Raw genomic sequence first — 55,209 nt, 5'->3', positions numbered from 1 at the left:
TGAAACGGCTCATCATTTAGAAGATCATAAAAAAAACCTGCCATCCGGGGATGGCAGGTTTGTCGTTTGTGGCGACTGAATAAGTCGCAGAGCTTTAGTTTTGCTCTGGCTCCATCTCGACGTCGAGATCGGCGTCGACATCAACATCGACATCGATGTTGTCGGCCAGATCATCAGCCTCTTCGCCTTCCTGTGGCGGCGTAATATCGATTGTTGGAACGGAGACAGTGACTTCTTCCGAACCGAGGTCGACATCAGCAACGTCGACATCAATGGCGGGCATCTGGCCACCTTCAACGCTGACTTCCGGCAGTTCTGCCGTCTGTGTCAGATCAACGTCCGTGAGATAGATGACAGCCGCACCGAGTGCGAGCAGTGCAACACCACCGATGATCCAGCCCATTGGGCTTTTGCGGCTTGTGTCTTCAGTGTGATAGACTTTTTTGTCGTTGTCGTAATTAGTCATGATTGGTTTCCTTAGATTGGGGAGTGGGATTTGGCTGCGCAGCTCGGTTTAAGAGATGCGCTTATTGGCCTTGGGTCCGATGAAGAACCACAGGATCAGTCCGATGACGTTGAAGAGCAGCAGACCAATGGTCCAGAGGACCTTTGCTGTTGTCGACTCTCCGGACTGCCAGACATTGATGATAGCCCAGATAACGAGGACAAGGATAATGAGACCTAGCAGGTACTCCATCGATCGTTCCTTTCAGTAGCCAAGGCCGAATTGCCTTGCCCCTACACAACGATCACCCCGCATCCGCGTTCCCAAAAAACTGCACGAAAATTAATCCGGATATAGTTTCTGGCACTTCCGGCTGACACGATGTCGCATCCTGGGAACGTCTTTATCGCTGCGAACGCTGATTGCTTACGGAGCCGCACGACGTGCGCTTTAGAAAGGAAAGCTATGGCCGCGTTGCCACATATGCTGCGATATTCCAGCCAGGATGAGCCGGGCCTGACACGGGTTCGTCGCGGGCGCGGATTTTCCTACCATGATGCGGAGGGCAACAGGATCGCGGACCCTGACATACTAACCAGGATCCGATCGCTGGGTCTGCCGCCAGCCTATAAGGATGTGTGGATCTGTGCCGATGCGCAGGGTCATCTGCAGGCGGCTGGGACGGATGCGCGCGGGCGTCGACAATATCGCTATCATACAGAATGGCGCGCTTTCCGCGATGCACGAAAATTCGAACAGTTGGACCCGTTCGGCCGTAAACTCCCGCGGCTACGCGAGAGGGTTGATCAGGATCTTCGACGAAACCGGCCGGATCGGGACCAGGTCTGTGCCGCGCTGGTGCGTCTGATCGATCGGACTGCATTACGCGTTGGGTCGGAACGCTATGCGCGTGACAACAGCACTTATGGAGCCACCACACTTCGATCACGCCATCTGCAGCTCGAGAAAGATCGTCTGCGACTGTCTTTCACTGCCAAGGGGCGCGAGCGGGTAAGAAAACAGATGAAAGATCAAACACTGGCGCGCGTGATCGAACGCCTCGACGACCTGCCCGGAGCGCGGATTTTTTCCTACCTCGGTGATGACGGGAGCTGTCAGCCCGTTCTGTCGGATGACGTTAATCGCTACATTGCGGAGGCGACGGGGGAAAGCGGCATGACGGCCAAGACATTTCGGACCTGGCACGGGACCCTCGCAGCCTTGGAGAAGGCTGTCACCACAACGGACGGATTGACGATTAAAAACTTGAGTGAGGCTGCGGCGCAACGCCTGCACAATAGTCCTGCCATTGCGCGGAGCAGCTATATTCACCCGGCTGTGATCGCCCTGACGGAGATGGATGACGCGGAGCGGAAGGCCCGGCTTGATGGTCTGGACCTGCGTCGCGCGCCCAATCGATCACCAACTCAAGAAAAACGTCTATTGTCATTGCTGTCGCAAGGATCAGAATGTGAAGGCTGACGGGCGAATTTGGAACTTCGTCGGCATCAGAGCCGTTATCTCTGTAACGAATCTTATTCAATCACAGTCTATCTGAAAGGCTCCTAATGTTCCGCTTCCTGATCCGCACCATCGTTGCCGCAGCCCTGTCCTTTGCCGTCAAACAATATCTCGAAGGCGAAGTGAACGAATTGGGTCGAAAAAACCTGAGCCGCTAACCGGGTTCTGCACTCTCGTGAATAGCCCGCCTAACGGCGGGTTTTTTAATGGCGCAACGAGGTCTAGCCGCGCGATGACCAAGTCACATCCACGCCATGGAGAGGCACGGTCGCAATGCTCATCTTGGCCGATCCGTCAACGATCCGGCGCGAATAGACCAGATAGACAAGTGTGTCGGCATCAGCATCATATATGCGCCGAACCGTCAGTTTCTTGAAAATGATGGACTGGCTTTGGCGGAAGACTTCTTCGCCTTTGCGTCTTGTCTCGATATCGCCAATGATGATCGGGCCGGTGACGCCGCAATCAATAGATCCGTTGGACGGATTTTCGAACCAGTCACCCTTGCGCAGCCTGTCAATCACGCCGCGATCAAAATGGGCCATATGACAGACGACGCCTTGGACCTTCTCATCTTGCAGCGACTCGATCTTGATCTCGTTTCCGGTCCAGTCATTGTTGATTTCGGCGACTTCGGATCCCTGTCCGCCACAGGCTGTCAGCATGGCTGCAGCCAGACTGACGATGGTCAGCTGTGCTGCGCGGGCGCGGCGACTTGATTTGTAGCTTGTCATCACGAGGTAAGGCCATCTTAAGAATGCTTAAGAGGTAGTTACGCGTGTCAGGTCTGAAGGGTTCCTGAAAAGCGAAAGTTTTTTCGGAACAGATTAGCAAGTTGCTACGTTGTGTTGGTGGAAGGCCGTAATGAATGACGTGAAAGACAGATCGAAAAGGGTCATCATCGTTGAAGATGATGCTCTGATTGCACTCGACATCGAGGATATTCTCCTCGGCGCGGGGCTTGACGTTATTGGCTGTTTCCACACTGTTTCAGCAGCTATGGATCAGATCGATCGCGATGTGCCGGATCTGGCGCTGCTCGATTACAATCTCGGCAGCGAGACCTCGATCCCGATTGCGGAGCGTCTGAAGGAACTCAATGTCCCATTCCTTTTCATCTCCGGCCAGACACAACGTGTTGTCCTGTCCGACATGAAAACGACCCATAAAGTTATCGGCAAGCCGTTTCAGCCGAAGCGGCTGGTCTCAGAAGTCATCAGCATGACATCTGAGCGCTAGACGCGCCGACTTGATTGACCCTAGATTGTGTAAGGTGGACCGCCCTTGAGGCGGTCTTTTTGTGCGCGTCCCATCGTCGACTCCGAAATTGCAGCATGCAGCGCATCGATCTGGCGCTGAAGGGATGGTCTCGTAACGTCGCTTGACCGATTGAGAAGGTGGTAAAGCACCTGCAGCGTCTCTCGCGCGCCATTTTCATCCGCAGAAATATATTGCCGGGTCTGACCGAACAGAACGCTGCAGAGCGCGTCGAACTCGACGGACCGGGTCCAGATGCGCGGCGTTCCCTGTTCGTCCAGCAGGCAGGCAGGCGCATTGGGGGCATCCATCATGGCCAGACAGATATCGCCAAACCAGTGAATGCAGTTGATCGCTGTGAACGGATCATTGACTCCCGGAGAGAGAGCGCGCGCGGCGATCTCAACAAGTTCTTCGCCCAGGAACAGTAGATTCTGATGTTCAGTCCGTTCCCGACCCAGAGCCAGGAAGGTCAGAAGCTTGGGCGCGATCGTTTCCGAAAAAAGATCGCGATCAAAATCTTTCTGCGTATCGTCTGCAATCACGTCCATAATCGCATCGCCCATCATGATGAACTCACCAGGAATATGGTGCAGACGTACGCGCATGTCATTTTCCTGGGACCATTCGACAAGACCGCGCAGCGAGATCGCCTGAATATAACCTGAAGCCGTGCTGCGAACGGTCTGGGTCAGGTCGGAGTCGAACGGATCGCCGAGGCGGTCGCACTGTGTCGCGTCGATCTTGCTGCTATTTGGGTATCGTCCCGTTTCGATCTGACTGATCAGTTTGGTTGAAAGCCGTCCGGTCATCGACCCGGCATTGAGCGTTTCCGGTATGTGATGGACGAAGAAGATCAGAACCCCAACACTGATCAAGGTCAGCAAGAGTGCGACAAGCACTGACAGGCTCGGTGTAAGCCCGACCGTGCTCTGAGCATCGATCGCGATTTCTTCCGACACGGATTTCAGGACAACGATACAGTAGAGAAAGGTCGAAACGAATGTGCCGAGCGTGACCTGATTGGCGCGGTCGCGCATGAAATTGCCGATCAGGCGCGGGCCATATTGCCCTGCTGCCGTCGTCACAGCGACCATGGTCAGCGAAAAGGTAACGGCCGCGACGCTGATCATCGATGCGGCGATCGTCGTCAGAACGGACCGCGCACTGAGGACTGTCGAGGCGAAAAACCAGCCCAGAAGATCGCGGATTTCCGACTGGTAACGCAGATCGATAATGGTCGTCAGCAGGCCTAGCAAAACGGCCCCAAAGCCCATGAGGGCCGGAATGAAATAGTAGCTGGACTGAAGTCGCAGCCAGGACTGGATGATCCAGGCTCTCATGAGATGCTTTCTTTAGGTCGGCGACTTCACATCGTCGGCTGTGTCGCGGGCGTCAAGCTGCGCAGTTTCGTCGCCGCCCGGTCTGACGCTGACCAGATGCGGGAACGGGATGTCAATACCGGCCTTGTCGAGCGCGATCTTGACGCCGCGAACGGCAAGACCGCGAATGCGGACCTGCTCCGCCTTTTCAGCCCGCGTCCACCAGCGGGCCAGTATGTTGACGCTGCTGTCGCCGAGTTCCCACGTATGGGCTTCCGGGGCGGGATCGTCCACGACCTCTTCGATCTTGGATAATTCCGATCTGATTAGATTCAGCACCTCGTCAATATCCGCATCGTAGGATACGCCGATCATATATTCCCCGCGGCTAATGCTGGTCTTGGTCTTCACGAGAACGGAATTGGTATAAAGTTCGGCGTTCGGAATGATGGCATGCTCGCCATTATAGGTTTTGAGAATGGTCGCCCGGGTTTCGATCGACTCAACCGTGCCTTCGAACCCGGCGGCTTCGATCTGGTCGCCGATCTTGAAGGGCTGACGGATGAGGATCAGCAGTCCCGAGAGCCAGTTCTGCAGAATGTCCTTGAAGGCAAAACCGATCGCGACTGAACCGACGCCGAGCGACCCAATCAGGGTGCTCAGTTTGATCGATGGCGCAATGATTGCGAGGGCAATGGCACAGCCAGCAATGATGACGGCAATTTTGGCCAGACGGCCCAGCGCCATGCCCAAACTGGGACGCTCATGATCCCGGAACCGTTTGATCAGCTGGCTTTTGACGAAGGCCGACAGGAACCAGAATCCCATCAGGAGAATGAAAGCGATCCCGATATTTGGCAGAAGGCTGACGAAACCGTCTATCCAGCTGTCGATCCGGTTGAACGCTTCGCCAGGATCGAAATCGACAGACGCGCCCTCGGCGTCTGTCTGTGAATTTTGATCATCTTGCGGGGTCTGCACGAACCTATGCCTTACTGACTTCGGAATGCGACTTCAGCACCCGGTTGCCATCGTCTTGCTCAATCATGTAGGCGGGTTCGTCCGGCGATGCTTTGCGGGTGACATCATTGCCCTTGATCGTGCGGGTGACATCATCGGTGAAACGTTCTGTGATCTTACCAGTTCCGGTCCCGTTTCCCCAATTCCATTCGACTTTCGTCCCTTTATCGTAACCGCTCATAATAACGCTCCATTGCAGTCTCATTCACAGGCGCAACGGCGGACGCGCAGACCGGTTCCAATCATCGCATTCGGTGCGACATTATGATCGCAAGGGGCAAACATCCTGTCCGGATGCGGGAACCGAATGGCCCACTGTCGCATTGATTAGGGGAACAAAGGACCTCTAACCATGCTACGCCTGCTTTTCTGTACCGCCGCCATTCTGCCGATCGCGATCATCCCCTGGATGACCTCCGAAGCTGAAACGCTGGACCCAGTCATGGGCGAAGCCAGCTATACGGAACTGGTGACCGATCCCAATCTCGATGCGCTCAATGACTGTCGTGTAGGTGAACTGCCGGTCTTCTTTCACGACGCACTGATCACGACCCACAGCGCGGAAGCGATCAATGCCGGCATGAAATCAGCAGAAGCGTGCGGCGACGTAACAGTGACTGTTATTCCGGTTCTGCCCGCCTATGCGGATAGTCAGGATCTCAACCAGTCGGACCGACGCACGACGGAACTTGTAGCCTATGTCGACGCCGCCGCCAAAACCGTCAACGCATCAATGGATATCGAGATTGTTGATCGTCCGGTAGAGGATGACATATCGACCTTGTATATCAATGGGCGGGCTGCCATTCTGCGTATCGACCCCAACGCCGACGCTGGATAGCTTATCTTTTCCGTCCCGTCCCGCTTCGACGTCTGAGGTAGCCCTGCCGGGCGGGAGTACCAGTTGGAACAGTTTGTCCGCAGGATAAAACACTATGTGGATGTCGGCGATGCCGACCTGCACGTGTTGAAAAATCTACGTAGCACTACAGAAGTCTACCAGCCTGGCCAGACGATCGTTTCTCTCAACGAACCTGTCGACAAGCTCTATATTGTCACGGAAGGCTGGGTCTTACGGGCGCGATACCTGGATGACGGACGCAGACAGATCATCAATTTCCTGCTGCCGGGCGACTATTTCGATCTGATGTCCATTGTCGGTGCGCGGTCCGATCATTCCATCGTCGCCGCAACGACTGTCAGGCTCACAGTGTTCGATGCTCAGGACTTCCTGCGGGCGACGCAAGGGTCGCATCGGTTAGCCTCGGCCTTCTGGTGGGTAACGGTCCAGGAAGAAACCATCCTGCGGCAACAGATTGTTCGCGTGGGCCGTCTCAGTGCCCGCGAACGGATTGCCAACTTTATTCTGGAGTTGAACCGCCGACAGGCCATTTCGTCAGGACGCCATGAAGATTTTGTTCCGTTGCCCGTACCGCAAGCATTTCTTGCGGACGCACTCGGCCTGTCGATCGTGCACGTGTCACGGTCGCTGACCTCTCTGAAATCGAAAGATCTGCTGCAGACAAGTCGGAAAGGGATCGAGATTCTGGACCGTCAACGGTTGATCGAACTGGCAGAGTATAATCCCGCCTTGTTCGAGCCCCATCCCGTTGCCTTGGCCGCGCAATAGGCGCGGGCCGCGTCTGCTATTGCTGATCTTTGGTGAAGGCAGGTTGCGAGCAGCCCCGACTCAGTCGTGGAAGAAAAGTGCCTGGCTGATCGCCGCTTTGACATTGGACGGCTTGAACGGCTTGGAAATCAGGTAGGCGGGTTCCGGTTTATCACCAGTGAGCAATCGCTCCGGAAATGCGGTGATGAAAATCACCGGAACGTCATATTCACCCAGAATATCATCAACCGCATCGATGCCTGACGATCCATCGGCAAGCTGAACATCTGCCAGCACGATGCCGGGCTTGTGCTCACGTGCCATTCTTACGGCTTCTGTATGCGTCGCGGCGATGCCATCGACCGTATGGCCGAGGCTGCCAACCAGTTCTTCGATATCGGCAGCGATGATCGGCTCATCCTCGATGATAAGGACGTTGGTACGAAGTTCTTTTTCGATATCGGCTTCGGCCTGCGCCAGCAATTCGCGCGCATCTTCTTCGGTTGCATTCATCACACCCGCTATATCTTCAACGGACAGCCCTTCCAGTGCAGACAGCAAAAAGGCCTGACGCGATTTGGGGGTCAGGCGGCGAATACGCTCCGTGGGGGAATCGTCATTCGACGCGGGGCTTTCGAGCTGAGCCCCTGTCGAGTTCCAGATCCCCAGAAACATGCGATAAAGAGCCGTGCGCGCTGGCAGCGTGTCGTCGATCGCGGCATCGCCGGCGACAAGGGCTTCCAGCGCTGTGCGAACATAACGGTCGCCTTCGGCCTGAGATCCCGTCAATGCCCGTGAAAAACGACGCAGATAGGGCAAGTAGGGTGCATAGGTATCGACAAGGCTCACAGCTTATCCCCTTAAAAGACTTAGCAAATATGGACGAGGCGTTGCTGCGTCTGGCAGTAACACCGCATCTGTTCAAGACATTTAAACTGATTGGAACCCTTTTGGTTCCCACGCGTAAGCAATCTGATATATTTCAGGGGAACACACGGCCTTTTCACAATGACTGACAAGAAAACACCACCACCCGGCAGCAAATCCGGCGCTTTCGATAAGAAACCGCTACCGGACAAGATCGGGTCATCGCTGCGCCAGCTCTATGATGATGTGCTGAGTGAGGATGTGCCGGACGACTTTCTGAATCTTCTCAAGAAAGCGGACGAGGTGTCCAAGTGAGCCGCACCGTGACGGACGGTCCGGAACAGGAAGAGGTCTTGGTTCTGGATGAGGAACAGTTCCGTGAAGATCTGACGGCTCTGATCCCGCATCTGCGTGCTTTTTCGCGTTCCCTCTGCGGCAACGCCACACTGGCAGATGATGTCGCTCAGGACGCGTTGCTGAAAGCCTGGAAAGCGCGTGACAAGTTCAAACCGGGATCCAATCTAAAGGCTTGGACGTTCACGATTCTGCGCAACCAGTTCTATTCGATCAAACGCCGTTCCTGGCGCGCGACCTCGCTGGAGCCCGAAGTGGCGGAGCAGACCATCGTCGCCAATACGGATCCCGAGCAAAGCGTGCATCTGAACGAATTGCGCCGTGGTCTGGATATGCTCAAGGACGATCAGCGCGAAGCGTTGATCCTGGTCGGCGCGTCGGGCCTGTCCTACGAAGAAGCGGCCGAGATCTGTGATTGCGCCGTCGGGACAATCAAGAGCCGTGTCAGCCGGGCCCGGAAATCGCTTGAAACGATTATGAAGTCGGGTCGCTTTGATAGCGATCCGGATAAGGTTCGCGCTCTCGATGCCATGACAACCATCTTGTCAGAGGCCGATACGCTCGTTGGAAAACGGTAATCCGCGCAGCGCCTGAGTCATAAACATGTATTCGGCCAGACTTGTGTCTGGCCATTCAAATTTTGGGGCGCTAGTCACCTATGTGATGGATATGTCTTCCGGACACGCAGAAAATCACGCTTCGTCAAAGACCGCACCGCTCGCTGATACGAACGAGCCACGGTGGTGGAACAGTGTGCGTGTCCGCTTTACACTCTTACTGACATTGGCGCTTTTGCCGTGGCTGTTCCTCACAGCGTTGGAAACACTGGCGACGATCGACCGGAACCGAGACTCACAGGGACAGCTTGCTGATGTGGTTGCCGCCAATGCCGTAGGCGAGGTCGGGCGGACGCTCGAAGCCGGACGTCTGGGATTGGAGGCGGCGCCGCAACTGATTGCCGATATGGGATGTGAGGAAGGTGCGGCCGAAGTGCTGGGACGTCTCGGCGTCTATCAGGCGATGATTATCAAAGACGACAGCGATGTACCCGTTTGTCAGAGTCCGGCGTCTCTGCCGTCATTGGAGATGATCAATCCCGACCCGTTCAGAGCCCAGGATTCCTTCCGGATCGAACGAGGGCGTCTCGGCGAGACAGACGTGGTTGTTCTGCAGAAACTATTTCCCTCTTCCGGGCGCACCTACACGCTCGTTCTGCCTGAAAAGCTCGGTTTGAAGGACGTTCTGGATGTGACGTTGCGCGAAGGCGCGCGGGCGACGCTAACGAAGCCGTCAGGTCAGGCCATTGTGGGTACGAATACGTTCCCGACGCCCAATGAAGGCGCGATGGACCGGGTCAGTGATACGGAGGTCAGCCTGCTGAACTATACGAATGATCTCGGGGAAGATCGTCGCGTTGCGGTTCAGTTTTTTCGTTATCTCGATCTTTATGTGACGGTCAGTCGCGACCTGCGGCATGAACGCAAAGTCGCCTTCATGAACCCTTACACCTCGATCCTGTTGCCGATTTTTGCCTGGCTTGTCGGGTTCGGTCTCATCTGGATTGGGACGCAGACAATGTTGCTGACACCAATTGCCAAGATCAGAAGAACATCGCGGCAATTCGCATCCGGCAAATTGGGCTCTCGCGTTGATCTGTCCAACTCGGCAGCGGCGGAGGTTCAGGGGCTGGCCTATTCGCTCAACAGTATGGCGAGCCAGCTGGAGGAACGCGACAGCCGCATCGCGGACAATATGGACGAAAAAGACACATTGATGCGCGAAATTCATCACCGTGTGAAAAACAACCTTCAGATCATCATCAGCCTGCTGAACATGCAGGAACGTAAAGCCGAAACGGAAGAGGCGATTGCCACCATTTCCGAAACGCGCGCCCGCATCAACGCCATCGCGATCGTCCATCGCGGCCTCTATGAGAGCCAGGATTTGCGCGGTGTCGATCTGGAGCCTTTTGTCTCCCGCTTGGTCTCGACCCTGTCGGAAAGCCTGGCGACGGAAGAAGCCGGGATCAGCCTGACGCAGTCTGTCGAGAGTTGTATTCTGAATGCCGATAACGCCATTCCCGTTGCCTTGTTCATCGTTGAGGCGATCAGCAATGCGGCCAAGCACGGTGCGAAGCGCGGCGGGGCTATCGAGGTAATCATCACCCGACCGTCCGACGCGTCGCTGCAGATCGATGTTCGCGACAATGGATGTGGTGTCGGCGATCCCACCGCGATGCGGGGAATCGGAACGCGCCTGATGCGCGGTTTCGCACGACAGCTATCGGGGACGCTGGACTATCTGGACAATGCGCCGGGGCTGACGGCCCGTCTGACCATGCCTCTGATCGATAATGAAGCCCAGCCCTTCCAAGTGAGTCGCAAGGGTCGCTAGCCCCAAACGCTTGGGACGTCGCCCTGTCAAAAACCACATGGTCGAAAAAGATAAGCCCGGACGCCGTGCAGGGGAGAAACGGGGTCCGGGCTTAAAAAACACCGGGATGAAGGGGAGGTACCAGGTGTTTTGTGTCTCTGTTGAAGGGAATACGTTCTAGACTGAAAAAGGGTTCCCGTCGGTTGGACGTTTTTTCAGATTTTTTTCATTCCCGTCTGATGCTGCGTTCCTGCGCCGCGGGACGATTATTCCTCTTCATCGGCGAGACGGGGATTTTCCCCAAAGATTTCCTTTGCCATATGTGATGCCTGCGGGAAGTCGGCGTCTTCCAGACTGGCCTTCAATTCCGCCGGGCTTGGGTTTTCTGGGACGGCGACATTGCCCTGTTCGGTATTGCCCTGTTCGGTATTGGCTGTGCGAGGGTGTTCGGTTCTGGTCATCTTGAAATCCTTATCAGAATGGGCTGGCCGTCGGAGCGCCGTCATAGCCATGTGCTGATGGTTACAATGCCTGACGCAGACATCCCGTTCCGCATATCGTGACGGATGTACTGACTGGGCTTTTTGCGGAACAAATTCGGTCTGTGCGCCGTTGAACAGATGAACGCGCGTCGTGAGGATGCGCCCGCAATTAAGACTTCTCACTGGAAGGATAGAATAATGGCCACTGCCAAGACACCCACCTCTAAAACCAAAACGACGCGCGCAAAGCGTCCATCCGTCACGACCGAAACGAGCGACAATGTCGTGCCTATGAATACGGAAATCAGCCAGCAGCTGGAAATCCTGCGCACGGACCTCAAGACACTGGCGCAGACCGTCAAGGATCAGGCCCTGTCCAAAGTCGAAGGTCGCAAGGAAACCGTGAAAACCGTCGCGACCGAGCAAAAGGACGCTGCGATGGCCCGTTACGACGAACTGTCGACCAAGGCTGAAACACAGATCCGCGAAAAGCCTCTGTCGTCCATGGCCATTGCCGTGGGTGCCGGTCTGGTACTCGGCGCGATCCTGCGAGGCTAAGTCCGACGCCCGACAATCCATAGGACCCGGCGCGTCACGACGCGTCGGGTTTTTCCGTTATTTACAAGGAGGTGCGCGTGCTTCGATATGTGACACTTATCGCGCCGCTACTGATGCGGAAAGGAACGCCAAACCCTGTCAGAGTGCTGACAGGTTATATGGGCGCTTTCTTCCTGACCGGATTTGCCGCAATCTTTCTGCTCGCCGCACTCTTTACATGGATCACCAAGACATATGGTCTTGATATTGCGTTCCTGAGCCTCGGCGTCATTTTCGCGATTATCGCGATCGGATTGACGATCATGGCGCGTGTGTCTCAGACGATACAGCTCAAAAAGGCCGAAGACCGTCATGCGCGCATTAAGGGTATGCTGGCCGCCAAAGACGATCCGCTGGCGGCGCATGTGCCAGACGACGTTCTGACCCATCCGATCAGCCAGAAGATACTGGCCCAGGTCGAAGACAAGCCCCTTGTGGCGGGCGTAACGGCTGTCGGGCTCGGCGTGCTGTTGTCGCGGCAACTGATCGACGCATCCGAATAACAGACCGCGAGTAAGCGCGGAACGACGATAGAAAGGAACTGAGATATGACCGATTTTCATACAGACGATCACCCTGCCGAGCTTGACAATGTCGAAGCCCAATCCGGACGCCGTTCGCCGAAGTTCTGGTGGATGTTCGTGATCTCGACGACGCTGGTCGTCATTGCCATGATTGCCGTATTCATGTTTACGGCGGCCTGATCGGCGCCGTTTACAACGACCCTACGGGGAAGCGATAAGTACAGTGACGCCCGGAACTCCAAAGGGAGGCCGGGCGTTTCTTTTATATGAAACCTGGAAACATAAACCCCCGACATGTCATCTGCTTGACAACTGCTTGCGCCTTTGCACTGGGTGCCGCTCAGGCCTACGCCAATGATGCTCCCAACAATAGTGTGGCTCCTGCCTCTGTATCTGCCAGTCCAGTCGCGCTGACCCCGACAGCGACAGAATCTCGCATCTGGATGTATGAGAAGACAGCGGTCAGCGAAAACCCTCCCATTGCACGCGCATACCATCCCTCTGTGACCGTCGTGCGGGCCGATGAACCTCTGCCGCAGCTCGTTGTGCCACTGAATATCGATATGCGCATGACCAGCCGGTCTGTGCCGGATCTCAACGACAAGCAGGCATATGAGCGCGACGTCAGTCTGCGTGAAATTGATCTGATCGAGGACAGCCCGCTCTTTATCGGGGCACAGGGCGCAACGGAGTTCGATACGCGTGACGCCATGAAGACGCGCGCGGCCTATCCGAAGTCCATCGAAATCGACCCGCTCTACACGCTCGCAGGTGCAGGTGTCGAAACGTCCTTCTAGGACAGCTTAGAACATCATTTGAAAAGGCCAGCTCCCGACAAAGGAGCTGGCCTTATTATTGGCGTATCGTCAAAGCCCCGACGTGAATGACGCGTATGAAAAAACCGGACCGATGACAGATCCGGTTTTCTCACTGGTCATGTGGCTCGTAGCTGAAGCTCAGCCAAGATCGATAGACTGGGTCATCTGGCCTCGGGGAAGAGCAAAGCGCGTTTCCTTCCATTCCGGTGCGCTGAAAGGATCCGACGCATTGTTGGAAAAACCATAAGGTTCGGACGGGATGCCCATAAAATCCTTGTCAAGGGACCCGTCCGTATCTTGGTCGTGGAAGACTTTGATGGCGTAGCGACCGACCGGTAGGTCGTCGAAAATGATCCGCATGGTCGATCCTGTGACAGGGACGGTCTGGCCTCTCAACTCGCGATCGTCTTCGAATCCGGTTTCGCTGTCATAGAGGCCGATGCGAAGCTGGCCTTCTGTCTTGTCGATATTTTCGACCTTGACGATCAGGTCGGCACTTGCGGCGCCGCCTTGGCTTTGTGCGGCAAAGAATTCGGACGCCTTGACGGCCCCACCCAATGGCAGAGCGAGCGAAACGGCCAGTGCGCTGGCAACGGTGATAAATCTTTTGGTGTTCATGATCTGTCCTGTTCAATCGTTACTCAACCCGAAGGCCGAGGGGCGACATCAGTCGCCCGATAAAACCCTTCAGATAGTCAACGTGAAGCGATCATTTCGGTTCCCCAAAGGGGTATAAAAAGTGATATTTATCAGTGTTTTAGAGTATATCGTATTGAGCAGACATCGCGCCCGTCATATGGCGGTCGCGACTGGATGGGGCAGATGGAACCGGCAAATGCCGAAATGGGAATGCCGTTATCTGCCGGCTCTGATAAGTTAAGTCCTGGGCCCGCATTTGGTTCCAGCGACAGGCGATATATCAGCCTCGATCGTCAGGGTTCATCCTGCGTAAAATCTTTTGATCAGGCGATATGGTGGTCAGGCGATATGATGGTCAGGCAACCAGAGCTTCCGGCTCGTCCTGTTCGTCCTGTGCCAGAATATCGTCAGCCGTCGCAAACAGACCCATCTGGCGTAAACGCCTGATCTGCGCGACGCGGTCTGGAATAGCCGCATAGGCTTTGGCTTGGGAAATATTGATCAGTCGATTGAAGAAAGCCTCTCGAATGATCGGGTCCAGTCGGGTCAGGGTCAGAATGTCACGCACGCACTGCCGGGACAGATGATAGGTGTCTGCGAGTGTATCGAGGTTGGTCCCAGCCTGCATCTGTTCCGAAATCGCGTCATATAGCTCGCGATTATGGATGAGCATCGACCGATGGGGCGCGGCTTCGGACGCTATCAGATAGGGGATGCGGACCAGGGAGCGGGGCAGGCGACCCTGGAAGGAAAGGCGGCGGATCGCTGCCAATCGTTTCCGGCCATCGACAACAACGAGCGTGGCGGCCCGCCTGACAACGATGATGGGGGAGAGCAGACCGAAGCGTGCAATGCTTTCCTGCAGACTCTTGACATCCCGCAAGTGGGCACCGCCGAGCAGTTTACCCCGAAGCAGTCTGAATTCGTCCACAGTCGCATGTTGAACAGTTTGTGTGTCGGATGTGCACAACATCATCTTGTCTCCAACCGTCATGGTTAACAAAGACAATACGCGTCGCAGGCTTACAGGGTTCCGTATTTACGGTTAAATTACCGCTATACTGGTTAACGGCCATTAACTCTTTTCGTTCCGAGAAAGGTTAACAAACCTCAGAAGCAGGCCATAGCTTCATATTCATCGCCACTATCCACAGCCTGTTGACAAGCTTCACAATGCTACATGTCCGTCGGCTTTGTCGCGACCGTCACATAGTTGATAGATAGATCGTCCCCGACGGACCAGCGTTCGGTCAGCGGATTGAGGCTCATGCCCTGAACGCGGTCAACCGACAGCCCGGCTGCGCGCAGATGGGCCTGCAATTCGGTCGGTTTGACCAGTTTCTCATATTGATGTGTGCCGCGTGGAAGCCAGCGCAGGACGTATTCAGCGCCGACGATCGCAAAGGCGAAAGCCTTGAGGGTCCGGTTGATGGTCGAACACATCATTAGCCCGCCCGGGCGGACCATGGCGGCGCAGTCGGCAATAAAGTCACGCGGATTGGCGACATGTTCGATCACTTCCATGTTCAAGACGACGTCGAAGGGCTGCTCGCCCGCTTCGACCATCTGCTCGATGGTGCCGTGTCGGTAATCGACTTCCAGTCCGACCGATTGCGCGTGGGTTTTGGCCGTCTTGACGTTCTTCTCCAGCGCATCGACGCCGGTCACCGTTGCGCCCAGTCGGACCATGGGTTCGCAGAGCAGACCACCGCCGCAACCAATATCGAGCAGGCGCAATCCGTCGAGCGGCTTCTCCAGATCCGGATCCCGCAGGAAATGATCGCAAATGGCGTCCTTGATCAGCGCCAGCCGCGCCCCGTTCATCACATGTAGCGGTCGGAACATGCCGTCCGGATTCCACCAGTCATGTGCCATTCGCGAAAAACTCTCCATTTCGCGCGGGTCGACGGAAACGGAACGTAGATGTTCGGGTGCGGTCTCAGCGTGGGCCATGTCCCTTCATACGCGACAGGATCGTATTCGGAACCGCAAAGCGCTCCAAGTCGTTCTTTTAATGCAGAAGCGCGTCACCCCTGTCGCGCCAGATAAAAGGAAAAATCATGGAAAGCGAACATATCAAAGCTGGCTACAACAAGACTGTCGGCAAGGCGAAAGAAGAAATCGGCGAAGCGACCGATGACAAGTCCCTGGAAGCCAAGGGTCATGCGCAACAGGCGAAAGCCAAGGTGCAGGACGCCATTGGCGATGCCAAGGACGCTGTCGAGTAGTCTCAGCGACAATTCGAAAGATGCCCGCCCGGTTCGCGCCGCGGCGGGTTTTTCTTTGGTCTATGGGTGCAGTCGGTGCGTCGGAACCACGTCGCCGCATGCCAACTGTCGAAAGACAGCCGAGTCTTGACGATTTGTCCCTTTCTCTTTGCGTCGTTTCCAGCCTTCGCCTACAGCCCGGAGCCGTAATTGCAGGAGCCCAGACCCATGGGTCGCATCGTCATGAAATTCGGCGGCACATCCGTCGCCGATCTCGACCGCATACGCGCGGTGTCGAAACTGGTCGCGGCCGAAGTTGCTGCAGGGCATGAAATCGCCGTCGTCGTTTCGGCAATGAGCGGCGAAACCAACCGCCTCGTTGCACTTGTTGATGCTCTGGATGCGGACATGGCGCCGTCCGGGGAAAAGTCCGGTGGCGCGGTTGAGGATGAATATGACTCGATCGTCGCTTCTGGCGAACAAGTCACGTCCGGCCTGCTGGCCATTGCATTGCGTCGACGCGGCATACCCGCCCGATCCTGGCTCGGCTGGCAGATCCCGCTCAGGACCGACATGGCCCACAGCAAGGCCCGGATCGCCGAAATCGAGAGCTCTGCGATTGGTCCGAGCCTGGCGAACGGCCACGTCGCAGTAGTGGCGGGCTTTCAGGGCATCAATGATGAAGGTCGTATTTCGACTCTGGGGCGGGGTGGCTCCGATACATCGGCGGTTGCGCTGGCCGTCGCCTTGAAAGCGGATCGTTGCGATATCTATACCGATGTGGACGGCGTCTACACGACTGACCCCCGAATCGTTCCCGAAGCCCGCCGTCTGAACCGCATCGCCTTTGAGGAAATGCTGGAATTGGCCAGCCTCGGAGCCAAGGTTCTACAGGTCCGCTCGGTCGAGCTGGCCATGAACAATGATTTGCCTATCCGCGTGCTGACCTCCATGGCCGAAGCGGGCCAGGACAATCCCGGCACGCTCGTCTGTCATGAGGATCAAACCATGGAAGAACGCGTCGTTTCCGGTGTCGCCTATAGTCGCGATGAAGCCCAGATCACCCTGTTGCGTCTGGCCGATGAACCCGGTGTTGTCGCTCGTGTCTGCAAGGCCATGAGCGACGCCAACGTCATCGTCGATATGATCGTGCAGGGGATATCGCGCTCGGACAATACCGCCAATCTGACCTTTACAGTGGGCGAACGGGATCTGGATACTGCGCTGGAAGCGTTGGAACAGGCGCGTCAGGAGATCGGTTTCGAAGCTCTGAAACATGACCGCGACGTGACCAAGGTCTCGGTGGTCGGCATCGGCATGCGGTCGCACACAGGTGTGGCACAGACCATGTTCGAAGCGCTGGCGGCCAAGGGGATCAACATCGAAGTGATCGCCACGTCGGAGATCAAGATTAGCGTGCTGATCGATAGCGAATATACCGAACTTGCCGTGCGCGCGCTGCATAGCGCTTTCGATCTGCACGAAACGCCCGCACCTCCCGTCACAGCTCCCTGACCGGAATTGATCCGCCACGTAGCGCGGGCCTGCTCAGCCTGGCGTGACTGCGATTCATGTGAAGACTTCGTTTAGCAACACATTTAGGACTCAATTAGGACGAAAAGGACAGGGTGAGGGCAGGAATTCCCGGGCTGGGGCCGGACCTGCAGGGGAGACGACTTCATGGGCGCAGTGTTTTTCAAGGCCGCCAGCCGCCATCTGGCGATCCTTTCGACCGCAATCATAATTGCCGCCTGTGGCGGCGGAGGGGGCGGTGGTCCGGTCGCTGATCCAACGGGCGGGACGCCTCCACCCCCACCGCCCCCTCCGCCGGTTCTGAACAGCGCGCTTGAAACCAAGGTCGAGGCGGCTCAGTTTCTGCAACTCGCAGGTCTGGGGCTTGACGGCGACGAGGTCGATGCGCTGACCGGAACGAATGCCGCAGCGTGGGTCAGTGCCGAGCTGGCCAAGCCAGCCTTTGGCTATGAAGACTTCATGCGCTCGCGCGTCGCGGCTGATGAGGTTTCTCGCCGTCAGTCGTCACAAGCCATGTGGGAAGCGATGATCACATCGGATGCCCAGCTTCGAGCGCGCATGACATTCGCTTTGTCGCAGCTTTTCGTCATCAGCAATGCGCAATTCAGCAGCAAGGTTCGCTACGGTCTCGGCAGCTATCTCGATATTCTCGACCGAAATGCGTTCGGCAATTACCGCGATTTGATGCAGGAGGTCACCTATTCCCCGATCATGGGCGAGTATCTGACCTATATCTATAATCGCAAGGGTGATCCATCCAAGGGCCGTCAGCCGGATGAGAATTATGCGCGCGAGATTTTACAATTGTTCACCATCGGGCTGGTCGAGCTGAACATGGACGGCACACCGCGGCTGGATGGCAGTGGTCAGGAAATCGAAACCTATACGAATGAAGACGTGGTCGGTCTGGCGCGCGTCTTCACAGGTCTGGCCCATGCCGGAACCGATTTTCGCTCAGGCAGACGTGGTCCTGATGGCTATGAGGTCCCGATGGAAATGGTCGACCGGGAGCATTCCGAACTGGAGAAGACCTTCCTCGGTACGACCATTCCGGCCGGCACACCGGGCGATACGTCGATCACTCAGGCTCTCGACGCCATCTTCGCCCATCCCAATATGGCCCCGTTCGTTTCGCGGCAGCTCATTCAGCGGTTTACGGCCAGCCATCCCGAACCCACTTATGTCGAACGTGTCGCCAACGCGTTCGAGACTGGACGGTACGCGGCTGAGGACGGAAGTAATTTCGGTACGGGACAACGCGGCGATCTATCGGCCACACTGGCTGCAATCCTGCTGGACGAAACGTTGTTCGATGATGTCCGCGGTGCCACTGAAGGCAAGCTGCGCGAACCGGTTCTGAAATTTGTCCAGCTGGCGCGGACCTATGCCAAGCCCGCTTCGACACAGATCACGATCCAGGCTTTTAACAGTTTCGCCGATACGTCAAACCCGCTCACCTCGCTCGGCCAGTCGCCGTTGAAGAGCCCGTCCGTCTTCAATTTCTACCGACCTGGTTATATCGCCCCGTCGACCGAGACAGGCGATGCGGGATTGACCGCGCCGGAGCTGCAGATCGTCAATCAGGCGGCGGCTCTGGGCTATCTGAACTTCATGTCCCGCTTCATCACGCAGGGAGATACGGACAGGATCGGCATTCTGGTACCGGATCTGAGCGAAGAGCTGGCCTTGGGCGATGATGCGACCGCGCTGGTCGATCTGCTCGACCTGAAACTTCTCGCCGGTCGCATGGGCGAGACGACGCGGACGCGTATTATCGAAGCCGTCGAAGCCCTGCCGGTCCGGGAGGGCAATAGTCGCGACACCGACATCCGGTCGCGTGTTCGCATTGCCATGCTGATGACGGTCGCGTCCGCCGACTATGTTGCGCTGAACTAGGGAGACGGGATCATGGCTTATTATAACAGACGTCTCTTTCTGCAGGCTTCCGCAGCCGGTTTTCTGGGCGCTACCGGGGCGCTGGCGGGGCTGGGTCGTCAGCAGGCTTTCGCGGCCGATACGGGCGGTTACAAGGCATTGGTCGGCGTGTTTCTCAAGGGCGGCGCGGATATGTTCGATGCCGTCCTGCCCAGCGATCAGCCGAGCTATGACAGCTTTCTGGGGCTGCGTCCCGGGATCGTGAACCGCTATGGGGACGGTTCCCGTGCGCGCGAGAACCTGCTGGCCCTGACATCGTCGGGACCGGATGGATTTGGTGGGCGCACTTTCGGTCTGGTTCCGGAACTCGCATCTTTCAAGGCCATGTTCGATAGCGGCGAAGGCGCCATGGTCGGCGCGGTCGGCCCATTGCTGACCCCGACATCCAAAACCGGCATGAATACCGGCGTAGACGCACTGCCTCGTAAACTCTTCTCCCATAATGACCAGCAATCGACCTGGATGGCGATGGAAACCGAAGGTGTGCGTCGGGGCTGGGGCGGCAGTTTCATGGATGAGATGATCCGGGATGGTGGGATCGGCAATGCCGACTTCTCTCTGATCACGGGCGGCAGTAGCGACATCTTCTTGGCGGCGGAACGCACGAACCAGTTCAAGGCACCCTCCAATCCCAGCTCGCTCGGAATCGACATGTCGGTCCGCAGCTTCCTGACTTCCGGCTCACATGGCCAAGACGCTCGCGACCTGATGGATGCATTTCTGCGGGATACGAGCCACGGGTCGGACAATCTGTTTGCCCGCGATGTCGTTGCCGGCCAAGCGCGCGGGATCGAGAATATGCGCAGTTACCGCGAGGCGTTCGCACAGGCCTCTGGCCTGAATACCGTCTTTCCTGATACGAAGCTGGGAAAGCAGCTGCTGGCTGTTGCCAATGCGATCAACTTGCGCGGCGTATTGGGTATGAATCGTCAGATTTTCTATACCGATACGGGTGGCTTCGACACGCACAATAATCAATCCGGCAGCATGCCGGGACGGCTGAGCGAAGTTGCCGACGCCATCAGTGCCTTCCGCGATGCCATGATCGAGATGGGCGTCTGGAACGATGTGACCCTGTTCACCATGAGCGATTTCGGGCGCACCCTGACCGATAATGGTGACGGCACCGATCATGGCTGGGGCAGTCATCAATTCGTCTTTGGCGGGTCGGTTCAGGGACAGCGCATCTATGGCGACATGCCCGAGCTGGATCCGGACAGCGAACGGTTCACGCGTAGCCGTGCGCGCATGATCCCGTCCATCTCCGTCGATCAGTATGCTGCAACGCTGGGCGGCTGGTTCGGTCTGGATCGAGACGAAATCGACAGGGTTCTGCCGAATCTCGACCGCTTCGCGACCCGTGATCTGGGCTTTATGAGTGGAGGCTCCGCCTAGAGGTCCAGCGCCATGAAGCGAGAGTCCATCGGATTGTCGTAATAGCGGGGCACGTCGCTGAAGCCGAGCGCCTCATAAATGGCGTTGGCGTGATTCAAGCCGCGATCTGTATCCAACAGCAGGCGTGTGTAACGGTGCGCGCGGGCCCCTGCGATGCAAGCTTTGCAAAGACGCTGACCGAATGCGTGACCCCGCGCGTCGGGTGAAACCCAGAGACGCTTCAACTCCGCTGTCTGGTCGGCAAATGGTTTGAGCCCGACCGCCCCGACAGGTTTACCGTTCAGCTCAGCCAGCCACAGCGCATCATAAGTGTGAGGGAAGTCGGCAAACTCCCGCTCCGTGCCCTGAAAGGACAGAGACTGGCCAAGATAATCTTCGATGAAACGCAGATAATCGGTAAACAGAGATTTGACGGCGGCAATGTCATCAGGGCGGGTGGCGAGCCGGATCGTCATGACGTCCATATAAACGGATCGGGATCACGAGTCCCGAATGGATTAGGATAAAGCCATGAGCGCAGGCGTTATCTATTATGCAATCGGCGATATTCATGGCGAGCTGGATCGCTTGCAGCAATTGCACAAGGATGTTTTCCGGCATCATCGGGAACACCATTCCTGGCAGGATTACAGGCTTGTCCATCTTGGTGACTATGTCGACCGGGGTCCGGATAGTGCAGGCGTCGTCAATTATCTGATGGCTCTGGATGCGCGGGAAGAGGACCGCGTGATGTGTCTGAAGGGCAATCACGAAGCCATGATGGTGGATGCGCTCCGTCATTCGATCAATCCGGACTGGTGGTGTGATCATGGCGGGACCGAAACGTTGGACAGTTACCGGGCGCGGGGGATGGACCATCCGCCGGAAGCGCATCTGGACTGGCTGGATCGACGACCGACACACTACCATGATCCGGATCGCCGGCTCGTCTTTGTCCACGCAGCGATCAATATCGACCTGTTTCCGGATCCTGATGAACGGCAGCATCTCTGGGGCCGGACACACGCCTTTTTCGACAGTCCGTCATGGAGTAACCCTGCGCTATCAGACTATTGCGTGATCCACGGGCATACACCGACCGATGGTCATAAACCTGATGTCAGCGATGACAAACGCAGGATCAATGTCGATACGGGTGCGGTTTATGGCGGGGTATTGACAGCGGTCGGGCTGGCGCCGGACCGGCCTCCCATATTTCTGAGCGCCTGAAATGTCTGTGTCAGGCTCCGCCAGCCTGGGACAGGCGATTAAGTAGCGCGGCATTGACGTTGCCCGTTTCCGTCAGGCCGTTCTCACGCTGGAAACGGCGAATGGCGGTGCGGGTCCGCTCACCCATCAGACCGTCCGGCGTGCCGACCTGATAGCCCAGAGCGGCAAGACGGGCTTGGGCTGTACGGATCTGGTCACGGGTTGCGGGCGCGTTCGCCTGAACCCAGGGTAGATTGGTGAAAATCCCGTTGGCGGCCTCGTCGATCTCGCGCGGCTGGAAGGCGTCAAGGCGCGTCTGAATGGCGCTCAGTGTCGCCGCGTCAAACGTATTGCGAAGCGCATCCCGACGCTGAATGGCGAATTGATCCCCCTGTCGTGCAGCGATCGAATACCAGAAAAAGGCTTCCTGCGTGTCCGGTTCTGCGCCTGTGTCAGGACTTTCGGACAGGACAGCCAGATTATATTGCGAGTCGACCACGTCGCGACGGGCGGCCTGTTCGAACCAGGCCTTGGCGGTCAGCATGTTCATCTCCACGCCGCCTCGACCTTCGGCATAGTAAAGCCCCAGATCATGCATGGCGATCCGGTTGCCGCCGCGCGCCGCGCGCTCGATCAGCTGACGTGCCAGCGTGTCGTCACGCGGCACGCCTTCGCCGGCCTCATAGAGTTTGGCGAGACGGTATAGAGCGGCGGGCTGATTGGCACTGGCGGCTTCCCGGACAAGGGCCGCCCCATCTTCGGTCTCGCCGGCATCCAGTTTGGCGAGTCCCATCTGGAACTGTGCGATCGGGTTTCCAGCTTCGACGGCGGCGTCCAGCGTGTCGAGTTCGGCATCGATGAAGGTGACGGGCTGCGTTTCGACATAATCGCCGATCGGCGCGTTTTGCGTATCGACGCCGCCCGGCAGGCCGGAAAGAGCCGGGTCCGACTGAGGCAGTGCCGTACCATCCGGCGCAGTGCCCGTCGGCAGCGTGTAGCCCTGCATCGGCATTTGCGTCGTGGTGACAGCCGGTTGCGTCTGTACGGCGGCAGGCGGCACATTTTGCGGATCGCTGCTGGACAGGCTGCCCGTTCCCAAGATCATGCGTCCGGCGAGAAAGGCGATAATGACGACCCCGCCTGCTAGCAAAGCGATGCGAAGCGGCGGAGAGGATAGCGGTAAAGACGGTAAGTTCAGTTTGCGGCGCGGCGCCCGGTTTTCCCCGGCGACCCGAATGGCCATGGGCGAATCCATGACGCCGGTTGCAGGCGTATTGCCATCATCGGCATAGGCCGGATTGGCGTAGACGGCTTCCGGCAGGGGAGCGGATTCGAAGTCGGGCGTATTATAGCCTTGTCCGGCGGTTGGCATCTGGAACGGTGGCAGCGGCGGTCCATCCGGTTTCAGGCTGGGGGCGGGAGGGACCGGAACCGGGAAGGCAACGACCGGTGATCCGGGGTCTTGCGCCTCGAAAGGAGAAGGAAGCGGTTCGAACGGTGCGGCTGGCACAGCGAGACCCCGCCCACCGGATGCGGCACTGGCTCCGAGCGCGGCGGCATAGGGGTTGGCGGCCTGTGTCTGATCCAGCGCTGCTGGAGCAAGGGTCGCAGGTTCGTCAGACGGCTTGCGGAACGATGTCAGACGGTCGCGCAGTGACTGGGACTCATCTTTTTCTGCCGCCTGGACGACTTCGGCTTCGGGCGTGACCTCTTTAGGTTGCGTGGCCAATACGGGTGCCGGCAGGGCTGGCATCTCGACGGGACGGCGTTCCAGTTCGGCCAATCGCGATTTTAAGGCGTTGATTTTCTCGTCCAGTTCCTGATTGACGCGTTCGATCGCCCGTTCCGCAACGCCTGTTCCGACGGCAATGTGACGGGCTTCCATCTCCTCGAAGCGCTGTTCGACGCGGGATTGATAGGCATCGAAACCCGACTGGGTCTGTGCGGCCAGTTCGGCGATGCGTTCGCCAATACCGTCTTCCGATGCGGAGCGGCGCTGCTCGACCTTGCGGTGAAGCTGCTCCATTGTCTCGCCGATCTTGTCGAAAGCCCGGGCACTGTCGCGCTCGATAATGGAAATACGGTCCGTGATCTTTGCCGTCGCACCGGACACAGTCTCGATAATGCGCGTGTCGATCGTGGCCATCTCGGCCTGGCGGGCGTCGCTTTCGTCCTTCAGGCGCGCATCGACGGCGCGCGCAATATCGGCCAGATGGCGATTGACGCGGGTGATCGCGGCCGCTTGCGATATTTCGGCTTCGTCCATGCGCTCGGTCGCGCGCGACAGGGCTGCATCCAGCGCATCGACGCCCCCGGTCGATCCTGCTCCGGCCAGCGCATCGCGAAGTTCACGCCGGATCAGCGCTTTGGTATCGTCCACTTGCGCGTCCAGGCGACGGGTCAGACGGTTGACGTGTTTGGTGAGTTGCCCCTTTTGCGTCGACTGCGCCGTTTTCAGACTGGCCTGCAATGTCGTGACCACGGTTTCCAGCGACTCCACGCTTTTGCGAGTCACGCTGTCAGCGCGTTTCAGGCGGGCTTCCAGCTTGTCGAGATCCGCCTGAAGGTCAGCCTTGGAACGGGTCGCAGTCTTTTTTGCGGCTTTACGGGGCGCAGCCTTGCGTCGGGGTGTGGAATTCGGGTTGGGGTTATCGCTCATGGATGATGATGGGGCATCGGGATCAGGCCCGGCCGTCGCGCCCTCGGCCTCTTCTGGATTTTCAGATACCTTGCCGACCATGACGGGGCATCCCCTGCATCTTGCATCATACGAATCAGTGACCCGCACTGCGGACGTCCGGCCCGCATAAGGTACCCCTTCGCCCGACTATGGTTAAGGCGCGGTTAAACCGTTAACGGAACAATTTCATCTTTACCTTGACGTTAACGTAAAGGTCTGTCATGGACGACACGTGCTTACGGAATCACACACAAATCCACCGCGAAAAGACGCGCAGACGGATTCGGGCAAATCCTCGTGGACCATCCGCGAATTCGCCGACATGTTCGGCGTCACGCCCCGGACCGTGCGCTTCTATGAAGATAAAGGTCTGCTCAGCCCCGAACGGACCGGCCAGAGCCGGACGTTTCATCGTCGCGACCATGCCCGGTTCGAACGCATTCTGCGCGGTAAGCGGCTCGGCTTTTCGCTCGATGACATCCGCGCCGTTTTCGACGTGCTTGAGGGCCGGATCAGCGACGCAAAGGAATTGCGCCGCCGTCGCGACAATTTTCAGGCCGTCATCGATGGTCTGGCCGACCGCCGCCGTGACGTGGCGCTGCTCGAGCGCGACATGACCGAAATCGTGTCCGTGATCGATGACTATCTGACCCAGAATTCCGACGACCAGACACAGGACGTCTCCAACCTTGCCGACCGTTACCAGGCGGCTTTCAAAAAACATCTCATTGCCCAACAAGGATCAATCTAATGCCCAGCTACAAGGCTCCCGTCCGGGATATGCAATTCCTGCTTCACGAAGTTCTCGGTTTCGAAGACCTGACGCAGTATGAAGCGTTCTCGGAGGTCGACCGCGATCTGGCCGATGCCATTCTCGGCGAAGCGTCCAAATTCTCAGAAGAAGTCCTCGCGCCGCTCAACGTGGTTGGCGACCATGAAGGCTGTACCCGGAATGCGGACGGCAGTGTCACCACACCGACAGGCTTCAAGGACGCCTATAAGCAGATGACAGAAAATGGCTGGACGTCACTCTCTATGGATCCGACCTATGGCGGTCAGGGCATGCCCGGCATGTTGCAGATTGCTGCCTCGGAAATGTGGACATCCTCCAACATGGCCTTTGCCATGTATCCCGGCCTGACGGGCGGCGCGATCAAGGCGATCCAGGTCGGCGGGTCCGATGAGCAGAAGCAGACCTATCTGCCCAAAATGATGTCCGGCGAATGGACCGGCACGATGAACCTGACCGAGCCACATTGCGGCACAGACCTTGGTATGCTGAAAACGAAAGCCGTCCCGCAAGCCGATGGCAGCTACAAGATTTCCGGCCAGAAGATTTTCATCTCCGCCGGTGAGCACGATATGAGCGACAACATCGTCCACCTCGTTCTGGCGCGCATCGAAGGTGCACCCGCGGGTACAAAGGGGATTTCGCTCTTCATCGTGCCGAAGTTCAAACTGGACGAGAATGAAGATCCGGGCGAGCGTAATGCCGTCTCCTGCGGCTCCATCGAAGAGAAGATGGGCATTCACGGCAACTCGACCTGCGTCATGAATTACGACGAAGCGGAAGGCTATCTGATCGGCGAAGAGAATAAGGGTCTGCGCGTCATGTTCGTCATGATGAACGAAGCCCGCATCGGCGTTGGCCTGCAAGGGCTTGGTCAGTCGGAAGTCGCCTATCAGAATGCGGCCATCTACGCCAAAGACCGCATTCAGGGCCGCGCCCTGACGGGTCCGCAGAACGAAGAGAAGCCCGCCGATCCCATCATCGTCCATCCCGACGTTCGCCGGATGCTGATGGAAACCAAGGCCTTCAACGAAGCCGGTCGCGCGCTCCTCTACTGGGCGGCCAAGCACGAAGATATTGAGAAGCATACGGAAGACGAAAAACTCGCCGAAAAGTGCGATGATTATCTCGGCCTGCTGACGCCTGTCGTAAAAGGCTACCTGACCGATATGTCGATGAAAACGACGATCGACTGCCAGCAGATCTTCGGCGGACACGGTTTTGTCGAAGAGTGGGGCATGAGCCAGTTCGTCCGCGATAACCGCATCGCCTTGATCTATGAAGGTGCGAACGGCGTACAGGCGCTCGATCTCGTTGGCCGTAAGCTTGCCCGCAATGGGGGTCGCGCGCTGATGACGCTTAATGCCGAGATCGATCAGTTTGTGAAGGACAATGCTGGCAACGACGCCATATCCGAATTCATGGACGGTCTGAGCGGTGCCAAGACCAAGCTCACGGAAGCCACCATGTGGCTGATGCAGAACGGCATGAAGGACCCCAATAATGCCGGGGCAGGATCGACCGACTACATGCACATGCTGGGCCTGGCGACGCTGGCCTATATGTGGGCCAAAATGGCTGTCGTGGCGCAAGCCAAGATCGATGACGGCTCGAATGAGGATTTCTATCCGAACAAGCTGATCACGGGTCGCTACTTCATGCTGCGTATGCTCCCCATGCTCGATAGCCACTTGGCCAAGATCAAGACGGGTGCCGAGCCTCTGATGGCGCTGGAAGCTGCGGCGTTCTGATTAAGGCTGGCCCTACAGGTTTGCGTCCCCGGTAGGGGTCCAAGGACGCTGAAAGCGTCCGACGCAAACCTCCACGCCAGCGGCGCTTCCCCAAAGGACGCGAAGGGGACCCTTCTTCATAAGCACAGTGGCACAATAGCACAGTCAAGCGCGCCTCCGGGCGCGCTTTTTTTTGGCGCCGGATCAGTTTGCCCTCGATACGGACCGGGAGAAGTTTTTAATTGCAGCAACAGATAGGATGGTACATATATACTAAATGACTAAGATAACACGTGTCCAAACGGGTATCCGGATCGAAAAGCGCCTTCTCAAAGTGCTGAAGGGGCTTGCAGAGCATTTGGACATGTCGGTCGGGGACCTTGTGGAAGGTGTCATGCTGCATGCTTTCGAAGGGAAGACACCGTTCTCGGAGGCAACAGTCACCAAAATCGGACAGTTGAAAGACGTCTATGATCTCGATTGGCAAGCGAGTGACAGCCATACATTCAAAGAGGGAGACAGGTGACGTCGCCTGCCCAGCAATGGTGGCGTTCCCTGTTCCCCACGGAAGCCGTCGACGCGCGCCAATTCGGCCACCGTGACCACGTCCGGCTGGCTTACCGACTATTGTCGCAAAACGATTTCATTGATGCAGCTGCGGCTTATGCCCGTGGAATACAGGAACTTGCCACGGAAGCCGGGGCTCCTGAGAAATTCAATCTGACAATCACCTACGCGTTCATGAGCGTGATTGCGGAGCGGATGGCGCGCAAAGAATCGACCGATGTCGATGAATTTCTGTCCGCAAATCCGGACCTTCTGAACAAGAATTTTCTTATCCAGCTCTATCCGGATGATCGCCTTCAGTCGGATCTTGCAAGGCAGTCATTTCTTCTGCCCAGTCTTGCTGCGTCCTAGATTGACGCGACAACTCTGCAGGGGGTCTCGGCGTGTGAAGCAGGCATGTTCGAAGGTCGGCCTCGATATCGTTCAGGCCCACATCCGACCACATGCATGATAAGCGTCATCCATGCGGATATTGCGTCGTGGGCTGATGCATTTTTCTGTTATGGGGCCTCTAGTTTCATCTCTTACAGGACCCTGACCATGAGCGCCGTTCTCGATTTCAAAAACCCCGACTGGTACGAAGAAGAAGACATCAACATGTTCCGGGATGCGACCTATCGCTTCTACAAGAACGAGATGGCGCCGCATTCGGAAAGCTTCCGCAAGAACAAGATGGTCGACCGGAAGTTCTGGGACGAGGCTGGCTCCTACGGTCTGCTCTGCCCGTCCATGCCGGAAGAATATGGCGGCGCTGGCGGCGATTATCGCCACGAAATGATCATTATGGAAGAGTTGGTCCGTGCGGGCGTCGATGGGTTTGGCCTGTCATTGCACAATGCGATCGTCGCGCCTTATATCCTGCATTTTGGTACAGAAGAGCAGAAGCGCAAATATCTGCCGAAAATGGCCTCAGGCGAACTGGTTGGCGCGATTGCGATGACAGAACCGGGCACAGGGTCGGACCTGCAAGGGATCAAGACGAACGCCAAGAAGGACGGTAATGGCTGGATCCTGAACGGGTCCAAGACGTTCATCACCAATGGCGGGACGGCCAATCTGATCGTCGTCGTGGCGGATACGGGCGGCGAGGGCAAACACGCCAAATCGCTCTTCCTGCTGGAAACGGACGAGGTTGAAGGCTTCCGCCGCGGTCGCATTCTCGACAAGGTCGGTATGGAAGCCCAGGACACAGCCGAGCTGTTCTTTGACGATATCAAATTGCCTGCGGACGCGCTTCTGGGCGAGCAGGAAGGCATGGGCTTTATTCAGCTCATGACTGAGCTTCCACAGGAACGGCTGAACATTGCCGTGCAGAACGTTGCGGCTATGGAAGAAGCGCTTCGTGAGACCATCGACTACGTCAAGCAGCGCAAAGCCTTCGGCAAACGCATCCTGGATTTCCAGAACACGCAGTTTGAACTGGCCGAGTGCAAGACCATCACACAGGTGACCAAGACGTTCGTCTATGACTGTGCGGACAAGCATCTGCGCGGCGAACTGGACACCGTCACGGCGTCCATGGCGAAATATTGGGCGTCTGATCGCTTGAACGAAGTCGTCGACCGCTGTTTGCAGCTGTTTGGTGGCTACGGTTATATGAACGAATATAAGATCGGCCGCATGTATCGCGACGTCCGCGTCGAGCGCATCTATGGCGGCACGAATGAGATCATGAAGATGGTGATTGCGCGCTCACTCTAGCCCCACAGATTGGCGTCCGCATCAGGGGTCTAAGATTGCCAATCGCAATCATTGTAAATCCCGCCGCAGGCGATCATCCCAAAAGATGATAAGGGGGAATGTCTGATGCAATCTGAACGCCTCAAATGCGCCGAGCACGAACAAAACAATAGGCGAAAAGGCGGCGCTTTGGCGTCGCTTTAATTTTGCTCTGAAAATCCCATGGCTCATTCGACAGATCGGCCTGTCGCCCATATAGGGTGGGAGGCGAGGATCTTTGGCGATGAATAATGGGGCATCCACATGCACACTATCAGCAAAATTCTGATCGGGCTCGTCGCGCTCATTCATGCCTATATTCTCGTCTTCGAGATGTTCCTGTGGGAGAGCCGGGGGCCGAAGGTTTTTACCACGATTCCGTCGGATCTGTTCACGCCGACCAAGGTTCTGGCCGCCAATCAGGGGCTCTATAATGGCTTCCTGGCAGCGGGACTGATCTGGGCACTGTTTCTCATCAAGGACGTGAACTGGAAACGTAATGTCGCTTACTTTTTCCTGGCCTGTGTCGCAGTCGCAGGTGTCTTTGGCGCGGTGACGGCATCCATGAATATCATTTTCGTCCAGACGGTTCCGGCGGGTCTCGCCATTCTCAGCCTGATGGTTCTGAAAGCCAGATCATGATTGTTGTAACCGGTTCAGTCATTGCCAAGCCCGGGCAGGCGGACGCAGTGCGCGCATTGAGCCTGACCCATGTGAAGCGCTCACAATCTGAGCCGGGCTGCATTGCGCATAATGTCTCGGTCGATTGCGAAAACGCGTCGCGTTTCGTGTTCGTCGAACTTTGGCAGGACATGTCAGCCTTAATGACGCATTTCCAGTTGGATGCGTCACGGGCCTTCGTCCGTGATCTGCGACCGCTCCTGTCAGAAGAGCCAATCATGACGATTTTCGATGCGAATGAGATCGACCCTCGCGGATAGGGCAGGTCAGTCGTGTCCGGGCCAGACATTATATCGGAGAAGGGGACCAACATGGCGACAACACCGGAACAGCAATTGGCGACAATGCTGGCCAATATTCCCGAGAAGACGGGCAAGACACTGGATGAGTGGACCCGGCTCGTCGCTGCGGAAGGGCTGGAAAAACATGGTCAGATCGTCGGCTTTCTCAAGACCGAACATGGTGTGACGCATGGCTTTGCCAATCTGATTTCGGCGAAGATCCGCGACACCGGAGAGACCGAAGATCTGATCGCGGCGCAATATTCCGGTGCCAAGGCGGGTTTGAAACCTCTTCATGACGCCATTGTCGCCTTTGCGAAAACGCTCGGTGAGGATGTCGAGTTCGCGCCGAAGAAAGCGTCCCATAGTCTGCGCCGCAAGAAGCAGTTCGCGCTCATCACGCCAGCCACGAAGAGCCGGATCGATCTAGGTTTGGCCCTCAAGGGTGATCCCGCCGAAGGGCGACTCGAGACTTACAACGCCATGTGCTCCCATCGGGTGCGACTCGAAACGGCGGCGGATTTCGATGATGCCGTGAAAGGCTGGATGGCGGAGGCTTACAGCCGCGCAGGCTGAATGCTGCGGTCTTGCGTTTGCGTCCTGCGATGATGTCGAACATCCCGCTTGCGACTCGCTTGCCACGCCCGTAACAGACGGCAATTTGCTTCCTCGCCGTCACGGACCGCGCTGCCATGCCAAAAAGAACCGACATCTCTTCCATCCTCATCATCGGGGCGGGGCCGATCATTATCGGGCAGGCGTGCGAGTTCGACTATTCCGGCGTGCAGGCGGTCAAGGCGCTGAAGGAAGAGGGCTATCGGGTCGTCCTGGTCAATTCCAATCCCGCCACTATCATGACAGATCCAGGGCTGGCAGACGCGACCTATGTCGAGCCGATCACGCCGGACATGGTCGAAAAGATTATTGCGATCGAGAAGCCCGACGCGCTGCTGCCGACCATGGGCGGACAGACGGCGCTGAACTGTGCGCTCGCGCTGGAGCAGATGGGCGTTCTGGAAAAATATGGCGTGGAGATGATCGGCGCCAAGGCCGACGTGATCGACAAGGCGGAGAACCGCGAGCGCTTCGCCGAGGCCATGACGAAGATCGGGCTGGAAAATCCGCGCGCGACCATCGTCACTGCGCCGACCCGCGATGACGGGGAAGTGGATTACGCCGCCGGTGTCGCCAAGGCGATGGACGCGCTCGATTTCACCGGATTGCCCGCCATCATCCGTCCCGCCTTCACCATGGGCGGCACGGGCGGCGGGGTCGCCTATAACCGCGATGAGTATCAGGAAATCATCCGGTCCGGCCTGTCGGCATCCCCGACCAATCAGGTGCTGGTCGATGAATCGCTCCTCGGCTGGAAGGAATATGAGATGGAGGTCGTTCGCGACCGGGCGGATAATTGTATCATCGTGTGTGCCATCGAGAATATCGACCCGATGGGTGTGCATACGGGCGACAGCATCACCGTCGCGCCCGCCCTGACACTGACCGACAAGGAATATCAGCGCATGCGGGATGCTTCGATCGCAGTCCTGCGCGAGATCGGCGTGGAGACAGGTGGATCGAACGTGCAGTTCGGGATGAACCCGGCGGATGGCCGAATGGTCGTGATCGAGATGAACCCGCGCGTGTCCCGCTCCTCGGCCCTCGCGTCCAAAGCGACCGGCTTTCCGATCGCCAAGATCGCGGCGAAGCTTGCCGTTGGCTACACGCTGGATGAGCTCGACAACGACATTACCGGGGCCACCCCCGCCGCCTTTGAGCCGACCATCGACTATGTCGTGACCAAATGTCCGCGCTTCGCCTTCGAAAAATTTCCGGGCGCCAAGCCCGTACTGACGACGGCGATGCGGTCCGTCGGTGAAGCCATGTCTATCGGCCGGACATTCGCCGAGAGCTTTCAGAAAGCCCTGCGCAGCCTTGAGACCGGATTGACGGGGCTAAACGAAATCCATTTCGCGGAAACCGATCCTGAAGCGCTCGACGGCGCGATCAAGGCGCGCCTCTCCATTCTGGCGCCCGATCGGCTGCTGGTCGTGGCCCAGGCCTTCCGGCACGGGCTGAGCGTCGACAAGGTCTATACCTATACCTCCATCGACAAATGGTTTCTGCGCCAGATCGAAACCATCGTGAAAGCCGAAAACTGGCTGCGCGAAAACGGCCTGCCCGGCACACCGGAACAATGGCGGGCGATCAAGTCCGAAGGCTTTTCGGACGCGCGCATCGGCGAACTGACCGGGACTAAAGAGAAGAAGGTCCGCAAGGCGCGCCATAAGGCAGGCGTCCGTCCCGTCTATAAACGGGTCGATACATGCGCCGCTGAGTTCCAGGCCAAGACACCTTATATGTATTCGACCTATGAAGCGCCGTCATTTGGCGGCACGGTCGAAAACGAAGCCCGCGTGTCGTCTGCCAGGAAAGTCGTCATTCTCGGCGGCGGTCCCAATCGCATCGGGCAGGGGATCGAATTCGACTATTGCTGCGTCCACGCGGCATACGCCATGGCCGATCTCGGCATTGAGTCCATCATGGTCAATTGCAATCCGGAAACCGTGTCGACCGATTACGACACGTCCGACCGTCTCTATTTCGAACCGCTGACCGAAGAAGACGTGCTGGAACTGATCCATGGCGAGATGCAGAGCGGCGAACTGCTGGGTGTCATCGTGCAGTTCGGCGGACAGACACCGTTGAAACTGGCGGGCGCGCTGGAAGCCAATGGCATTCCATTGCTCGGCACCAAATCGGATGCACTGGACCGCGCCGAGGACCGGGAGCGCTTCAAGACGCTGGTCGAGAAACTCGGTCTGCGACAGCCCAACAATGCCATCGCGAAGACGGCGAAAGAAGCGAAGGAAGCCGCCAAGACGGTCGGCTATCCGCTTGTCCTGCGTCCGTCCAATGTGCTGGGCGGTCGCGGCATGGAGATTGTCGACAATGACGCGGAGATGGAACGCTATATCACTGAGGCGGTGAAAGTGTCCGGCAAGTCGCCGCTGCTGATCGATCAATATCTGCGCGACGCGGTGGAAGTCGATGTCGATGCGATCTGTGACGGCGATGACGTCTTTATCGCCGGCATCATGGAACATATCGAAGAAGCCGGGGTCCATTCCGGGGATAGCGCCTGTTCGCTCCCGCCCTATACGCTCTCAGCGGACATTCAGGACGAAATGCGCCGTCAGGCGCGGTTGCTGGCGCTGGAACTGGGCGTGATCGGGCTGATGAATATCCAGTTCGCCGTGAAGCCGAATGAAGTGGGGGAGGAATTGGTCTATCTGATCGAAGTGAATCCGCGCGCCTCCCGGACGGTGCCCTTCGTGGCCAAGGCGATCGGCCTTCCGGTTGCCAATATCGCGGCCAAGGTCATGGCGGGCGAAAAACTGTCACAGTTCGATCTGGTAACGCGCCCGCAGAAATACATCGCCGTGAAGGAAGCCGTCTTCCCCTTTGCGCGCTTTCCCGGGGTCGATACGATCCTGGGGCCGGAAATGCGCTCGACCGGTGAAGTGATGGGGCTGGCTGACAGTTTCGGGGTCGCCTTCGCGAAAAGCCAGCTTGGCGGCGGTGTGATCCTGCCTGCCAAGGGACGCGTTTTCATCAGCGTCCGGGACGCGCACAAACCACTCATGGCGGATCTGGCGCGCGAGCTGATTGGTATGGGCTTCGGCATTGTCGCCACGGGCGGCACGACCAAATTCCTGCGTGATCGGGGTCTCACGGTCGATTATGTCAAGAAAGCCCATGAAGGCCGTCCCAACATCGTCGATGAAATGAAGAATGGCGATATTCAGATGGTCTTTAACACGACTGCGGGGAAACAGGCGCTGGAAGATTCCAAATCGCTACGCCGGACTGCGCTGGAACAGAAGATTCCCTATTTCACGACCGCCGCCGCGAGCCGCGCCACTGTCGAAAGCATCCGCGCTCTCAAGTCTGGCGGTTATGAGGTGGAAAGCCTGCAGAGCATCGCGGAAGGCTGAGACCCGAAGGGCTAAAGGCGTATCGCGTCAGTCGGGGTCGAGGATTGCATATCCCGTCAGCGAATAATCAGGAAAAATGCGACCTTCCCGGTCGATCTGCAAATGGACAGGGTCGACGCTACCGTCTGACGACAATAATTTTATGCCAATTCCGCCATTTCGGTTGAGACACCCGACGGACAAATCATGCGACGTATGACTTTCCGTCAGATACGCGGAACCGACATCAAAAAATCTGTGAGCATTACGTCTTTCGCCATTACGGATAAGTAGCGTCGCCATGATATTTGGGGGCTTGTTGACTTGGTGAGATACTAGAATGTTCCCGGTCATGCCATCGCAAGCGACTTTCAGAAACTGATTTCCGCCATGCGATTTGTCGCTAGTTCCAGCCTCAGTCATTGTCTTGATCGGCGAAGCCTGGGCGGCGACCGCAATCATAATCAGGGAGGCGCTGCAGATGATTTTCGAGAAAATCCGATTGGATGAAAAAAGCATGATATTCATTCCCACCGTCATTCTTAGCCTCTTTGCTGATAAAATGAAAATGGCGGCATTCAGATCGTCTTCAAAACGACCGCCGCCGCGAGCCGCGCCACCGTCGAAAGCATCCGCGCTCTCAAGTCTGGCGGTTATGAGGTGGAAAGCCTGCAGAGCATCGCGGGTGAATAGGATCGAAATACTAGCGTTTGGGGGACTTTCTTGGCCCGGACATTACTTCGCCTGTGTCTATATCGACATAGACTCTGCCGATATGGGTTGCGAAAGGAGTGCCACTCCCCTGGTCCAGATGTATCGTGATCGAAAGCTGGCTGTTTACACAATTATAGTGAAGAGCCACATCGGTTTGAAATTGCGCAGTATTTATGCTCTCAACAAATTGTGCAAGATCGATTTTTTGTCCATCAAGCTCAGAGTCAATGTCTACATTGAAGAACCAGTTGTCGGGCGATATTTCACGCCGTATTGTCATTGAGGTTTCCAGAAGGTGGCTGCCGCAATAATAACTGTCAGTTGTTTTACGCGACAAGCTCGTATCATAAAGCTCACGCGGACTGCTTAAAACAGTCAATTCTTCAGGCCCTCGGCTTTGATCAACGTAACTTATTCCGGTATCGGGGCCGCTACACGCTTGGAGTGCAACGGAGAAAATAAGGGGAATGACGTAATATCTATTCATTGCAGACACTCTGTGCATCTCTTGCGTTTTCAGCGTTTCCATCGGCGTTGCCTTCACGTCTAGGAGTGTCAGTTGCATCATATTCGTATAAGGTTCTATCACTATAGCTTAAAATGTAGTGCGCTCCTCCATCCGGCGTAGTTTGAACCTGCTCTAATCTTGCCCAGTCTGCGATCAATCATACGATCGGGCTGTCGGATGCGAACGGTGCGCTGCCAACGAACTTTAAAGCATGATATCGACCAGACGCTTCGCGAAACATGTCACACCCAAGAACGTGGTCCCGCCATGTCATTATCGGACTGACGCGTTATACCAGGAACGATCAGGGGCCGAACAGACGTGCGATATCGAGTGGTGAGGCTGACGTGATGCGATGTGCCTCCAAATCGATAAGATAGGTGGCGTCGCCGGACGCCATATTGTCATTGGCATGATGGCCACTCGACACTTTGAAAATGATGACATTCGTCTCGCAGAAAAAAGTGGTCGTCTCTTTTGTATAGGGTGAGGACGCGAAGGTCCGCGATAAAGACCTTGGCAGCTCTAGGGGGATGCCGTTGAGCTCGATATCGATCTGGGCGGACCGTAACTGGCCATTGTCCCACAGACTTACGTGATGGCTCATGAGCGTATGTCCGGAACAGGAAAAAGAGTCCGTCACGGAAAAGGATCGTGAGCTATTTACGGTTTCCCTGTCGGTTCCCATCATGATGCAGTCAGATGCAGGAGAGCCACAGTCAGGATCACCTGTTTCCCGCGTAACAAGGGGACCATCAGTTTGGGCGATCCGCGCTATGTCCGGTTCAGAAACAATCTGCGACACGGCAGACGCTGGCGAAAAAAGCGAAATTATGAGGAGTACAAGACTAGAAAGACGATGTCCATCAGAGTTTCCAATCGCGTCTGCACCATGGCCTGGTCCGAACTCTACCCGGGCATCAATGAATGGCTATTTCATCAAAAACGATTGCTTCACTGTCCATATATGCCTGGCATCAACGATCCGGAACTGAGATTGATGTAAATCGTATTCACCTTTTGATGTCTTGGATTTGGAATCGTATCGTATATTAAAACATCAATTGCCAGGCTGTTATTGGCACAGATCATGTCAAACCCAACATTGGATAGTTTTAAAACATCCAAGACTTTTCGTTCAATGTCGATCGTGTCAACAACTTCCCCATTGTACTTTATATTCAAGTCGAAGGTTTGGAAGTCCGCGTTACGGTCAGCATCGTATCGCATAGTCATATCCAAATCGACGCGGTTTCCTTCACAGTAAAATGTTTCTGATAATTTCGTGAGTCTTGTGGAGGGGGTCATCTTGATCGAAGGGCCCGAACTCACAATGAAGTCGCCTGATTTTGAATTTGTGTCCTGATTATCGGGGGCGGTATCCGAGGTCGTAGAGGCAAAACATGCCGTGGTGAGCAGGCCCATTATCAATGTAGCGATGAACGGCTTTTTAATCATTGCATTCTCCTTTTGCGTCATCACTATGGGTTGCGGTTCCAAATCCTAGGCCATCTCCTCTGGGGCGATCAGTATTATCATATTCGTAAAATTGACCATCATCGTGATTTAGAATGTAATGTGCGATAGTCGAATTATCTGCATAACCAGCATCTATGATTGTATCAATGGAACTCCAATCTCCAGGGGAGGGAATGCTGTACGATCCGGGTGTGTGGCTGTGGACAAGTGCTACGACATCTCCAATGCTAGTAGAAATGGTGAAATCGACATTATCGATAGTTCCTCTATCTAAAGCGTCGCGGGAAAAGCTACTCCCATCCCAATATATTACAGCGCCATATTCCACTTGATCCCAATCCCCAAGGGATTTGATCTCATCAGCAATCTCATCAGCAATCTCATTGGCCAACCTATCCCGCTCACTTTCAATCGCCTGCTCGACTTCGCAGACTTCGGGATCGAGCTCAGCATCTTCATCGCCGTCTTGAGGCGCACCTTCGCACGGGCCCGACCCGCAGGATGCGTTCAGATTGGCAAGATATTCAGACCCGTCACTGCTGTTTGGAATCCCGACCTCACATGTTGTGATCTCACTTCCGGGAATCCAGCCATAACCAGGCTGATAAATCTGGGTTGTTTCACAGTTCTGCTGGCCCAACGGAATTCGGGCCAAGGCCTGATCATAATTGAACCCCTGTAGGCTATAGGCTGGAATTGCCAAAAGTACGGAGCATACCGTCAACTTGAGACGTTGACCCGTAAGTGGTGACTTCATGTTCCCGAACCTCCCGTTTCACAGGAGTACTCAGCGACATGATTGGCGTCAACGCAATTATAAAAAACGCAACTGCAAATATAGTTTCGCGATCCAGCGTTTCGCGTGTCGACGGATCGCGTTTTATCGCACACCCAGGAACATGGTCCGGCCATTGCGTTCGACGACGAGGGCGTAGGGGCCGTCATTATCTGACAGGAAATCTTCGAATTCGTCGAGATCGGCAATCGGCGTGCGGTTGATGCGACGGATGATATCCCCGCGCTGCAGGCCCGCCCGCGCGGCGCGGCTATTGCGCCGGACGGTCGAGATGAAGACGCCGTCATCGCCGTCCCGCAGGTCCAGATCGTCTGGAATATCCGTAATTGTCGCGCCGGAGAAGCTCTCCATGGACGGGATGTCATCGGTCGCGGACGCGTCCAGTTCATCCCGGTCCTCTTCGACGACTTCGACCGTGATGCGGGTCGTGCGGCGTTTTCCGTCGCGCAGATAGGTGATGTCGGCGGACGTGCCGGGCGTGAGCAGGCCGACCGCATTGCGCAGATCAGAGCTATCGTCCAGCTCTTCGCCATTGAAGGCAATCACCACGTCGCCCGGTTCCAGCCCGGCCTTATCGGCGGCACCGTCTTCGACGACTTCCGAAATTAGCGCGCCGCGCAAGCTCGGCAGGTCGAGCCCTTCGCGCAGTTCCGGATCGAGATCACGGATCAGCACGCCGATGCGACCGCGCCGGACTTCGCCAAATTCCATCAGTTGCGCCATCACGTTACGGATCGTCCGCGTCGGCACGGCAAAGCCGATCCCGGCACTGGAGCCTGAGCGAGAGACAATGGCCGTGTTGATGCCGATCAGTTCGCCTTTGGAATTGACAAGCGCGCCGCCACTATTGCCGGGATTGATAGCAGCGTCGGTCTGGATATAATCTTCATAACGGTCGCCGCCGCGGGGATTTTCGCGGCCCAGTGCCGAAACGATTCCGCTGGTCACGGTCGATGACAGGCCGAATGGGTTGCCCACGGCGATGACATAGTCACCGACCATGATGTCGTCCGTTTCGGCAATATCGAGGGCACTCAGGCGCGGCGCATCGATCCTGAGCAGAGCCAGATCGGTTTGCGGGTCGGTGCCGACGACGTCCGCCATGAATTCACGCCGGTCTTCCAGCGTGATCTGGATTTCGTCGGCCCCGTCGACCACGTGATTATTGGTCAGGATCAGGCCTTCATTGGCATCGACCACGACACCGGAGCCCAGCCCGGCGCGCGGTCCGCGATTGCGCGGGCTCTGACCGAAGAAGCGTTCGAACATTTCCATCTGATCGTCGGTCAGATCGGGCGTACCGCTTTCTGTAACCGTATTGATCGAGACGACGGCGGGGGTGACCCGTTCGAGCAGAGGGGCCATGGTGATGACGCCGCGACGGCGATCAAAGGTCATAGAGTCATTGCCGCCAAGCAGCTGCACGGGCTGAAACAGCGGGGCATCGGGTTGCGGCGTGTCCTGAATGACCTGCGACATGGCCAGCGGTGCGGCGACAAGTCCGACTGCGGCTGTCGTCAGGATGAGGGCTTTTTTCACGTCTGGGCTCCTTGATGAAACGAAATCGAAAAAGACGGTTCGTAATCTTTTAGAAAGATATGAAGTCTGTACCGGTTCCCGCAAGGCACTGCGGCAGAATGTGACCGAGGTTTAAGATAGGTGAACTGAGCGTGAGCCATTGGTGAGGTGCCGATGGGCCGTTCACAGCATGGCGCGGCCCAGATAGGTGTAAAGCTCTGCCATCAGCTCCGGACTGCCGCAGGCGACGAGGCGCGGGCCGTCCTTGGGCGTGCCGCCATGCCAGTCCGTGATGACGCCGCCTGCGCCGATTACGACTGGCATCAGGGCGCGCACGTCGCAGGGCTTCATCCCGCCTTCGATGATCAGGTCCATCCGCCCTTGCGCCAGCAGCACATAGCCGAACGCATCCAGCCCGAGGCGGGAGAAGGCAACGCCGCTCTGAATGATCTTATAGGCCGCGAGTTCGCCCGGTCCGAACATGCCGAAGGGCTGCGTGCAGCCCAGGCGGGCGTCCGACAAACTGTCGATCGTACGGACGTGCAGCGGTCCCTGTGTCCCGTCATCATGGATCAGATGGGCGGACGGGTTACCGGACAGATCGCCAAAGGCGCGCTGGCCGAGAGCGGGCAGGTCGATCAGGCCGAGAACGGGTTCTCCGTGCTGCGAACAGGCGATCAGCGTGCTCCAGACCGGCACGCCGGCGACGAAGGCCCGGGTGCCGTCGATGGGATCCAGCGTCCAGGAAAAGTCGTTCGTCCCGACATGATCGGGTAGCTCTTCGCCTTCGATGGAGTCGTTCGGAAAACGTTCGCGGATCAGGGCGCGCAAGACCCGCTCAGCCTCGATATCGGCCTGGGTGACGGGGTCGTAGCCGGATGGGGCCTTGTTCTCGGCGACGATGCCCGACCGGAAGAGCGGCAGGGTGATGGCGCGCGCCGCTGTAGACAACTCATCGAAAAAAGCGCGGCGAGCTGCAATCGGGTCGGTCATGCGAGCGGCCATAACGGACCGCGGCGACTTTGTCCCCGGCATTTATTGCCGGAAACAGTACAGGTTCAGGGCGCGACCAGTCGAAGCGCGGGCTTGGTCGCTCCTTCGAGCGATTTGGCCAGGTCGAGCAGATGTTTGCGCGGCGCTTCGCCCATCGCATAATAGGCGCGGACCAGATCCATCGTTTCCTTCTTGGACAGCACGTCCGGAGCGATATTGTCTGTATCGTCCGGGGCGAAGGCATCGCGTTCCGACAAGCCTTCATAGAAATACTGCACCGGGACCGACAGAGCCTCGCTGAGTTCGAACAGGCGGGCTGCGGAGACGCGATTGGCGCCGCATTCATATTTCTGGATTTGCTGGAAGCGGATGCCGACCTGTTCGGCCAGCGCCTGCTGAGTCAGGCCGAGCAGGCGGCGACGGCGGCGCAGACGTTTGCCGACATGAAGGTCGATATGGCTGGTCATGGGTCCTCACGCAAATGGATCGAATGATCGTCTCGCCTGAGAAGGGAGCAATCGTCGTGCCAAGCTGCCGTGAGTTGTTCCCCTGTGGGTTGTTCGCGTCAAAAGGGAGGGAATCCAGCGCTCTGGGCTCGCCTCTATGGTTAATCAGTCATGAATTCCGGATCCGGGCGGCGTTTGCGCTGTCCCGTATTCGCACAGTCTCAAGCTCTCAACGGCGCGGGCCTTTAACGTCCGATCTACTGCGCCGCAATGGCTTGCGGTCGTCTCTGATCGATCAGGGTCTGCACCACCTGCGCCATGCGCCCAGCCAGATCATCATAGCTGCGTTTGGGCGCCAGCGTGACGGGATTGAGGTAGAGATCGCGATTGATCTCGATCTGCAGGGTTTCGATGCCGCTATCGGGCCGTCCGTAATGGTCCGTCACATAGCCGCCAGCATAGGGGTAGTTCACGGCAACAGAGAAGCCCGCATCTTGCAGTACCTGCCGCACCTGCAGCAGCGTGTCAGCATGGCAGGCGCGCCCGAACCGGTCGCCCAGCACGATGTCCGGCCGCCGCGATCCCATCGGCGCGAAACCGGGCATGGAATGACAATCGATCAGCAGCGCCTGTCCGAAGCGGGCGCAGGATTGACCGATCAGGGCCTGCAAGGCCGCGTGATAGGGGTGATAGAGCGCCGCAATCCGCGCCTCCACATCAGCGCGGCTCGGAATGCGGCGATAGATCGGCGCCCTGTCGCCAATGTGGGTCGGCACGACACCGATCCCGGCCTGCGCTCGCGCGGACGGATCGATCGGCCTGTCGGACCAGCTCTGCGGCAGATCGTCCGGCGCGCGGTTCACATCGACATAGCAACGCGGAAAATGCGCACACAGACGCGGCGCGCCCGCCGGAACCGCGGCTGCGATCAGCCGATCGACGAACATGTCCTCATTCCGGCGCAGCTGCGCCTTGCCGAGGAGGGCGCGTTCGCGAAAGGCCTGCGGATAGATCGAACCGGAATGCGGCGAGGCGAACAGGATCGGCGCGACCCAGGCATCCGGATGATCGACCGTATGACCCGGTGTCATGGCGCGCAGGCTCTCGACCTCTGCCGGGCTTAGTCTGTCCGTCCTGCGTGTAAAACCGGTGCGCATGGATCGTCTTCTAGCGCAAAAAGCCGGTGGCTGGTCAGGGTTTTTTAAGTCGCACCCCGCTAGGCACATCTGAATGGCGTGATTCTCGCATAGGACGAGACGGCAGGGCCGGTCGATCCAGTCTGGCGCGACGCACGCGTAGCGATTATAGCGGTTTTGTCCTGACAGGGCGGGGCCGAAGCGGGTTTGGACAGATTATGGCGACGATACTTTATGCCGAAGACGATGCGGACATGCGCCGCTTCTTCGAAAAAGCCCTCGAAAAGGCGGGCCATAACGTTATTGCCTGCTCGGACGGCGAACGCGCGCTGCGCGCGCTCAAATTCGCGGATGGAGCGTTCGATCTGCTGCTGACCGATATTATGATGCCCGGTGTGGACGGGATCGAACTGGCCAAACAGGCCGAAACCCTCTCCCCCGGCATCAAGGTCATGTTCATCACTGGCTTCGCCGCCGTCGCCATGAGCGACGCCAAAGCGTCAGAACAGACCGTTTTGAGCAAGCCCGTCCACCTGCGCCAGCTGGTCAGTGAAGTGGACCGGCTGATTGCGGCGTGACGTGGTATAGTTTGACTGCACTGTCAGCATCTGTTCGGACGAAATTATATCGTCGATCAGGTTTCAGCTTGTAAATTTTTGGTTCCACAGGTGGTTGGCAGACAATTCTCGGATCACATGTCTCCGAGTTGAAAATGGTCCTCTTTGCGCCAGATTCAACGGAGAACAATGATGGGCTGCTGTTTTGTTCTTGCAGGACGGCGCACTGAAGTGTCGGTTCCGAACTGTTTATGTTATGGTAATTTCCGACCTCAGGAATCGTTTATGGTGAAGCTGAGGCGCTCACAACGCTGAAAAAATAATTGTTAGGATAACGGTAGATTTAATTGTCATCGGATTTCTCTGGACTTTTTTTGACTCACCCAGCAGCTACCCTGCTATCGTTCCAAAAAAAGCGACTATGGGTGCGATCTGCGATGTCGAATATGCGCTAATACAACCAGTAGCGTTCCGATAACCAAAACAATAATAACATATACTCTAAGAACGAATTCAGTAACCTTCCCGTCTTTTACAAGAAGGTAAAATGTGGTGAGTGCCACAAGCCTTAAAAATGATAGCAATTGATAAGGTAAATTCGCCGGCAAGGCGAAGTGACACGTCCTTTATATCGTCATAGTGTCTTCTGGCGTGATATCTTGCGGTTCTCCTACCTCAAACTTTGATACATCTATCGGTTCGCTTGTCTCAGTCATGAGATCGGCCGTCTATTCTTTATTGATTGTCTCAGCAGTTCGGAACGCCCAGAATTTCGCAACCTTTTTCAAGTCCGACTTTGGGAAGGATCGCTGAAATGTCGACACTGAACATGACGGCGACCTCCGGCCCGTCGTCCCAATCGCGTCCGACGACCGACACATCGATATTACGAAATACATTGTCGACTTTCAGACCGAAGCCGAAATCATCCGTTGTCTCACTGGGATTATAGGCGACGATCGCAGATACTCCCATGGGTTTGACACGCTCACCTTTATCATTCCACTCGCGCCACCATTTCACACCGAAGACTTCAATCAATCCTGCGAAGTCGACATTCTCACCTTTGGAGTTGTAGGCCGTCACACCCAAACTGGGGCGAAGTGCCACAAATTGGTGGGTTTTCGGTTCGACAAAGCCCAGATCGTTACCATTCGGAGTAACGAGCCATTCGTTCAGAGCCGCCTCCCAGATTGTCATGCCTGATATCTTGTCGTCCCCTAGGACGTAGGTTCGCCAGATTGCGGAATTTCTCTCGGCTTCTTGGGCAAAGACGGCGCCAACCTGCGGTTTTGCGGCAAGCGTGGCCATATCGATCATGGTAGGTATCAGTGCCAGCGCACTATTTTTTCTGCGATTGCACTGTGCGTCACAGGGAACCTGCAGCGCGTCGATGTTCTGGCAGGAACCTGTCTCTCGTGTGGAGCCATTGCGAAGGAATTCGCCACAGAGAAAGATAGGTTTGATTACGGCATCCCGGCCGATGACGAGTGAGGCCCGGTAGCTTTCGTTCATCCTGAAATCGGATAGATAGCTTTGACGGTCAATCTGTCGCGTCATAAAGTCTTCGGTCAGGTAAGTGGCGCGATCACTCAGACGTCGATACAGTTCACAGCCGTCCTCTAACCCGGTTGCGCACAATTGCGCTTCCGACCGGATAATCGAGGTCTTGATGCGTTCAAGGGCATTCTTGGCATAGATGACGTTGTCAACATCATCGCCTGGATTCATGATCGCATCCATATCCTGGTAGCAGACTCGTAACTGCCGAATGGCGTCAAGCTGCGTAGTGACGTCATTTTCGATACTGGTCTGGCAATTGGGCGTGTCTTCTGCTGCAGCAGTGCTTCCAAGTAGCACCCAGAATAGCAAGATGGCGAAGATCGGTCTCATACGAACGCTCCTTCCAGAATCTGGAAGGCCTTGCGCCAATATTCGAGCAGCCTTTCATCATCCTGTTCCTTGAGTTCCTTCACGACCAGATTATCGAGAAGGTCGGTGATGGCTTGACGTTGCTTGGTTGCAGTCTTTTCCTCGTACGCCATGAAGAGCTCGGTTTTTTCCTTGCTACTAAGCATCAGGCCCGAATCCATGGCGCTAAAGATCGGCAAGTGAACCTTGGGATTTGAGAAGTAATGACCAAAGGAATGGGGGATCAGGGCATCGAAACTTCCTAACTTCCCATTGTCCAGGATCAGGTCAGGACGATAGTGATTCAAAGTCGGGAGGTAGGTAAACGGGCCGTCTCCGCCGCCGGCGTGACCATTGCCGAGAAGGTCATTCCACGCTTCGCCCTCGAAAGGTACAGCTTGTGTGAGCGGATCCAGGCGGTGCGCTGCGCTAAGATAATTGTAGGTAGCCGAAAACGGCCCTGCCGGCTTCATATGGTCATTATAGGGTGGCGCGAACTTGTCCGAGGCGAGCGGCGCGATCACGTTGGCGATCATGGCAATCATGCTGGCGGGTTGAAGCGCTTTTGCATAACCGCTTTTCAGGGCTTCTTCCTGGATGGCCGAAACAGCGTCATGCGCAACGATGCTTCCCATTGAGTGTGCGATCAGCGTCCAACGGCGAGGCTTGGAATAGGGCTTGTCCTGTGGCCCCAAAGTCTCTCGCAATATCTTGGCGATTACATGTGACTTGATGCTACGCCTTGCTGTCTTGAGAAACTTGTAGAGGAGTACGTCGACAATATGGGTCCAGAAAAAATTGTCTTCGATTTCCTTCGACTTCGCGAACAGTTTCGTCAGGTCACTCGGGACGGTTTTCGGAAGCATGAACGATAAATCGCGCACCGCATCCGCCGTATTGGTCAGAAGGGCATCGAAATACTCGTCATAATTGATGTTTACGAACCGATAGCGATCATCAAAGTCGCGACCCTTCAGATAGGGGTAGAGGTCGTAAGCCTCTTTGATCGTCTTTTGCGCGCTGTCGAACCACTGATTGTCATCGACGCGCTTGGCAGGGTCACCGTCAGATGCCTTGCGGTAGACGCCCATCCCGTGAACGAGAAAAATCACATGCTTTGCAGCAGCCATCGATACCCCCCCCTGAAGGATGCGCTCCCCATCCGCTGACCCTTCGATGCAATCAAAGAGTGTAGTTCTATTTATCATAGTTAATTTGATTTGCAAATATCAAACAGGCGTTCCCAATTTTACGCCTTTTGGTTGTCTTGAAGATGATAAGGAGAAGGTGGAAAGCAGAATGGGATTGGGTGCAAACGATGTGTTGGTTGGGCGTCAGTATGATATCAGCCGCACTTGCAACTCACCCGCAAACAAATCCTCTACCTGCGGCTAATCCAACCTTGCCGCAACCTTTCCGCAGCCTTATCCGTAGCCAGTAGCACAGGCGGGCTGGGGCGTAGCGTTTCCGGGTCGTCCCACAACAGACGCAACCGGAGTTCCCATGTCATCCGAATGGAATGATCCGCGGCCCATGTCGCCGCATTTGCAGGTCTGGCGCTGGCACGGCGCGATGCTGAGCTCGATCCTTCACAGGGCGAGCGCAATCATCTGTTATGTGGCGCTGGTGATCGTGGCGCTCGGGCTTGTGGCTGTCGCGCTGACCGGCGCGCTGCCGCTGGCGGGATTGCTGTTCAGTCCGCTGGGCGCGATCGGCTTGTTCGTCTTCCTGTTCGCCTTTTTCTTCATGGCGCTGGCACAATTGCGCCATGCGGTCTGGAACCGCGGCGAATTGTTCGATCCGCAGCTCAATAACAGGCTGTCCTTCGTGATGATCCTGATCGCTGTCGCCCTGGCCGCGATCTTGACCTATGCGGGAGCCTCCTCATGAGCGCGACATCGAAAGGGCACGGCACGACGCATTTCAAGATGCACAGCCTGGCGGGCTGGGGCGTGATCATTGGTCTGCCCTTTGCGGCGCTGCATGCGGTGATGACAATCCGCGTCGGGCCGGAGGCGGTGCTGAACTGGCTGGGAACGGCGCATGGCGCGCTCGGTATGATCGCGTTCCTGTCTGCCGCCATTCTCTATGCCAAGCTGGAGATGGACGAAGTGATCATGGATTACTTTAGCGGCGGCCTGCGCGCATTTGGCCTCTGGAAGAACCGGGCGGTCGCGCTCATCCTGTGGCTGGCCAGCGTCGCCGGCCTTGTCATGCATGCATTCGTCTGAGGATCCGTAAGATGACCACTTTCATCGATCACGAATATGACGTCGTCGTCGTGGGTGCGGGCGGCTCGGGCCTGCGCGCAGCGCTCGGCGCGGCGCAAGCGGGGCTCAAGACGGCCTGCGTGACCAAGGTCTTCCCGACGCGCAGCCACACGGTCGCGGCACAGGGCGGGATCGCCGCGAGCCTCGGCAATATGAGCCCGGATGACTGGCGCTGGCACATGTACGATACGGTCAAGGGCTCGGACTGGCTCGGCGATCAGGACAGTATCGAATATCTCTGCCGCAACGCGCCGGACGCGGTCTATGAGCTCGAACATTGGGGCATGCCGTTCTCGCGCACGGACGAGGGCAAGATCTATCAGCGTCCCTTTGGCGGCATGATGCAGAATATGGGCCAGGGCCCGGAAGCGCAGCGGACCTGCGCGGCCGCCGACCGGACCGGTCACGCCATGCTGCACACGCTCTACGGCCAGTCGCTGCGCCACAAGACCGAATTCTTCATCGAATATTTCGCCCTCGACCTGATCATGGAAGACGGGGCGTGCCGCGGCATCACGGCGTGGAAGCTGGATGACGGCACGCTGCACCGCTTCAAGGCGCAGACGGTGATCCTCGCCACCGGCGGCTATGGCCGCGTCTTCTTCTCGGCTACATCCGCGCATACCTGTACGGGCGACGGCAATGCGATGGTGCTGCGCGCGGGGCTGCCACTGCAGGATATGGAGTTCATCCAGTTCCACCCGACCGGCATTTACGGCGCGGGCTGCCTGATTACCGAAGGCTCACGCGGGGAGGGTGGCTACCTGACCAACAGCGAGGGCGAACGGTTCATGGAACGCTACGCGCCGAGCGCAAAGGACCTCGCGTCGCGCGATGTGGTGTCCCGCGCGATGACCATCGAGATCCGCGAAGGCCGCGGAGTCGGCCCGAACAAGGATCACATCTATCTGCATCTGGATCATCTCGATCCGGCGGTGCTGGCCGAACGCCTGCCGGGTATTTCAGAGACCGCGAAGATTTTCGCGGGCGTGGACGTGACCAAGGAACCCATCCCGGTCCTGCCGACCTGCCACTATAATATGGGCGGCATCCCGACCAATTATCACGGCGAGGTAGTGACCAAAAAGGGCAAGAACCCGGACCATGTGGTGCCGGGCCTGATGGCGGTGGGCGAAGCGGCCTGCGTGTCCGTTCACGGCGCCAACCGCCTCGGTTCCAACTCCCTGATCGATCTGGTCGTGTTTGGCCGGGCCGCGGGTCTGCGCTGCGGCGAAGTCCTCACGGCTGGTGCGGACGACAAGCCGCTCGCCGCAAATGCGGGCGAGCACAGCGTCGCCCGGCTCGAAAAGTTCAAGGCCGCCGCAGGCACCAGAGGCACAGCCGAAATCCGGCTCGACCTGCAACGCGCCATGCAGGAACATTGCGCCGTCTTCCGCACGGAAGAGAGCCTGTCCCAAGGCGTCGCCAAAGTCACGACCATCGCGGACAGCCTGTCCGACGTGGCCGTCGCGGACAAGACCATGGTCTGGAATACGGATTTGATGGAAACGCTGGAACTCGACAACCTCGTCGCCCAGGCCCGCGTCACCATCGCCTCAGCCGATAACCGCAAGGAAAGCCGCGGCGCCCACGCCCACGAAGACTATCCCGACCGCCTCGACGACCAATGGATGAAACACACACTCGCCTGGTACGACGCGGACAAGAATGCGGTCACGATTGATTACAGGCCGGTGCATGACTATACCATGACCGACGGCATAGAGTATATTGAGCCTAAGAAGCGGGTTTATTAACCCGCTTCGCGCGTTTGCAAGCTCCCCTCTCCCACGGCTGCTCTTCCCAATCGGGTCTCCGACGAAGCTGGAAGATCAGCTCGGTTGCGAGTCCAGAAGCCTGCGCCGACAGACGCATTCTCTCAAGGTGATCACCCATTGACTATGGAATCGATTTTATGTCTGAGAACAGCCTATCCTGAGATGAAAATATATGGATGATCGTCTGATGACAAACACGTTCATACGAGACTTTTTCAATGATCATACTAATCAATGGAAAGCAGATGAGGGGGCAGTGTTTGTGGAAGGCGCTTGGGGCGTCGGCAAGACGACGTTCCTAAAAGCAACGCTGCCAAAAGAAGCGATTTTCATATCTTTGGCAGGGAAAGATAGCCGAGAAAATGTGTTAGAGGAAATTTATTTCAGATGTTCTCCTAATAAGAGTTTCTTTTATCGGATGTTTTCAAAAGCGCAAGATGTCGGTCCAAAGATTTCTAAATATGCAGCCGTATTACAATTCATTCCGATATCTGTGAGATTGACCTCGGAGGATGTTCAGGAAAAAATTATAGTTCTAGATGATTTCGCAAGGAGCGTTATGGACTCCTCCGAATTAGTAGGGCTTGTAATATACTTGACTGAAACATTGAGGGCGAAAGTTATACTATCAGCCGATATTGAGAAACTTCCAGAAGATTTCTTGCCTCTGCGCGAGAAAGTGATTTTCCGTAGTTTTAAAATTTCGCCACCTACATCTCACGTATTTGACGAAATCGTCAAAGAGAAAAGAAATGTTGAAAAGTTAGGTGATTTGGTGGCCGATGCTAAGTCGGATATCCTTCGAATATTCAGTCGAGCAGATACATCTTCACTTAGAGTATTGAAACGTTCACTTCGCTCCTCTTTCAGACTTCTGTCGTCTGCGGCTACGAGAGAGGGTGTTCATGATAGTATTCTCATCGAGGCATTTAAGCAAGTTTTTCTATTCGGTCTTATCAAATACTCAGGGGAAAGTGATTTAGGTTTCCTACATGTCAGTGAAAGTTCTGACGACCATAGTGATGGAAAGTATGATTTATCTCAGAAATTTGGTTCAGAGGTCTATATTTCGCATGTTTCTGACGGAACTATGAGGTCGGCATTCGTTGATGGTGACTTTTTACCGGAAGTGGTATCAGATGAGTTATATCTCCAGTCGCGAAAGGCTATTGGGGAAAAGATTGGCTATGTTCAATGGAGGGTAATTTCTTCGCATGACACAGTGAGTGATGAAGAGATACTTCGTGCAATTTATGATGTCGAAGTTTTGATGAGTAATAATGAAATTATTGATGCTGGAGTCATAGCTCATTTGGCTTCAGTATTCATGCTTATGTATAGAATTGGTCTTTACGACGCCAATTATGAGGAAATTGTTGAAAAATTTGGAACATATATAGATGGTATCTGCGGCTCCGATGATCTTCGTGGTGGAGGCGCGCTGAGAGGCTCAGTTCAACGTGGAACTGGATGGGGTGGTTGGAGCTTTTATGTTTTGGATGAATATAGAGAGCACTTTGCTGAGGTAATTTCAAAAATTGTTGATAGTTCTCGTGGGCAAGAAGCTATTGGTAGTTCTAAAGATATATGCGACTTGTTAGACAGGTCGAAGACCGCGCGCGAATTTGTTTCTGGAATCGATGGATTGAGCAAAAAGCATAACAAGGCAAATGGGGATTTGTTGCTTTTGGTTGATCCAAGGGAGTTTGTAGAATGGTTGATGTCATTATCTAGAGAAGAGCTTGGCAAGATATTCGCTCAAGAGAACTTTGAGCTTAACTCTTGGAAATCCGGCGATGATTTGAATGTTTGGCGCGATGAGGTTCTAGAGTGCCTTCGTCAGCTTCATCAGGATGCAGATGGATCTTCGAAATACACCATGGAGAGATTTAGTAGATTTATCTTGAAAAAAGAAATCTAAAAATAGCGGCAGTATCTATGAGTTTTACTGGTTAGCCCCTCAAAACCTTCTCCATCGCCTTCCCCTTCGCCAGCTCGTCCACGAGCTTGTCCAGATACCGCACCTTCCGTGTCAGCTCCGTCTCGAGCGCTTCGATCCGATAGCCGCAGATCACGCCCTTGATCTGGTCAGCCTTGGGGTGAAGTGTGGCGCGGTCGAAAAATTCGGCGAAGCTGAGGTTGTCGTCGATGGTCTGCTGCATCTCGGCCTGTGAAAAGCCGGTCAGCCAGCGAATGACTTCGTCCAGTTCGTCCTTGGTGCGGCCCTTCTTTCCGACCTTGCTGACATACATGGGATAGACCTTGGCGAAGGTCATTTTCGCGATCTGGGCGTCATGTTCGGGTGTGGTGGTCGTCTTAGCTGGCATGGGGCTTAAGGGTAGGCGGATGCGGAGTGGAGTCAATGTCGCGGGCTAAGGGGCGGCCATCCCCGCTAACGCCCTTCCACACCCCGCCACCATCCCCGCCTAAACCTCCGGTCCTACCGCCTATCCGGTAAACCTATCCCCGCGACATCAAGTTTCAGGCGGATTCAATCCACCCCTTCCCACCCCATGCCATACTGCCCCCACTCGCAGCAGACACGAGGGGGAGCCTGTCCTCGGTGCTGGGGGTGGTGGAGTGCGGTGTCCGGCTGGGCGTCACGAGCCGCCGGGCCGTCAGTCGCGCGGGGGAAGGTCCCGCCGCTGACGATCCGGAACAGCTGGAGATGGGATCGCGGCAGCAAAGGCTGGCTGTGCGTCGATCCCCGAGCCGCGCACATGGACGACAGAGACGGGACGACCCGTCGGCAGAGCGTGCGCCTTTGAGCCTCGCCCCGGTTTCGTGACCGGGACGGGGGGAGACCGTTCCAGCCGATATACCGATCCTCCAATCTTTCCGTCCCAGGTGCGCCAGCACATTCCACCCGCGCGGACTTCTGTTCGTCGTAAATTGGTGTGTCTTTGCTTTCATCCTTCGACGGATGGGGGTCCGCGCCTCGTGTCCCTTTCGGGGGATGATTGGAATTTGGCCGACGCTGGATCGTTGGCAGAACGTGGGCGGCTGCCTGACAGCTTCAATGCCGCTCAGGCCGACTTGTTAGCCTGCCCCGGACCTGATCCGGGGGCCTGCCCATCGTCCGACCCTTTCGGCCAGATGAAACGGCAGGCGTTGGGCTTGCCGGTCAAGCCGGCGAGAGCGGACAGCTAAAAAAGGAAACCACCATGCGCGCACCCAGAACCCCGGACGGCAAGCCGCGAGCCTATAATGCCGAGCTCTGCCGCGCGACGCGGCGGCTGCGGACACGGCTGAGCGAGGCGGAGGCGCGGATCGACGCGCTCGACGCGCAGCTCAGAGCCGAGCGGGCGGCGATTGCGGATGAACGGGCGGCGCTGGTCGCGCACATGGAGAGCCCGGAGGCCGAGCGCGATGTCATGCTGCTGGCGCAGGACCTGCTACGCTCCTAAGTCATGGCGGCGGCGACCCGGCGGGAGATTTGCACAAGCTGCGGCGGGCTCGGCCATGGCATGACGCAGGGGCTGCTCTCGGACCGGATCGCGTCCCACTGCAAGGCGCATGATCTGCCGTTGGCGCGCGATCCGGACGCGGTTGCCGCCTGGCCGCAGGTCGGGGCGGGATATTATCGCAAGCCCGACTGGCTGCGCGATCCGCCATGGCGGAGCGGAGGGCAGAGCGGGGGGCAGAGGCGGCGTGAGGCGGCGATCTGGTGAGACAAGAGGGCCGGTCCGAGCGGCCCGGATGCGGCCCGGATGCGAGCCGGGGCCCGCGCCGGAAAAAGGATGAATTCACGACAGGCGCGGTCTAAGCCGGATGGATGACCTCTCTCTTCGAGTCCGCGGGCCTGTCCGACGGCGCGCCCCTGCCGCTGGCGGAACGGCTGCGGCCACAGACGCTGGACGATGTGATCGGGCAGGATCATCTGCTGGGGCCTGAGGGTCCGATCGGGCGGATGCTGGCGCAGGACCGGCTGTCCTCCTGCATTCTCTGGGGGCCGCCGGGCGTCGGCAAGACGACGATTGCGCGGCTGCTGGCAGGGCGCGCGGGACTGGAATTCGTGGCGCTCTCAGCCGTCTTTTCGGGCGTCGGGGATTTGCGCAAAGTGTTCGACGCGGCGAAGGCCCGGCGCGAAACCGGGCAGGGCACGCTGCTGTTCGTCGACGAAATTCATCGGTTCAACAAGGCGCAGCAGGATGGGTTTCTGCCCTTTGTCGAAGCGGGCACGGTCACGCTCGTCGGGGCGACGACGGAAAATCCGTCATTCGAGCTGAATGCGGCGCTGCTGTCGCGGTGTCAGGTTTTCGTGCTGAACAGGCTGGACGCAGATGCGCTGGACGGGCTGCTGGCGCGGGCGGAAAAAGAGCTGGGGCGTGCGCTGCCTTTGACACAGGATGCGCGGGCGCAGCTGGTGGATTTTGCGGATGGCGACGGGCGCTATCTGCTGACACTGGCGGATGAAGTGTTTGCGCAAAAGGCGGAACTGGATGCGGCGTCTCTGTCTAAGCTCTTGCAGAAGCGCGCGCCGGTCTATGACAAGTCGGGCGAGGCGCATTACAATCTGATTTCGGCGCTGCACAAATCGATGCGAGGCAGCGATCCGGATGCGGCGCTTTACTGGCTCGCGCGCATGATCGCTGGCGGCGAAGATCCGCGTTATATTGCGCGGCGGGTCATACGCTTTGCATCGGAAGATATCGGCGCGGCCGATCCGGTGGCGCTGATGATCAGTATGGAAGCGGCGCGCAGCTATGAGCGACTGGGCTCGCCGGAAGGGGAGCTGGCGATCGCACAGGCGGTGCTACACTGTGCAAGCGCGCCGAAAAGCAATGCAGTCTACACAGCCTGGAAAGCGGCGCTGCGACTGGCGAAAGAAACGGGTTCGGTCGCGCCGCCGAAGAACATATTGAACGCGCCGACAAAGATGATGAAGTCGCTCGGCTACGGTGCGGGCTACGAATATGATCACGACAGTGATGACGGATTTTCCGGCGCGGACTACTGGCCGGATGAGATGGATCGCGTCACGCTCTATGCGCCGAAGGACGCGGGTCGCGAACGCGCAATCGCGGAGCGCATGGCACGCTGGGCGGATTTGCGGGCGGCAAAGCGCGGGAATTGATCTTCGCTTATGCGGGCGGTGCGATCACGTGAAAACGCCGCTTCCTGGGAGGGGGCAGGCAGCGGCGTCGTCACGTTTGCTGATCGGGGTCGCTAGGCGGCTTTCCGGGCGTCGGCGGGCGTCCAGGCATTGGGCTGGAAGGCGGCGTCGAGCGGGGTCGTCGCAACGTGGTTGGTGTAGTTGGACAGGACTTTGAAGGCGGTGCCGAGAATGACTTCGAGCACTTGCTGCTGCGCGTAGCCGGCTGCGAAGAAGGCATCGAGATCGGCTTGTATCGGCCAGCCGCGGGTTTCGTTCACGGTGACGGCAAACTGGCGCAACGCTTCGAGCTTGCTGTCAGCGATCGGTGTGCCGGTACGCAGGGCCTCGATGACGTCGGCGGGAACGCCGGAGCCCTGGCTGATCGTCGTGTGGGCGGCCATACAATAGTCGCAGCCATTCAGACGGTTATTGGTCATCAACACGACTTGCAGCTCGGTCGCGCTGAAGGAGGATTTGTTCAGAAGTTCGCCGAGCTGGGCGTAGGCGCTCAGCAAGGACGGGGCTTCTGCCATGGTGGCGTAGAGGTTGGGGACGAAGCCGAGAGCTTTCTGCGCGCCTTCGAGAATAGGTTTGGCGGCGGTAGGGGCGGTGTCTGCTGTGTGACGGGTAAAGTCGGTCATGGGTCTGTCTTTCTGCTCATGAGGAGCGATGCTCGAAAGGAGCGATAAGTTAAGTGACGCTGTGGTCGACTCTTATTTGGACCGAATGGTTCAGTAATGCTAATCACAGAGTTTCACGGCTGCGTGAAGCCGGGATTTTGCAACAGGCCCTGGACGACTTCCTCGTTGAAGGCCGCACCGCCGGGCGCGTTGGTCAGAGATATGACGATACGCTCGCCTATCGGCTCCGCGCTGAACAGAGCGCGATACCCGGCATTCAGGCCGCTATGTCTGACCAACACGACATGGTCTTGCGCATCGACGCGCAAGGCGACGCCGAGTCCGTACATCAGATCGGCATCGCCGAAATTGGTGGCGGCGACCGGTGTCAGCATGGCCTTGGCGATACGGGGCGAAAGGGGGCTGGGTCGGCCGCTTGCGGCGTCGAGCAGGGCATCAACAAAGCGCGCATAATCAGTGGACGTGGTCCAGAGCCCGGCTGCAGCCTGTTCGGGATAATCGAACCAGTCATTCTCGAGCGGACGGAACAGGCCTTCACGGATGCGGCGGGGGCTGTCTGCAGGAATAATCGTCAGCGGCGCAACGGCGTCTGGATCGATGGGCTGCATGAAGGTGCTGGCAGTCATGCCGAGCGGATCGAGAATCATGGTCCGCATCAATTCGGCGAAAGGCTGACCGGAAATGTCCTCGGCAAGGACTTGCGCGATCTGGTAGCCGCCGCCCGCATAACTGAACTCGCCTCTTGGCAATGACAATTCGACTGCGGACACGACGCGGCTGGGCGGATCCGTGATGATCGCCGTGCTACTCGGCAAATCCGAGCCTCGGCGGTAGCCGGGATAGCCACTCTGCGTCG

At 57.0% G+C, this 55,209-nt stretch carries 60 protein-coding genes (1 of these 60 cut by a window edge); 33 read left to right on the top strand and 27 right to left on the bottom strand.

The window, feature by feature from the left end; genetic code table 11:
* Positions 1–94 precede the first annotated feature (94 nt).
* Together AB6B39_RS14805 and AB6B39_RS14800 are read right to left on the bottom strand one after the other, a co-directional pair.
* A complete protein-coding gene (locus AB6B39_RS14805) occupies positions 95–466 on the bottom strand; it encodes a hypothetical protein (protein ID WP_284372416.1) in 372 nt (123 codons plus the stop codon).
* Between the two features lie 48 nt (positions 467–514).
* The gene (locus tag AB6B39_RS14800; RefSeq protein ID WP_284372418.1) at positions 515–697 is read right to left on the bottom strand and encodes a PLD nuclease N-terminal domain-containing protein; all 183 of its coding nucleotides are present in this window, start codon (positions 695–697) and stop codon (positions 515–517) included.
* 213 nt (positions 698–910) lie between these two features.
* On the opposite strand from AB6B39_RS14800, the gene AB6B39_RS14795 reads away from it, so the two are divergent.
* Positions 911–1,927: a DNA topoisomerase IB gene (locus AB6B39_RS14795; protein WP_284372420.1), complete on the top strand. Its 1,017-nt coding sequence runs from the start codon at positions 911–913 to the stop codon at positions 1,925–1,927.
* A 260-nt stretch (positions 1,928–2,187) separates the two neighbouring features.
* Here the strand turns inward: AB6B39_RS14795 and AB6B39_RS14790 are convergent, their stop codons facing one another.
* Complete coding sequence (locus AB6B39_RS14790) at positions 2,188–2,700, bottom strand: CreA family protein (protein WP_284372421.1); 513 nt, start codon at positions 2,698–2,700, stop codon at positions 2,188–2,190.
* Between the two features lie 130 nt (positions 2,701–2,830).
* On the opposite strand from AB6B39_RS14790, the gene AB6B39_RS14785 reads away from it, so the two are divergent.
* Positions 2,831–3,205, top strand: a complete 375-nt coding sequence (locus tag AB6B39_RS14785) for a response regulator (RefSeq protein ID WP_284372423.1) — start codon at positions 2,831–2,833, stop codon at positions 3,203–3,205.
* A gap of 20 nt (positions 3,206–3,225) precedes the next feature.
* On the opposite strand, the gene AB6B39_RS14780 is transcribed toward AB6B39_RS14785, so the two are convergent.
* Genes AB6B39_RS14780 through AB6B39_RS14770 form a run of 3 tightly spaced genes read right to left on the bottom strand, consistent with a single transcriptional unit; the run spans position 3,226 to position 5,746 of the window.
* Complete coding sequence (locus AB6B39_RS14780) at positions 3,226–4,566, bottom strand: DUF2254 domain-containing protein (RefSeq protein WP_284372425.1); 1,341 nt, start codon at positions 4,564–4,566, stop codon at positions 3,226–3,228.
* A 12-nt stretch (positions 4,567–4,578) separates the two neighbouring features.
* On the bottom strand, positions 4,579–5,526 hold the full coding sequence (locus tag AB6B39_RS14775; protein WP_284372426.1) for a mechanosensitive ion channel family protein: 948 nt from the start codon (positions 5,524–5,526) through the stop codon (positions 4,579–4,581).
* A gap of 4 nt (positions 5,527–5,530) precedes the next feature.
* Positions 5,531–5,746, bottom strand: coding sequence for a DUF2945 domain-containing protein (locus AB6B39_RS14770; RefSeq protein ID WP_284372428.1), 216 nt, complete (start codon positions 5,744–5,746; stop codon positions 5,531–5,533).
* Positions 5,747–5,917: 171 nt separating this feature from the next.
* Between AB6B39_RS14770 and AB6B39_RS14765 the strand changes: the two genes are divergently transcribed.
* Both AB6B39_RS14765 and AB6B39_RS14760 read left to right on the top strand, forming a co-directional pair.
* Positions 5,918–6,406 (top strand): hypothetical protein, encoded by a 489-nt coding sequence (locus AB6B39_RS14765; RefSeq protein WP_284372430.1) that lies wholly within the window; start codon positions 5,918–5,920, stop codon positions 6,404–6,406.
* 63 nt (positions 6,407–6,469) lie between these two features.
* On the top strand, positions 6,470–7,195 hold the full coding sequence (locus AB6B39_RS14760) for a Crp/Fnr family transcriptional regulator (RefSeq protein WP_284372432.1): 726 nt from the start codon (positions 6,470–6,472) through the stop codon (positions 7,193–7,195).
* 60 nt (positions 7,196–7,255) lie between these two features.
* Here the strand turns inward: AB6B39_RS14760 and AB6B39_RS14755 are convergent, their stop codons facing one another.
* Positions 7,256–8,023, bottom strand: a complete 768-nt coding sequence (locus AB6B39_RS14755) for a response regulator (protein WP_284372435.1) — start codon at positions 8,021–8,023, stop codon at positions 7,256–7,258.
* A gap of 159 nt (positions 8,024–8,182) precedes the next feature.
* On the opposite strand from AB6B39_RS14755, the gene AB6B39_RS14750 reads away from it, so the two are divergent.
* From AB6B39_RS14750 to AB6B39_RS14740, 3 genes are all read left to right on the top strand, one after another.
* Positions 8,183–8,356 carry a NepR family anti-sigma factor gene (locus tag AB6B39_RS14750; protein ID WP_284372437.1) on the top strand — a complete coding sequence of 58 codons (174 nt, stop codon included), beginning with the start codon at positions 8,183–8,185 and terminating at the stop codon, positions 8,354–8,356.
* Positions 8,353–8,973: a sigma-70 family RNA polymerase sigma factor gene (locus tag AB6B39_RS14745; protein WP_284372438.1), complete on the top strand. Its 621-nt coding sequence runs from the start codon at positions 8,353–8,355 to the stop codon at positions 8,971–8,973. The genes AB6B39_RS14750 and AB6B39_RS14745 overlap by 4 nt, the downstream gene beginning before the upstream one ends.
* 85 nt (positions 8,974–9,058) lie before the next feature.
* Positions 9,059–10,789: a sensor histidine kinase gene (locus AB6B39_RS14740; protein WP_371398771.1), complete on the top strand. Its 1,731-nt coding sequence runs from the start codon at positions 9,059–9,061 to the stop codon at positions 10,787–10,789.
* Positions 10,790–11,034: 245 nt separating this feature from the next.
* Here AB6B39_RS14740 and AB6B39_RS14735 read toward each other — a convergent pair whose 3' ends face one another.
* Positions 11,035–11,229 carry a hypothetical protein gene (locus tag AB6B39_RS14735; RefSeq protein WP_284372442.1) on the bottom strand — a complete coding sequence of 65 codons (195 nt, stop codon included), beginning with the start codon at positions 11,227–11,229 and terminating at the stop codon, positions 11,035–11,037.
* Positions 11,230–11,448: 219 nt separating this feature from the next.
* Between AB6B39_RS14735 and AB6B39_RS14730 the strand changes: the two genes are divergently transcribed.
* The 4 genes from AB6B39_RS14730 (at position 11,449) to AB6B39_RS14715 (ending at position 13,168) form a co-directional block, all read left to right on the top strand.
* Positions 11,449–11,808 (top strand): DUF883 family protein, encoded by a 360-nt coding sequence (locus tag AB6B39_RS14730; RefSeq protein ID WP_284372444.1) that lies wholly within the window; start codon positions 11,449–11,451, stop codon positions 11,806–11,808.
* A 77-nt stretch (positions 11,809–11,885) separates the two neighbouring features.
* The gene (locus AB6B39_RS14725) at positions 11,886–12,350 is read left to right on the top strand and encodes a hypothetical protein (RefSeq protein WP_284372447.1); all 465 of its coding nucleotides are present in this window, start codon (positions 11,886–11,888) and stop codon (positions 12,348–12,350) included.
* Between the two features lie 45 nt (positions 12,351–12,395).
* Positions 12,396–12,551 (top strand): hypothetical protein, encoded by a 156-nt coding sequence (locus AB6B39_RS14720; protein WP_284372448.1) that lies wholly within the window; start codon positions 12,396–12,398, stop codon positions 12,549–12,551.
* 125 nt (positions 12,552–12,676) lie between these two features.
* Complete coding sequence (locus tag AB6B39_RS14715) at positions 12,677–13,168, top strand: hypothetical protein (protein WP_284372450.1); 492 nt, start codon at positions 12,677–12,679, stop codon at positions 13,166–13,168.
* Positions 13,169–13,327: 159 nt separating this feature from the next.
* Here the strand turns inward: AB6B39_RS14715 and AB6B39_RS14710 are convergent, their stop codons facing one another.
* From AB6B39_RS14710 to ubiG, 3 genes are all read right to left on the bottom strand, one after another.
* Positions 13,328–13,807, bottom strand: a complete 480-nt coding sequence (locus tag AB6B39_RS14710) for a DUF2141 domain-containing protein (protein WP_284372452.1) — start codon at positions 13,805–13,807, stop codon at positions 13,328–13,330.
* A 376-nt stretch (positions 13,808–14,183) separates the two neighbouring features.
* Complete coding sequence (locus AB6B39_RS14705) at positions 14,184–14,759, bottom strand: ParB N-terminal domain-containing protein (protein WP_284372454.1); 576 nt, start codon at positions 14,757–14,759, stop codon at positions 14,184–14,186.
* Between the two features lie 245 nt (positions 14,760–15,004).
* On the bottom strand, positions 15,005–15,781 hold the full coding sequence (ubiG, locus tag AB6B39_RS14700; RefSeq protein ID WP_284372455.1) for a bifunctional 2-polyprenyl-6-hydroxyphenol methylase/3-demethylubiquinol 3-O-methyltransferase UbiG: 777 nt from the start codon (positions 15,779–15,781) through the stop codon (positions 15,005–15,007).
* A gap of 107 nt (positions 15,782–15,888) precedes the next feature.
* Here ubiG and AB6B39_RS14695 point away from each other — a divergent pair, with 107 nt between their 5' ends.
* The 4 genes from AB6B39_RS14695 to AB6B39_RS14680 all read left to right on the top strand — a co-directional run bounded on the left by AB6B39_RS14695 (position 15,889) and on the right by AB6B39_RS14680 (position 20,898).
* Positions 15,889–16,056 carry a CsbD family protein gene (locus AB6B39_RS14695; RefSeq protein WP_284372457.1) on the top strand — a complete coding sequence of 56 codons (168 nt, stop codon included), beginning with the start codon at positions 15,889–15,891 and terminating at the stop codon, positions 16,054–16,056.
* 207 nt (positions 16,057–16,263) lie between these two features.
* On the top strand, positions 16,264–17,550 hold the full coding sequence (locus AB6B39_RS14690) for an aspartate kinase (RefSeq protein ID WP_284372459.1): 1,287 nt from the start codon (positions 16,264–16,266) through the stop codon (positions 17,548–17,550).
* A 165-nt stretch (positions 17,551–17,715) separates the two neighbouring features.
* Positions 17,716–19,464 carry a DUF1800 domain-containing protein gene (locus tag AB6B39_RS14685; RefSeq protein ID WP_284372461.1) on the top strand — a complete coding sequence of 583 codons (1,749 nt, stop codon included), beginning with the start codon at positions 17,716–17,718 and terminating at the stop codon, positions 19,462–19,464.
* 12 nt (positions 19,465–19,476) lie between these two features.
* Positions 19,477–20,898: a DUF1501 domain-containing protein gene (locus AB6B39_RS14680; protein WP_284372463.1), complete on the top strand. Its 1,422-nt coding sequence runs from the start codon at positions 19,477–19,479 to the stop codon at positions 20,896–20,898.
* Here AB6B39_RS14680 and AB6B39_RS14675 read toward each other — a convergent pair.
* The gene (locus AB6B39_RS14675) at positions 20,895–21,353 is read right to left on the bottom strand and encodes a GNAT family N-acetyltransferase (RefSeq protein ID WP_284372465.1); all 459 of its coding nucleotides are present in this window, start codon (positions 21,351–21,353) and stop codon (positions 20,895–20,897) included. The two genes, AB6B39_RS14680 and AB6B39_RS14675, sit on opposite strands and share 4 nt — an antisense overlap.
* A gap of 55 nt (positions 21,354–21,408) precedes the next feature.
* On the opposite strand from AB6B39_RS14675, the gene AB6B39_RS14670 reads away from it, so the two are divergent.
* The gene (locus AB6B39_RS14670; RefSeq protein ID WP_284372467.1) at positions 21,409–22,107 is read left to right on the top strand and encodes a metallophosphoesterase family protein; all 699 of its coding nucleotides are present in this window, start codon (positions 21,409–21,411) and stop codon (positions 22,105–22,107) included.
* Between the two features lie 10 nt (positions 22,108–22,117).
* Here the strand turns inward: AB6B39_RS14670 and AB6B39_RS14665 are convergent, their stop codons facing one another.
* On the bottom strand, positions 22,118–24,826 hold the full coding sequence (locus AB6B39_RS14665) for a peptidoglycan-binding protein (protein WP_284372470.1): 2,709 nt from the start codon (positions 24,824–24,826) through the stop codon (positions 22,118–22,120).
* 172 nt (positions 24,827–24,998) lie between these two features.
* On the opposite strand from AB6B39_RS14665, the gene AB6B39_RS14660 reads away from it, so the two are divergent.
* From AB6B39_RS14660 to carB, 9 genes are all read left to right on the top strand, one after another.
* Positions 24,999–25,517, top strand: coding sequence for a MerR family transcriptional regulator (locus tag AB6B39_RS14660; protein WP_371398645.1), 519 nt, complete (start codon positions 24,999–25,001; stop codon positions 25,515–25,517).
* On the top strand, positions 25,517–27,307 hold the full coding sequence (locus AB6B39_RS14655) for an acyl-CoA dehydrogenase C-terminal domain-containing protein (RefSeq protein ID WP_284372475.1): 1,791 nt from the start codon (positions 25,517–25,519) through the stop codon (positions 27,305–27,307). Before AB6B39_RS14660 ends, AB6B39_RS14655 begins: the two co-directional genes overlap by 1 nt.
* 256 nt (positions 27,308–27,563) lie before the next feature.
* The gene (locus AB6B39_RS14650) at positions 27,564–27,812 is read left to right on the top strand and encodes a hypothetical protein (RefSeq protein ID WP_284372477.1); all 249 of its coding nucleotides are present in this window, start codon (positions 27,564–27,566) and stop codon (positions 27,810–27,812) included.
* Entirely contained in the window at positions 27,809–28,204 is a 396-nt protein-coding gene (locus AB6B39_RS14645; protein WP_284372479.1) for a hypothetical protein, read from the top strand. The genes AB6B39_RS14650 and AB6B39_RS14645 overlap by 4 nt, the downstream gene beginning before the upstream one ends.
* A 189-nt stretch (positions 28,205–28,393) precedes the next feature.
* Complete coding sequence (locus AB6B39_RS14640) at positions 28,394–29,554, top strand: acyl-CoA dehydrogenase family protein (RefSeq protein ID WP_284372481.1); 1,161 nt, start codon at positions 28,394–28,396, stop codon at positions 29,552–29,554.
* A 282-nt stretch (positions 29,555–29,836) separates the two neighbouring features.
* Positions 29,837–30,214, top strand: coding sequence for a DUF1304 domain-containing protein (locus AB6B39_RS14635; protein WP_284372483.1), 378 nt, complete (start codon positions 29,837–29,839; stop codon positions 30,212–30,214).
* Entirely contained in the window at positions 30,211–30,513 is a 303-nt protein-coding gene (locus tag AB6B39_RS14630) for a putative quinol monooxygenase (RefSeq protein WP_284372485.1), read from the top strand. Before AB6B39_RS14635 ends, AB6B39_RS14630 begins: the two co-directional genes overlap by 4 nt.
* 51 nt (positions 30,514–30,564) lie before the next feature.
* Positions 30,565–31,110: a DUF4287 domain-containing protein gene (locus tag AB6B39_RS14625; RefSeq protein ID WP_284372488.1), complete on the top strand. Its 546-nt coding sequence runs from the start codon at positions 30,565–30,567 to the stop codon at positions 31,108–31,110.
* A 116-nt stretch (positions 31,111–31,226) separates the two neighbouring features.
* On the top strand, positions 31,227–34,529 hold the full coding sequence (gene carB, locus AB6B39_RS14620; RefSeq protein ID WP_284372502.1) for a carbamoyl-phosphate synthase large subunit: 3,303 nt from the start codon (positions 31,227–31,229) through the stop codon (positions 34,527–34,529).
* A gap of 27 nt (positions 34,530–34,556) precedes the next feature.
* On the opposite strand, the gene AB6B39_RS14615 is transcribed toward carB, so the two are convergent.
* The 9 genes from AB6B39_RS14615 to AB6B39_RS14575 form a co-directional block, all read right to left on the bottom strand.
* The gene (locus AB6B39_RS14615; RefSeq protein ID WP_371398644.1) at positions 34,557–35,036 is read right to left on the bottom strand and encodes a hypothetical protein; all 480 of its coding nucleotides are present in this window, start codon (positions 35,034–35,036) and stop codon (positions 34,557–34,559) included.
* A gap of 175 nt (positions 35,037–35,211) precedes the next feature.
* Positions 35,212–35,790: a hypothetical protein gene (locus AB6B39_RS14610; protein ID WP_371398643.1), complete on the bottom strand. Its 579-nt coding sequence runs from the start codon at positions 35,788–35,790 to the stop codon at positions 35,212–35,214.
* Positions 35,791–36,034: 244 nt separating this feature from the next.
* The gene (locus tag AB6B39_RS14605) at positions 36,035–36,337 is read right to left on the bottom strand and encodes a hypothetical protein (protein ID WP_284372508.1); all 303 of its coding nucleotides are present in this window, start codon (positions 36,335–36,337) and stop codon (positions 36,035–36,037) included.
* 347 nt (positions 36,338–36,684) lie between these two features.
* Positions 36,685–37,188 (bottom strand): hypothetical protein, encoded by a 504-nt coding sequence (locus tag AB6B39_RS14600; protein WP_284372510.1) that lies wholly within the window; start codon positions 37,186–37,188, stop codon positions 36,685–36,687.
* Positions 37,181–37,966: a hypothetical protein gene (locus tag AB6B39_RS14595; protein ID WP_284372512.1), complete on the bottom strand. Its 786-nt coding sequence runs from the start codon at positions 37,964–37,966 to the stop codon at positions 37,181–37,183. The genes AB6B39_RS14600 and AB6B39_RS14595 overlap by 8 nt, the downstream gene beginning before the upstream one ends.
* A gap of 123 nt (positions 37,967–38,089) precedes the next feature.
* Positions 38,090–39,544: a Do family serine endopeptidase gene (locus AB6B39_RS14590; RefSeq protein ID WP_284372515.1), complete on the bottom strand. Its 1,455-nt coding sequence runs from the start codon at positions 39,542–39,544 to the stop codon at positions 38,090–38,092.
* 162 nt (positions 39,545–39,706) lie between these two features.
* The gene (locus AB6B39_RS14585) at positions 39,707–40,516 is read right to left on the bottom strand and encodes an inositol monophosphatase family protein (protein ID WP_284372518.1); all 810 of its coding nucleotides are present in this window, start codon (positions 40,514–40,516) and stop codon (positions 39,707–39,709) included.
* A 65-nt stretch (positions 40,517–40,581) separates the two neighbouring features.
* Positions 40,582–40,983: a helix-turn-helix domain-containing protein gene (locus AB6B39_RS14580; protein ID WP_284372520.1), complete on the bottom strand. Its 402-nt coding sequence runs from the start codon at positions 40,981–40,983 to the stop codon at positions 40,582–40,584.
* A gap of 236 nt (positions 40,984–41,219) precedes the next feature.
* Positions 41,220–42,119 carry an N-formylglutamate amidohydrolase gene (locus tag AB6B39_RS14575; protein ID WP_284372522.1) on the bottom strand — a complete coding sequence of 300 codons (900 nt, stop codon included), beginning with the start codon at positions 42,117–42,119 and terminating at the stop codon, positions 41,220–41,222.
* A gap of 197 nt (positions 42,120–42,316) precedes the next feature.
* On the opposite strand from AB6B39_RS14575, the gene AB6B39_RS14570 reads away from it, so the two are divergent.
* A complete protein-coding gene (locus AB6B39_RS14570) occupies positions 42,317–42,676 on the top strand; it encodes a response regulator (protein ID WP_284372524.1) in 360 nt (119 codons plus the stop codon).
* A 726-nt stretch (positions 42,677–43,402) separates the two neighbouring features.
* Here AB6B39_RS14570 and AB6B39_RS14565 read toward each other — a convergent pair.
* Positions 43,403–44,548 (bottom strand): hypothetical protein, encoded by a 1,146-nt coding sequence (locus AB6B39_RS14565; RefSeq protein ID WP_284372526.1) that lies wholly within the window; start codon positions 44,546–44,548, stop codon positions 43,403–43,405.
* Positions 44,545–45,792 (bottom strand): hypothetical protein, encoded by a 1,248-nt coding sequence (locus AB6B39_RS14560; RefSeq protein ID WP_284372528.1) that lies wholly within the window; start codon positions 45,790–45,792, stop codon positions 44,545–44,547. Before AB6B39_RS14560 ends, AB6B39_RS14565 begins: the two co-directional genes overlap by 4 nt.
* A 277-nt stretch (positions 45,793–46,069) precedes the next feature.
* On the opposite strand from AB6B39_RS14560, the gene sdhC reads away from it, so the two are divergent.
* From sdhC to AB6B39_RS14540, 4 genes are all read left to right on the top strand, one after another.
* Entirely contained in the window at positions 46,070–46,456 is a 387-nt protein-coding gene (gene sdhC, locus AB6B39_RS14555; protein ID WP_284372530.1) for a succinate dehydrogenase, cytochrome b556 subunit, read from the top strand.
* Positions 46,453–46,797, top strand: a complete 345-nt coding sequence (locus AB6B39_RS14550) for a hypothetical protein (RefSeq protein ID WP_284372532.1) — start codon at positions 46,453–46,455, stop codon at positions 46,795–46,797. Before sdhC ends, AB6B39_RS14550 begins: the two co-directional genes overlap by 4 nt.
* An 11-nt stretch (positions 46,798–46,808) precedes the next feature.
* Positions 46,809–48,593 (top strand): succinate dehydrogenase flavoprotein subunit, encoded by a 1,785-nt coding sequence (sdhA, locus tag AB6B39_RS14545; protein WP_284372533.1) that lies wholly within the window; start codon positions 46,809–46,811, stop codon positions 48,591–48,593.
* A 193-nt stretch (positions 48,594–48,786) separates the two neighbouring features.
* A complete protein-coding gene (locus tag AB6B39_RS14540) occupies positions 48,787–50,535 on the top strand; it encodes a hypothetical protein (RefSeq protein WP_284372534.1) in 1,749 nt (582 codons plus the stop codon).
* A 31-nt stretch (positions 50,536–50,566) separates the two neighbouring features.
* On the opposite strand, the gene AB6B39_RS14535 is transcribed toward AB6B39_RS14540, so the two are convergent.
* Positions 50,567–50,941, bottom strand: coding sequence for a DUF2200 domain-containing protein (locus AB6B39_RS14535; protein WP_284372535.1), 375 nt, complete (start codon positions 50,939–50,941; stop codon positions 50,567–50,569).
* A gap of 837 nt (positions 50,942–51,778) precedes the next feature.
* Between AB6B39_RS14535 and AB6B39_RS14530 the strand changes: the two genes are divergently transcribed.
* From AB6B39_RS14530 to AB6B39_RS14520, 3 genes are all read left to right on the top strand, one after another.
* Positions 51,779–52,021, top strand: a complete 243-nt coding sequence (locus tag AB6B39_RS14530; protein WP_284372536.1) for a hypothetical protein — start codon at positions 51,779–51,781, stop codon at positions 52,019–52,021.
* Positions 52,022–52,024: 3 nt separating this feature from the next.
* Positions 52,025–52,285 carry a hypothetical protein gene (locus AB6B39_RS14525; RefSeq protein WP_284372538.1) on the top strand — a complete coding sequence of 87 codons (261 nt, stop codon included), beginning with the start codon at positions 52,025–52,027 and terminating at the stop codon, positions 52,283–52,285.
* Positions 52,286–52,389: 104 nt separating this feature from the next.
* Positions 52,390–53,691, top strand: a complete 1,302-nt coding sequence (locus AB6B39_RS14520; protein ID WP_284372540.1) for a replication-associated recombination protein A — start codon at positions 52,390–52,392, stop codon at positions 53,689–53,691.
* Positions 53,692–53,783: 92 nt separating this feature from the next.
* Here the strand turns inward: AB6B39_RS14520 and AB6B39_RS14515 are convergent, their stop codons facing one another.
* Both AB6B39_RS14515 and AB6B39_RS14510 read right to left on the bottom strand, forming a co-directional pair.
* Positions 53,784–54,353 (bottom strand): carboxymuconolactone decarboxylase family protein, encoded by a 570-nt coding sequence (locus AB6B39_RS14515; protein ID WP_284372542.1) that lies wholly within the window; start codon positions 54,351–54,353, stop codon positions 53,784–53,786.
* Positions 54,354–54,466: 113 nt separating this feature from the next.
* A protein-coding gene (locus AB6B39_RS14510; protein ID WP_284372544.1) for a serine hydrolase domain-containing protein crosses the window boundary here: on the bottom strand, positions 54,467–55,209 show its 3' portion. Its footprint extends 436 nt past the window's final position; 743 of the gene's 1,179 nt are visible here — the last part of the coding sequence; the start codon falls outside the window, past its right edge; its stop codon occupies positions 54,467–54,469.

This window comes from Algimonas porphyrae, assembly GCF_041429795.1.
In the GTDB taxonomy this organism is placed as follows: domain Bacteria; phylum Pseudomonadota; class Alphaproteobacteria; order Caulobacterales; family Maricaulaceae; genus Litorimonas; species Litorimonas porphyrae.
This window is presented reverse-complemented; position numbering and strand designations above follow the sequence as displayed.

What these genes read in the sequence shown, in the direction of transcription:
- AB6B39_RS14605 (WP_284372508.1), bottom strand. Translation starts at nt 36,337, where the DNA reads ATGAGCCATCACGTAAGTCTGTGGGACAATGGCCAGTTACGGTCCGCC.
- AB6B39_RS14540 (WP_284372534.1), top strand. Translation starts at nt 48,787, where the DNA reads ATGGATGATCGTCTGATGACAAACACGTTCATACGAGACTTTTTCAAT.
- AB6B39_RS14695 (WP_284372457.1), top strand. Translation starts at nt 15,889, where the DNA reads ATGGAAAGCGAACATATCAAAGCTGGCTACAACAAGACTGTCGGCAAG.
- AB6B39_RS14615 (WP_371398644.1), bottom strand. Translation starts at nt 35,036, where the DNA reads ATGAATATCATGCTTTTTTCATCCAATCGGATTTTCTCGAAAATCATC.
- AB6B39_RS14735 (WP_284372442.1), bottom strand. Translation starts at nt 11,229, where the DNA reads ATGACCAGAACCGAACACCCTCGCACAGCCAATACCGAACAGGGCAAT.
- AB6B39_RS14630 (WP_284372485.1), top strand. Translation starts at nt 30,211, where the DNA reads ATGATTGTTGTAACCGGTTCAGTCATTGCCAAGCCCGGGCAGGCGGAC.
- AB6B39_RS14530 (WP_284372536.1), top strand. Translation starts at nt 51,779, where the DNA reads ATGCGCGCACCCAGAACCCCGGACGGCAAGCCGCGAGCCTATAATGCC.
- AB6B39_RS14655 (WP_284372475.1), top strand. Translation starts at nt 25,517, where the DNA reads ATGCCCAGCTACAAGGCTCCCGTCCGGGATATGCAATTCCTGCTTCAC.
- sdhC (WP_284372530.1), top strand. Translation starts at nt 46,070, where the DNA reads ATGTCATCCGAATGGAATGATCCGCGGCCCATGTCGCCGCATTTGCAG.
- AB6B39_RS14570 (WP_284372524.1), top strand. Translation starts at nt 42,317, where the DNA reads ATGGCGACGATACTTTATGCCGAAGACGATGCGGACATGCGCCGCTTC.
- AB6B39_RS14790 (WP_284372421.1), bottom strand. Translation starts at nt 2,700, where the DNA reads ATGACAAGCTACAAATCAAGTCGCCGCGCCCGCGCAGCACAGCTGACC.
- AB6B39_RS14520 (WP_284372540.1), top strand. Translation starts at nt 52,390, where the DNA reads ATGACCTCTCTCTTCGAGTCCGCGGGCCTGTCCGACGGCGCGCCCCTG.
- ubiG (WP_284372455.1), bottom strand. Translation starts at nt 15,781, where the DNA reads ATGGCCCACGCTGAGACCGCACCCGAACATCTACGTTCCGTTTCCGTC.
- AB6B39_RS14650 (WP_284372477.1), top strand. Translation starts at nt 27,564, where the DNA reads ATGACTAAGATAACACGTGTCCAAACGGGTATCCGGATCGAAAAGCGC.
- AB6B39_RS14805 (WP_284372416.1), bottom strand. Translation starts at nt 466, where the DNA reads ATGACTAATTACGACAACGACAAAAAAGTCTATCACACTGAAGACACA.
- AB6B39_RS14565 (WP_284372526.1), bottom strand. Translation starts at nt 44,548, where the DNA reads ATGAGACCGATCTTCGCCATCTTGCTATTCTGGGTGCTACTTGGAAGC.
- sdhA (WP_284372533.1), top strand. Translation starts at nt 46,809, where the DNA reads ATGACCACTTTCATCGATCACGAATATGACGTCGTCGTCGTGGGTGCG.
- AB6B39_RS14680 (WP_284372463.1), top strand. Translation starts at nt 19,477, where the DNA reads ATGGCTTATTATAACAGACGTCTCTTTCTGCAGGCTTCCGCAGCCGGT.
- AB6B39_RS14690 (WP_284372459.1), top strand. Translation starts at nt 16,264, where the DNA reads ATGGGTCGCATCGTCATGAAATTCGGCGGCACATCCGTCGCCGATCTC.
- AB6B39_RS14770 (WP_284372428.1), bottom strand. Translation starts at nt 5,746, where the DNA reads ATGAGCGGTTACGATAAAGGGACGAAAGTCGAATGGAATTGGGGAAAC.
- AB6B39_RS14730 (WP_284372444.1), top strand. Translation starts at nt 11,449, where the DNA reads ATGGCCACTGCCAAGACACCCACCTCTAAAACCAAAACGACGCGCGCA.
- AB6B39_RS14675 (WP_284372465.1), bottom strand. Translation starts at nt 21,353, where the DNA reads ATGACGATCCGGCTCGCCACCCGCCCTGATGACATTGCCGCCGTCAAA.
- AB6B39_RS14525 (WP_284372538.1), top strand. Translation starts at nt 52,025, where the DNA reads ATGGCGGCGGCGACCCGGCGGGAGATTTGCACAAGCTGCGGCGGGCTC.
- AB6B39_RS14780 (WP_284372425.1), bottom strand. Translation starts at nt 4,566, where the DNA reads ATGAGAGCCTGGATCATCCAGTCCTGGCTGCGACTTCAGTCCAGCTAC.
- AB6B39_RS14585 (WP_284372518.1), bottom strand. Translation starts at nt 40,516, where the DNA reads ATGACCGACCCGATTGCAGCTCGCCGCGCTTTTTTCGATGAGTTGTCT.
- AB6B39_RS14740 (WP_371398771.1), top strand. Translation starts at nt 9,059, where the DNA reads ATGGATATGTCTTCCGGACACGCAGAAAATCACGCTTCGTCAAAGACC.
- AB6B39_RS14720 (WP_284372448.1), top strand. Translation starts at nt 12,396, where the DNA reads ATGACCGATTTTCATACAGACGATCACCCTGCCGAGCTTGACAATGTC.
- AB6B39_RS14785 (WP_284372423.1), top strand. Translation starts at nt 2,831, where the DNA reads ATGAATGACGTGAAAGACAGATCGAAAAGGGTCATCATCGTTGAAGAT.
- AB6B39_RS14535 (WP_284372535.1), bottom strand. Translation starts at nt 50,941, where the DNA reads ATGCCAGCTAAGACGACCACCACACCCGAACATGACGCCCAGATCGCG.
- AB6B39_RS14710 (WP_284372452.1), bottom strand. Translation starts at nt 13,807, where the DNA reads ATGAACACCAAAAGATTTATCACCGTTGCCAGCGCACTGGCCGTTTCG.
- AB6B39_RS14800 (WP_284372418.1), bottom strand. Translation starts at nt 697, where the DNA reads ATGGAGTACCTGCTAGGTCTCATTATCCTTGTCCTCGTTATCTGGGCT.
- AB6B39_RS14515 (WP_284372542.1), bottom strand. Translation starts at nt 54,353, where the DNA reads ATGACCGACTTTACCCGTCACACAGCAGACACCGCCCCTACCGCCGCC.
- AB6B39_RS14600 (WP_284372510.1), bottom strand. Translation starts at nt 37,188, where the DNA reads ATGATTAAAAAGCCGTTCATCGCTACATTGATAATGGGCCTGCTCACC.
- AB6B39_RS14635 (WP_284372483.1), top strand. Translation starts at nt 29,837, where the DNA reads ATGCACACTATCAGCAAAATTCTGATCGGGCTCGTCGCGCTCATTCAT.
- AB6B39_RS14665 (WP_284372470.1), bottom strand. Translation starts at nt 24,826, where the DNA reads ATGGTCGGCAAGGTATCTGAAAATCCAGAAGAGGCCGAGGGCGCGACG.
- AB6B39_RS14595 (WP_284372512.1), bottom strand. Translation starts at nt 37,966, where the DNA reads ATGAAGTCACCACTTACGGGTCAACGTCTCAAGTTGACGGTATGCTCC.
- AB6B39_RS14580 (WP_284372520.1), bottom strand. Translation starts at nt 40,983, where the DNA reads ATGACCAGCCATATCGACCTTCATGTCGGCAAACGTCTGCGCCGCCGT.
- AB6B39_RS14625 (WP_284372488.1), top strand. Translation starts at nt 30,565, where the DNA reads ATGGCGACAACACCGGAACAGCAATTGGCGACAATGCTGGCCAATATT.
- carB (WP_284372502.1), top strand. Translation starts at nt 31,227, where the DNA reads ATGCCAAAAAGAACCGACATCTCTTCCATCCTCATCATCGGGGCGGGG.
- AB6B39_RS14795 (WP_284372420.1), top strand. Translation starts at nt 911, where the DNA reads ATGGCCGCGTTGCCACATATGCTGCGATATTCCAGCCAGGATGAGCCG.
- AB6B39_RS14765 (WP_284372430.1), top strand. Translation starts at nt 5,918, where the DNA reads ATGCTACGCCTGCTTTTCTGTACCGCCGCCATTCTGCCGATCGCGATC.
- AB6B39_RS14750 (WP_284372437.1), top strand. Translation starts at nt 8,183, where the DNA reads ATGACTGACAAGAAAACACCACCACCCGGCAGCAAATCCGGCGCTTTC.
- AB6B39_RS14670 (WP_284372467.1), top strand. Translation starts at nt 21,409, where the DNA reads ATGAGCGCAGGCGTTATCTATTATGCAATCGGCGATATTCATGGCGAG.
- AB6B39_RS14610 (WP_371398643.1), bottom strand. Translation starts at nt 35,790, where the DNA reads ATGATGCAACTGACACTCCTAGACGTGAAGGCAACGCCGATGGAAACG.
- AB6B39_RS14550 (WP_284372532.1), top strand. Translation starts at nt 46,453, where the DNA reads ATGAGCGCGACATCGAAAGGGCACGGCACGACGCATTTCAAGATGCAC.
- AB6B39_RS14685 (WP_284372461.1), top strand. Translation starts at nt 17,716, where the DNA reads ATGGGCGCAGTGTTTTTCAAGGCCGCCAGCCGCCATCTGGCGATCCTT.
- AB6B39_RS14640 (WP_284372481.1), top strand. Translation starts at nt 28,394, where the DNA reads ATGAGCGCCGTTCTCGATTTCAAAAACCCCGACTGGTACGAAGAAGAA.
- AB6B39_RS14575 (WP_284372522.1), bottom strand. Translation starts at nt 42,119, where the DNA reads ATGCGCACCGGTTTTACACGCAGGACGGACAGACTAAGCCCGGCAGAG.